Genomic DNA, 57,671 nt, shown 5'->3' on the forward strand with positions numbered 1-57,671 from the left:
GTAGCAGGGGAAGCAGGTGTGCCGTTTTTTTATCAAAGTGGGTCAAGCTTCGTGCAAATTTATGTGGGTATGGGTGCAAAACGCGTGAGGGATTTGTTTTTGAGAGCAAAATCCAAATCACCAAGCATCATTTTTATCGATGAGATTGATGCAGTAGGCAAGGCTCGAGGCAACACGCGTAGTGATGAGCGTGAGGCAACGCTCAATCAATTACTTACAGAGATGGACGGATTTGAAGATTCTAGCGGAGTGATTATTATCGGAGCGACTAACAAAATCGAAGTGCTTGATGAGGCATTATTGCGTAGTGGGAGATTTGATCGTAGAATCTATGTAGAATTGCCGGATTTGAACGAGCGTGAGCATATTTTTGAAGTTTATTTACAAGGTAAATCGCATCGACTTGATGTGAAAGAAGTCGCGCGACTTTGCGTAGGATTCAGTGGAGCAGCAATTGCCTCTTTGGTCAATGAATCTGCTCTCAATGCGCTAAGGCGTAAATCACCTGTGATTGAGCTAGAAGATATTTTAGCGACTAAAGATAAGGTGCTTGTGGGCAAGAAAAAGCGTTTGAGTTTCAGTGAAAAAGAGAAAGAGATTCTTGCGACTTATCAATCAGCCAAAGCCTTAAGTGCTTATTGGCTTGAAGTGGATTTTGATAAAATTTCTCTGATTGCAGATAGTTTTAAAGAGATTGATAAAGAATTGGTAAGCAAAACAGAATTGGTCAATAAAATCAAAGTCGCTTTAGCGGGCAATATCGCCGTAGAAATGATGCACCATCAAATTTTTAGTAATGCTCAAGAAGACATTGCAAAAGCTAAGGAAATCGCTACACAAATGTGTGAGCAATACGGAATGGCAGAGCGATTAATGACAGATTCAAGTGATATTTTGGTGATTTTGGAAAGTGCCAAAAAAGAGATGAGTGAGTTTTTGAGTGATTCTAAACCTGCCTTGATGAAAGTTGCCAAACATTTATTGGCGCAAGAGCGTTTGAGCAAAGAAGAGATTAAAACGCTTATTGATGATGCGTTTGAACGATGAGATTTTAAAATGCCTTATTTTGGAGGTTTTGGTTTAAAAGGTGAGAGTGCATTATTTAAAGAGATTCTCCAAGATGATATGACAAATCCCTATGTCGCAGTGGGTTTTGATGTCGGTTGTGTGGAGGCATTGTCGTATGTTCAAGATTGTATCAGATTTAAGCATCGTGTGCAAAAATTGATTCTTCTCTCGCCCTTATTTTGCCCGCTTTTAGATTCTGTGGATTATGAAAATGTGCAAAGTTATTGGGCATTAGGCGTGCAGCCCACGCATCATTTTGATACAATCAAACCTTATGTGCAAAATCATACCCCGATGCTTACAAAACAACATGCTCTTTTTTTGTTTGAATGGGAAAAGGAAATGTTTGATTCTCTTAAAAAAAATGGCATTGAAATCAATGTTTATTTAGGAGGTATCGATCCTTTGATAGAATCTACCGAAGCATTAGATTTTTTTAAGGCATTTGCATCAGTGTGGATTTATCGGCATTTTGCGCATTTGTTGTGTTGATTTGGTGGCATTTATCGTGGGATTTGTATAATATTGCACCAATTCAAAAGGATTTGTGTAATGAATAAATGGAAAAAATGGATTCTTGCATTACAACATACCAAAAATGCTGGTGGATTAAAATATCCAAGAATTTGTGTTGAGAGTGGTGCTCAAAGGTGTATTGCACGACATTGCTTGAAGATGCCCATTCGGTTTTGATGTATGAAACTAAAGCCCCATTTTACCAGGATTAAGGATATTATTGGGATCAAATGCTTTTTTGAGATTCCGAAACAGATTCATTTCTTCGGGTGTGAAGGCGAGCTTCATAAATGGAGCTTTGGACAAACCGATACCATGCTCACCGCTAAGCGTGCCTTCTAAGTTAATAGCAACCTTGAAAATTTCTTCAATACATTCATAACCTTTTTGAAGCGATGCTTTGTCATTAGGGTCTGGCACCATCACATTGGTATGCACATTCCCATCGCCGGTATGTCCAAAGCATGGAATCTTAAACCCATATTTTTGGCTTAGTTTGCCAATTTCTGTAAGCAATTCAGGCAATCGAGAACGTGGAACGGTGATGTCCTCATTGAGCTTCTTTTTACCATAAATTGTAATACTTTGGCTGACATTGCGTCTAGCGAACCATAGATCTTGTGATTCTTGTTCGTTTTGAGCGATTTTGAAGCTTTTACAACCATTTTCTTCAAAACGCGCTTGAAGTTCTTTGAGCTGCCAAGTAATTTGCTCGGGTATGTCGCCATCGACTTGTGTGATGAGAATTGCTCCCGCATCAATAGGCAATCCTTTGGAGAATCGCTCCTCGACTGCTCGAATACTAAGATTATCCAAAAATTCCATTGCCACAGGTGTAATACCACTCGCCATAGTTTTATACACAGCATTCATTGCAGATTCTATATCGTCAAAGACGCCCATAGCAGATTGTGAGAATTTTGGTTTTGCAATGAGCTTAATGGTGATTTCTGTGATGACAGCAAGCGAACCCTCACTCGCAATCAATGTCCCGCAAATGTTAAATCCCGCAACATCTTTAATCGTTTTTTTACCTGCTCGGATAATATCACCATTAGGTAAAACAGCACGCAAAGCCATAATATAGTCTTTTGTGATACCATATTTTGCTGCTCTCATTCCGCCTGCATTTTCGCTGACATTGCCCCCTAAGGTGCTGTATTCTTGACTTGCAGGATCTGGAGGATAAAATAATCCTTTTGCTTCTACTGCCTCTTGAAAGATTTTATTGACAACGCCGGGCTGGACACGAGCAATAAGGTTTTTTTCATCAATTTCGAGAATCTGATTAAAATGTCTCTCTAATGCCAAAATAATGCCACCATTGACAGGTAAAGCCCCACCGGTAAAACCACTACCCGCGCCGCGCGGTATGATAGGAATACGATTCTCATTACAATATGACAATACTTTGCTGACATCTTGCTCATTGCGAGGAAAAATAACTGCTTCAGGTTCGTAACGCTCTTTAGTCGCATCATAACAATAAGCAATCAAATGCGCCTTATCATCGGAGTAATTCTCTTCTCCTACAATGTTTTTTAGGTTTTTTCGATGTTCTTCATAAAGCATTGTTATTCCTTTCATCAAAAGTCTTAAGCGGATTCTGTAGTAAATTATCGTAATAAGGGAAATATTGCCGCGATTTTTTTGAACGCATTTTGCTTGCTAGAGATCCTGTTTGAATATTAGCAATCCGTGAGAAAAAGGGTGCATGGGTAGATTCTAAAGTTGGCACGGGATAGTCGAGCGTCTGGAGAATCTCAAAACTTTGACAATCAAGAATGTTTATGCCATTGGAAGCTAGGATATAGATTAAGCCAATGCTGTAAATATTGCAAAATGCTTTAAAATGTTTGGGTTGAGGATCATTGATACCATCTTTTGCAAGGAATGCAGCAAATAAATCAATGTGCATAAAACGCGTGTGAGAGGTGAGAGCAATGATTTTATTGTAAGTTTCTTGATCGGGAGCAATGGCAATGGATTGATCGTAAAAACTACCAAAAATGATTTTATCCCCCTCCAAAGGCTCGGCTCTAGGTGTGGGAAGATAGCGTTGGGAGATTGATTCAAAAGGCATATATTCGGCAATAGCAATATCTTCTTGGATATTTTGAATCTGCGCATTAGCGATAATGACTTCATAGTTTTGCTTCTTTGCGAGAATGATACCACTTTGCCCGACTTGAAGATGCTCTGATTTAAAGCTTATTGTTTTATTACGAGAATCAACATTAATAATCTCCGTAGAGATAGGCTCGTAGTCAAACGCATGGAGTGTTAAACTCAAAGCCAAAATGATCCATATTCTCATTTATTTCTCCTTTTTTAATAAAGGGTATTGATGCAGAAACCACATTATCCCAAAGCCTAAACCGGGTGTTTTGATAATATCTTCATTAAATAGAAATTCCTCAAGATCTTTGACTTTGATAAAAATTGTCTCAATGACTTCACCATCAATACCACCGCCCTGTGAGATTTTATCGTCTTCTGTGATAGTAGCATAAAAAAGTGTTTGTTTAGCTCCTGAATTGCCAACAGATGTTCCAAATTCAGTAATTTTTCGGAGATTCTGTGTGTGATAACCACATTCTTCATACACTTCTTCGCATGCAATTTGTTCTAAAGTTTTGCCTTCTTTATCTACAAGCCCTGCACATAGCTCGTAAGTATAGCCTTTTTGTTGTGAGACAAAGACAGCGGGACGAAATTGCTTGACAAATAAGAGGCTATCTTTTTGTTGATGATAAAGGAGAATAGCGACACTATCAAGACTTTCGATAAAATCCCATGTGCGTTTTACGCCGTTTTCTTTGTAAATCATACGGCGAGGTTTAATATATAGGGAATCTACGCATTCGCAAAACGAAACATCACTGATATGAGAGATAGAATCTAGTGATGATAGAGAATACTTCATTGAGGATTTGCCTCTGTGGATTCTGTGGGTTGAGCTGTGCCTAAGGATTTTGCAGATTCATCAGTTTCAGTGGGAGTTTCTGTAGAATCTGTATTTTCAATCGTTTCCGCAGGAATATTAAATGACTCATTGGGCGTGATTGAGGAAGTTTGGTTTTTTAAAGCCGCATCTAGTCTTTGGATAAATTCTTGTATGTGAGCATTGAATACTTCTTTTTCTTTTGCCTGCAATTCTTTATGCACAGCTTTCACATTGCTAAGAGGGTTGATGGGGGAATTATTGCGGTAGAGACCAAAATGCAAATGCGGACCTGTGCTTAATCCTGTCGTCCCTACGCGCCCGATGAATTGCCCTCTCTTTACCTTTTTGCCGACTTTGATACCTGAAGCAAAAGAATTCATATGGGCGTATAGAGTTTTGAGGTTATTATCATGGCGGATTTCAATCAGATTCCCATAACCACCTCTTTTTCCTGCAAAGATCACCGTTCCATCAGCAGCAGCCACGATAGGAGTGCCTTTCGGTGCAGCGTAATCCACACCATAGTGAGGGCGGGTAGTGCCTAATATGGGGTGTTTGCGTCCTAGAGAGAATTTAGAACTGATTCTTGCTCCAGCCACGGGCATTTGCAGTAAGAATCCTTGAATCTCTTTCCCTTCTTTATTATAATAGCGTCCATTAGTGAAGCGAAAAATGTAATGAGGTTTTTTATTGATTTCAATCACTGCTGCTTTGATTGTCGCATTGTTGAGAGGTTTGCCTAAGCGGTATCTGCGATCATAGATAATTGCAAGACGATCATTTTTTAAGACACTGCGGAAATTCACGCTATTTTTATAAGCGTTAAGAAATTCACTTACCAATCCTTTATCGTGCGTCATTTCTAGCAAATCTTGATAAGGGGATTTTTGGATTGCAATATTGATAGTTTGTTCTTGTTCAAAATAAATCATAGGAGTAAAGTCTAAGACATATTCACCATTGCGCTTAAAAATGTGAATCTGCATACCATCGCCGATAGGAATAAGGGCTTGAAGCAAATTATCTTCTTCGTCTAAGAGCGTGTAATAAGTAACACCTGCATAAATCTCCGATGTAAGCTCTCTGTCTTTTGGAGAGAGATTATAATAAACACTTGTAGGAATGTCATATTTTTGAAAAAAAGCAAAAAGTGTGTATCCAGATTCCCATTTTTGATTATGAGCAATTGCTCCAAAAGAAAAACTCCAACATAAAACCATCAGTAAAAAAATTTTTTTCATCGTGCGTGTCTATCCCTCAATCCAAAATATCTTTTATTTTTAATTTGGTCTTTCAGCCTAAAATTTGCGATTCTAATATAAAAATTTTAAAAAAATGTTAAAATATTCTTCCGATTTATATTTTGGCATTCTTTTTGCATTTAAGATTTGAAAAAGTGTTTTTCGATTGAGATAATATCGATTCTTGATTTAAAAGGGGTAGATTTAATGAATATCGGATTAAAAAATTGGCTATTTCCTACGATTAGTTTTATCGTGTTTTTGTATGCAATGGTTTTGATTGGTATTTGGACTTATCGCGTTGATGCGAATCAATCGCTATTTAGCGGTGCTAAAAAGCAAGGCTCGGCAACAACCCAACAACAACTCAAAGATTTGAAACAAGAAATGGAAAAATATGTCAAATAAGTTAAAGTTTTTTAAAAATGAGCCGATTTGGTTCTAAATCTTCTTTAAAAGGTGGCTATTATGATTAATGGTATCAATACAAGCATAAATGCTTCAACAGTTATCAATAAGGAAACAGCTCCAAAGCTTAACGAAAGCAATGGGTTGAAAGAAAAGGAAGAAGTGCAGCTTTCTAGGGCAGATCAAATCAAAGAGCAAATCGCTAAAGGTGAATACAAGATTGATTTGCAACAAACTTCTGAAAAAATGGCATCAAATTTGCTTAACCTATAAAAAAGCCCTTTTAATGGGGTTATTTAGGAATAGGCAATGTTATATAAATACCTCAATGGTGCTATTAGCGATCTTAATGAGTTGATTAAGCTTACAGAATCAGATATCGCAGATATTCAAGTAGCAAATAACGAAGCGATTTTTTCTCGGACTGATCAAAAAAATCAGCTCGTTAAGGAATTTGAAACAAAAAAATCATTACTTCATCAAGAAATGATTGCTTTGAGGAATAAAAATCCCCAAAAGCCATTAGAAGAATTGCTTGATTCACAAGCAAGTGATTTGTTAGATGAAATGCGCAGTCGTTTAGAAAAACTTAAAGTTCTCAATACAGACTATGCCCGCAGTGTTTTTGCTGTTTCAGAGTTTTATAATTCTTTGATTCAGAGATTGATTCCTCATGAAAGTGATGGCTATGGACATCAAAAGTCAAAAAGCCATTTGCTTAAAATTCAAGCTTAAGGTTAGGCTATGGGTGGTATTCTCTCCTCTCTTAATACTTCATATACAGGATTGCAAGCCCATCAACTGATGGTTGATGTTACGGGCAACAATATTGCTAATGCAAGTGATGAATTTTATAGTCGCCAAAGGGTTTTGGTGCGTCCTGAACGCCCTTTGTATTATCAAGACTACAATCTTGGTCGAGGTGTGAGCACCGAAACAATTCAGAGAATCCATGATGAATTTGTATTTACTCGTTATCGTAAGGCAGCTGAAGAGGCTCAATATTATGATACACATTTTACTTTATTGCGTGAAGCTTCTGCGTTTTTTCCAGAAGTCGATGGAGTGGGAATCTATAATGATTTGGAAGAATATTTCAATTCGTGGAAAGACTTGTCCAAAAACTCTGTAGATCCCGCGCAAAAACAAGTGTTGGCAAAAAATACACAAGTATTATCAAGAAATATTCAAGATACGCGAGGGCGATTGGTTCGATTGCAGCAAAAAGCAAGTGAAGAATTAGAAGTTACAATTAATGAAGTCAATCGTATCGCAAAAGAAATTGCACATATTAATGCTAAAATGAAAGAGATGGAGGATCAAAGAGAGCTTAAGCAAGCTAATGAGTTACGCGATCGCCGTGATGAGCTTGAGTATAATCTTCAGACACTTATCGGTGCAAATGTGTTTAAAAATCATCTTAATTCTAACGCTTCTATCCACCCTAAGCTTGCTGATTTCGATGATGAATATGTGCTAAATATTGGTTTTGGATTCAATATCGTTGATGGAGCGATGTATCACCCTATTGTGCTCAAAAAAGACGATAATCATTTGAATCTTAATCGCGTGTATTTTCAAGGCGATGATTTTAAGACCGTTGAAATTACGGATAAGATTGTTCAAGGTAAGGCAGGATCACTTATTAGCCTTTATAATTCCGGCGAAGGTGGCACGCGTGTGGGGAAGATTCAAGACTATATCAATCATCTTGATATTTTTGCTAAAGGGTTTATTGAAGCGACTAATGCGATTTATTCTCAAAGTGCCGCAACACAGATTCGGAGTGATAAGCTTGATGTGTGGAGTTTGAATCCACTTGTGGATAGTAATTATAATATCAAAGAGGGTAGTTTTGATGTGGTTGTTTATGGTGCGCAGGGTGATGAAATTGCGCGTAAAACCATTAAAATTGATCGCATTACGACAATGAATGATGTCGTGAGAGCCATTAATGCAAACACTGATGATAATAGCGACAACAATGCACTTAACGATGTCGATGATTATTTTAGAGCTTATTATGATAATAACGCAAGAGAATTTAATATCTTAGCGAAGAATCCCTCTCAAGGGCTTTATGTGGCTATCCAAGATCATGGGAGCAATTTTACAGGTGCGTTTGGCTTGAATAGATTCTTAGAAGGTGAAGATGCGCATGATATTGGTTTAAAGTTTGAATATGCCAAAGATGCGACTTTGATTCGTCCTTGGCTTACACCGGTGAATGGGAATTTTGATGTGGCAAATATGATGCAACAGCTCCAATATGACGATGTGGATTTTTATGTCAATAAATACGAAAAGAAGCAAATGAGAATCTCTGAATATTTTCAGTTTCTTTCTGGACGCGTGGCTAATCAAACAGAAGCGACAATGCGCACGAAAGAAACCAAAGATTCTGTTTTGGCAGCAGTTAAAAGAGAGCATTTGGCAATCTCACAAGTAAGTCTTGATGAAGAAATGGTAAATCTAATCAAGTTTCAGGGTGGTTATGCAGCAAATGCGAAAGTCATCACGACTATTGATCGTATGATAGAGACACTTTTGGGTATCAAACAATAAATTCAAGAGATTTTTAATGTTTGATACTTTTTTTCAGAGTCTTAAGGATTATTTTACTCCTAAGATTCTACTACTTACTTTTATCCCTTGTGTGATAGGAGTTGTCGTGGGCGTTTTCTTACTTTATACCTATGGCAATGCTGCATGTGAGTGGGTGCTTGGGATAATTCCACAGAGATTTAAGCCCGATGGCATGATAGGAAGTATCTTGACAGCAAGCGCAAATTTTCTTGTGTATAGCTTTTTATTCGCATTATTTGTGATAGGCGTGCTTTTATTTAATATTTTTTGTTCGATTTTTTATACACCTTTTATTGTTTCTTATTTGCATCAGCGATATTTTTCGCATATCAAACGAGAATCTTTTGGGGGGATATTTGATTGTTTGCGCACATTTACAAAGCTTTTTATGATATTTGCACTGATATTTATCGTGTGTATTCCACTTTATTTTGTCCCTATTTTAGGGCATTGTGTTTTGTTTGCTATAGGGTATTTTCTCTTTAAAAAAATGATGTTTTATGATATTACAAGTGCGATGATGAACGAGGCAGATTCGGTTCAATTACAACGCTCTTTTCGCCTAGAGCATCATAGTGTAGGGCTTGTTGCCTATATTTTGGGCTTCATTCCTGTGGCACATTTTTTTGCAACACCCTTGCAGACACTTATTATCGCGCGTTATTGTTTTAAGAAATTGCCTTTGCTTCAAGATTAGTAACTTTATTGAATTAATAGAATGAATCGATTCTTAAAATAGGTTTATTATCAAGATAAATCAGCTAAAACTGCTCATAATTTGTGCTAAATAAGGTATAATGGCTTTCTTCATTTTTTTAATAAAGGGGTTTTAATGAAAACAATCACAGGTGCGCAGATGCTTATAGAATCTTTGCACCTTGAAGGTGTAAAGATTGTCTTTGGTTATCCGGGTGGAGCGGTTTTGCATATTTATGACGAAATCTATAAGCAAACCTATTTTCAACATATTCTTGCACGACACGAACAAGGTGCAGTGCATGCAGCCGATGGATATGCACGAGCAAGTGGTGAAGTGGGTGTCGCTATTATTACTTCGGGTCCGGGTTTTACAAATGCGATTACAGGTATTGCTACGGCTTATACAGATTCTATACCTTTGGTTGTCATCAGTGGGCAAGTGCCTATCACACAAATAGGCACAGATGCGTTTCAAGAAATTGATGCAGTGGGAATCTCTCGTCCTTGCACGAAACATAATTATCTTGTCAAACATATTAAAGATCTTCCCAGAATCCTTAAAGAGGCTTTTTATATTGCAAGAAGTGGGCGTCCGGGTCCCGTGCTTGTGGATATTCCTAAAGACATCAGCGGACAGCTTGGAGAGTTTCATTATCCACAAAGCATTGATCTTATAAGCTATAAACCTACCATTAAGGGTAATGCTAAACAAATTAAGAGATTATGCGAGGGCATCGCACATGCGAAAAAGCCGCTTTTTTATCTTGGTGGGGGTGTGATTCTCGGTAATGCAAGTGAAGCGGTAAGAAAACTTGTCTCTCGCACACAGATTCCTTGTGTGCAGACACTCCTTGCATTAGGCGTTTTAGAACATGATAATGAGAATCTGCTTGGTATGCTAGGAATGCATGGCAGTTATGTCGCTAATATGGCAGTGAGTGAATGCGATTTGCTCGTTTGTTTTGGTGCGAGATTTGATGATCGTGTAACGGGCAAACTTAGTGAATTTGCAAAGTATGCAAAGATTGCTCATATTGATATTGACCCAAGTTCTATTGGCAAGATTGTCAATATTGATTATCCTATTGTGGGTGATGTGAAGAGTGTCGTGGAAGATATGTTGCTTGAAATTAATGATTATGATCCTTGCAGTATCAAGTCATGGAGAGAGCATCTCAAAGGATATGCGCAACAACACCCGCTTACTTTCAAGGATAGTGAAGAGACAATCAAACCTCAATGGGTGATTAAAAAGCTTGGTGAGATTCTCGGGGATAGGGCGATTCTCACCACAGATGTAGGGCAGCATCAAATGTGGGCAGCGCAATTTTATCCTTTTAGTTTTCCGCGTCAATTTCTTACAAGCGGTGGGCTAGGGACGATGGGTTATGGTCTCCCTGCAGCATTAGGAGCGAAGCTTGCATGCAATGATAAAGTGGTGGTAAATATCACTGGAGATGGCTCGATTCTGATGAATATCCAAGAGTTAATGACTTGCGTGGCTTATAAGATTCCATTTATTAATATCATCTTGAATAATAATTATTTAGGAATGGTGCGGCAATGGCAGACATTTTTCTATGAAGATCGTTTTTCTCATGTTGATTTGAGCGCACAGCCTGATTTTGCGAAACTTATAGAATCTTTTGGTGGGGTTGGTTTCCGTGTAGAGCATAAAAAAGACTTTGAGCAATCATTGCAAAAGGCTTTAGATTCTCAAAAAGTTGCCTTTATTGAAGTTATTATCGATAGGTATGAGAATGTTTTGCCTATGGTGCCAAGTGGTAAGGCTATTTATGAGATGATTTTGGAAGATGAAAAGGATAAGTGATGAATACGCGAACTAGCATTTGCATTACGGTGATTAATGAGCATAGCGTTTTAGCTCGTGTATCGGGCTTGTTTTCAGCGCGTGGGTATAATATCGAATCGCTCACGGTCGCACCTATTCCTCATACAGAGCTTTCAAGGATTACGATTTTGACACGTGGCAATAAAGAGGTGCTTGAACAAATCATCAAGCAAGTCCATAAATTAATCCCTGTGGTAAGCGTAGTCAATAGTGATAATTTACTTGAAAAAGAAGTCGTATTAGTAAAGTTTCCTATTCAAGAAAAGCTTGCGGATATTGAAGTGCTTTGTCGGGCTTATAATGGAAAAATAGCAAATGCAAATGAAAAATATATTATTGCCGTAGCGACAGATAAGCCTGATAGAATCGAACATTTTATTAAAGCAATCAGTGTCTTTAAGCCTAAAGAGATTGTCCGTAGTGGTGTCGTTGCAATGGAGCGATATTAGAATCTATCGTGAGGAGTGGATATGTCAAATACAATGAAGCTAGGAGTAAATATTGATCATATTGCGACTTTGCGTGAGGCAAGAGCGATTAATGATCCTAATCCTTTAGAGGCTGTTTTTGTTGCTAAAAACGCAGGTGCGGATCAAATCACCCTACATTTGCGCGAAGACAGACGTCATATTCATGATGATGATGTGAAGCTCATTGTGCATACTTCTCCTTTACCTGTCAATATAGAATCTGCGCTTGATGAGCAGATTGTCGATTATTTATGCTCCCTTGCCCCCCATCGTATCACGCTCGTGCCAGAAAAACGCGAAGAAGTTACTACAGAAGGTGGCTTGGATATAGAATCTCATTATACAACAATCCGTGAGGTGATTAAGACTTTTGAGAGTAGAGGGATTGCGACTTCACTTTTTATCGATGCCAAAAAAGAATCTGTTTTTCTTGCACGAGAGCTTGGCACTCAAGCTATAGAATTACACACAGGACATTATGCGAATCTTTGCCTTATGAGAGAGAGTAATCTCCCTCACACTCATCATAGTATTAAGACAATGGAGCTTTCGCGACAAGAGCTTTATGAAGAAATGATTTATACGCTTGATGAAATCGCACAATGCGCTAAGATAGCGACTTCAAGCGCGGATACAAGAGCATTAGAATGTTTTGCAGGGCATGGATTGAATTACCATAATGTCGCGAGAATCTGCGCGATTCCTCAAATCAGTGAGCTTAATATCGGACAGAGCATTATTGCACGATCTGTGTTTGTAGGATTGGAAAAAGCAATTGTGCAAATGAGGGAAGCAATGTGTCAAAGATAGCCATTTCTATTGGTGATATTAATGGTGTGGGGATTGAGATTGCCTTAAGAGCGCATAAAGACATTGCCCAATGGTGTGAGCCTATTTATTGTGTGCATTCAGAGATTTTAGAATCTGCCCTTGCGCTTTTAGGCAAAGAAGAAGTCTTTGATTCTGTTTTGCGCTCAATGTGTTTTTCTCCGCCTGCAGTGGGATTTTTAGAGAATCTTCGCATTCAAGCAGGCGAGATTTCTGCTTTGAGCGGTGCATACAGCTATGAAAGTTTTATGCAAGCGGTGCGTTTGGCGCAAGATTCTCAATGTGATGCAATCGTAACACTTCCGATACATAAAAAAGCTTGGCAACTTGGTGGTGTTCCTTATGTCGGTCATACGGAAGCTTTGGGTGCGTATTTTGGTGTGCATTCTATTATGATGCTAGGCTGTGAATCAATGTTTGTAGCACTTTTTAGTGATCACATTGCTTTAAAAGAAGTAAGCCCTCTTGTGAAAGATTCTGATGTGAGGGATTTTCTTGTGTGTTTTGCACGGAGTGTTTGTTTGAATGAGCCTTGTTGTGTGTTGGGATTAAATCCACATTGCGGCGATGGCGGACTAATGGGCAATGAAGACGAGGAGATTTGTAGGGCGATTAAAGAGGCAAATAAGATTCTCAAAAAAGATTTATTTTTTGGGGCTTATCCTCCCGATAGTGCTTTTAGCCCGCTTAATAGAGAGCGTTTTAGATATTTTGTGAGTATGTATCATGATGTGGGACTTGCCCCGCTAAAGGCTTTGTATTTTGAAGAAAGCATCAATGTGAGTTTGAATCTGCCCATTTTAAGGACTTCTGTCGATCATGGCGTGGCTTATGATAAGGCGTATAAAAATGATGCGTCTTTAAGTCTCACGAGTTATTTTAATGCTGTAAAATACGCCCTTAAGCATCAGAAAAACAAAAAGGATTTTTTATGAGAACAATATTATTGAGCATTTTTTTATTGATTGCTTCTCCCCATGTGAAAGCTGCTTCAACGGATTTTGAAGCATTCGGTGATGCTTTTCGTTTTCTCCCTCTTTATGTGATGGTAGTCTCTGTGGCAATAGAGGATTATAGAGGGGTAGGAGAGCTTGCTTTGGGAACTTTGACTGGGCAGCTTATCACTGAAGGGATAAAATGGGGAATGGATACATTGCATGATAATGGATATAATGTCGCGTTTGCCAAACGCCCTTGTTGCGATAGTTGGAAGGGTATGCCAAGCGGACATGCAAGCGGTGCGTTTAGTGCGGCTGGATTTGTCTTTCATCGTTACGGGTGGAAGCCTGCTATTCCTACGACTATTCTCGCGACACTTGTTGCTGCATCAAGAGTAGAGGCAAGGAAACATTCTCTTTTGCAAGTGAGTGTGGGAGCATTGATCGGCTGGGGGTCAGCGTGGATTTTTACCAAAAAATATCTGCCTGAAAATGTGTCGGTGATGCCTGTGATTGATTCTGATAAGCAAGGTCATACAAGCTATAGCATTCATTTTGCCTATCGCTTTTAGAATCTTCAATCTCTCACAAGTTCATTTTTGTTATAATCACGCACATTTATCATTGACACAAAGGAGTGCAAGTGGCACACAAGGACATTCGTTGGCTTTATCTCGACTTTTTCCAAAAACAATCGCACAAAATCTATGATTCTATGCCTCTCGTGCCTGATGATGCAAGTTTGCTTTTTACTAATGCAGGAATGGTGCAGTTTAAAGATATTTTTACGGGCAAGATTCCAATCCCTACACCTCCACGCGCGACTAGCTCACAGCTATGTATTCGTGCAGGTGGTAAGCATAATGACTTAGAGAATGTCGGCTACACTGCGCGGCATCACACACTTTTTGAGATGCTGGGTAATTTTAGCTTTGGGGATTACTTCAAAAAAGATGCGATTGCGTATGCGTGGGAATTTGTAACAAAAACTTTAGGTTTTGACAAATCGCTATTATATGTAACTATTCATGAAAGTGATGATGAAGCTTACACACTATGGTGTGAGCATATTGCGCCAGAGCGTATCAAGCGTATGGGGGATAAAGATAATTTTTGGCAAATGGGCGATAGCGGACCTTGCGGACCTTGCAGTGAAATCTATGTCGATCAAGGCGAAAAATATTTTCATTCAAGTGAAGATTATTTCGGCGGTGAGGGGGATAGATTCTTAGAAATATGGAATCTTGTCTTTATGCAATATGAGCAAAAAGAGGGAATCCGCACACCTTTACCAAAACCTAGCATTGATACAGGTATGGGGTTGGAGCGCGTGGTAGCACTTTTAGAAAAAAAGATCAATAACTTTGACACTTCGCTTTTTGCGCCTTTGATGCGTCAGATTGAGAATCTCACACATAAAAAATATTATCACGATGATGAAGTGTTTGATAATGTGATGGGCTTTAGCGATGCGCAAATCGTGGAGACAAAGAAGATTCAAGCGAGTTTTCGTGTGATTGCCGATCATGCGCGCAGTGTCGCATTTTTGCTCGCACAAGGGGTGAATTTTGACAAAGAGGGGAGAGGCTATGTCTTGCGTAGAATCTTGCGCCGTGCCGTGCGACATGGGTATTTGTTAGGGCTTCAAAAGCCTTTTTTGTATGAAGTCATCGGTGTCGTATGTGAAGAAATGGGCGGACATTATGGCTATTTATTAGAGCGTAAGAATGCTATTAAGGAGCAGTGCCGCAACGAAGAGGAGCGATTTTTTGAGACGATAGAATCTGGAATGGAGCTTTTTAGCAAGGAATTGCAAAAGCTTTTAGGATTACTTTCAAAAGATAAGACTTTGAGATTTAGCGGTGAGGTGGCTTTTAAGCTTTATGATACCTATGGATTCCCGCTTGATTTGACGCAAGATATGTTGCGTGAATACCATATTGAAGTGGATATGGCGAGTTTTGATCAATGTATGAATGCACAGAAGTCGCGCTCCAAAGCGAGCTGGAAAGGCAGTGGCGATGCGTTAAAAGAGGGTGATTTCAATGAATTGCTCGCAGTATTTGGTAAAAATACTTTTGTGGGTTATGAATCTACAAAAGCATCATCTCGTATTCTTGCATTGTTGGATTCTGATTTTAAACGCGTGGCTTCTTTGCAAAGTGGCGAGATTGGCTATGTGATGTTAGAAAATACACCTTTTTATCCCGAGAGCGGAGGACCTGTGGGAGATAAGGGGGAGCTTTTTAAACCTTCTCATCAATCCGCAGGTGAGATTCTCGCTAAGGTGCTTGATACGCAAAAATATTTTGATCTTAACCTCTCTCATATTGAGGTATTAGCAGCGTTAAAAGAAGGTGATTTTGTGCAAGCAAATGTGAGTGATGAGCGCAATGAGATTGCTAAACATCATTCAGCCACGCATTTATTGCATCGTTCGTTGCGTAAGATTTTAGGCTCTCATATCGCACAAGCAGGGAGCTTGGTAGAATCTAATCGTTTGCGTTTTGACTTTTCGCACCCTAAGGCTTTGTCGTTTGAAGAGTTAGAATCTATTGAGCATGATGTGAATGCGCAGATTCTCGCAGGGAATCCTCAAATGTGCGAGATTATGAGCATTGATGAGGCGAAGAAAAAGGGCGCAATGGCACTTTTTGGCGAAAAATATGGTGAGCGTGTGCGTGTGGTGAGTTTTGGAGATTCTATTGAGCTATGCGGTGGAATTCATACGCCCAATACTGCACAGATTGGGAGTTTTTATATCACAAAGGAAAGCGGTGTGAGTAGCGGTGTGCGCAGAATCGAAGCGGTATGCGGCGCAGCGGCGTATGAGTATGGAAAAATGGCTTTGAGAGAGATTCATAAGGCAAAAGAGAGCCTTAAGGCACAGAATCTCACGCAAGGGATTGAAAAACTTAAAGAACATATCAGCGAGCTTAAGCAAAAAGTCGCAAAGGCGAAACAAAGCGTGAAGAGTTTTGACTATGAGGAAGTCGCGGGTGTGAAATTAATCGTCTTAAAGATAGATTCTCTAAACTCTAGTGAGGTAAAGGAGATTGTCGATAAGGCAAAGAATGAGAATGAAAGAGTGGCGATTTTATTACTCACAGAATCAAAAGGTATCTCTATCGTTGCGGGAGTCAAAAATGCACCGCTTAAAGCGGGAGAGTGGGTAAAGCAAGTCGCGTCAGTATTAGGAGGCAATGGCGGAGGAAGAGATGATTTTGCTACTGCTGGCGGGAAAGATGCAAGTAAAATCAGTGAGGCGTTAGACTTGGCAAGGAGTATTGCGAAAGAAAAATTACAAGATTAGATGAAGGGTTACTAATAGAAGTATATCAAACGATAAAAATACCTATTTTTTCCTTTTTTTTTTTTTTGATAGCGGGTTTTGTAATTTTGTGTTAAAATTTTGCAATTTAAGAAATTGTGCTAAGTTTTAACACAAATGCGGTTGAAAGTCAAAAGAGTAGAACAAATAAGACTCTTAAAGAAAGGTCTATCATCAATGAAAATCATCATACAAGCAGGCGGTAAAGGGACGAGATTAGAATGGCTGACAAGGAATAAACCAAAATGCCTTGTGCCGGTTAATAATTTGCCTATTATTTTTTATGCGTTTCAAAAATTTAAAGATGCGGAATTTACGATTATTGCTGATTATAAGGCAGATGTTTTAAAAAAATATCTCAATACTTTTGCTTCTTCATATTCCTTTAAGATTCTAAATGTTGTCGGGGGGGGGGGGCACACTTTCTGGCATAAAAGAGGCAATCGCAGAGTATAAAGACGATGAATCCTTTATGATCGTATGGTGCGATCTTATTTTATCAGAAGGATTTGCAATACCCTCTGAAAAAGGGAACTACATTGGCATTTCTAAAGACTTCGAATGCCGCTGGTCATACATTAACAACAAATTTATCAAAGAACCCTCAAAAGAAAATGGTGTCGCTGGATTATTCATCTTTGAGAATAAAAAAGTGCTTGACAATATCCCTACTGAAGGTGCTTTGGTCGGTTGGCTAAAAAATCAGAATCTCACATTTAACCGCCTTGATTTATATGGCACAAAAGAAATCGGGACTTTGCTTTCTTATGGTGATAATAACGATACGCCTCGTTGCAGACCTTTTAACACGATAGAATTTAAAGATGATTTTGTTATCAAGCGAGGTATCAATGAGCAAGGACGAAAAATCGCTGTTGATGAAGTCGCTTGGTATAAGCATGTCAAGGCATTAGGTTTTAAAAACATTCCTGACATTTATGAATACGAGCCGTTGAAAATGAAGCGGGTTCAAGGGAAAAATATCTATGAATATGACTGCTTGACAAAGAGCCAAAAATACGAGATTCTCAAAAAACTTATCCAAGCTTTGCAAGAATTACATCATACAGAATCTGCACAGCCGGTAAATATCCACGATGTGGAAGATGTGTTTTTCAATAAAACTTTTGATAGGCTCTCCCAAGTTGAGAATCTTATCCCTTTTGCGGATAAAGAATTTATCAAAATCAATGGAAGCTATTATAAAAATGTCTTCTTTGACAAAGAGGCATTAAAAGAAGCGATAAAAAAAGTTTATCCTCGTGAGTTTCGCTTGATTCATGGTGATTGCACTTTCTCAAACTTGATGTTTGATACCTATGAAATGAAAGCGATTTTGATTGACCCAAGAGGGTATTTTGGTAAGACAAAACTATACGGCGATGTCGATTACGACTGGGCAAAATTGTATTATTCTCTAAGGGGTGAATACGATCAATTTAATCGCAAGAAATTTACGCTTGATATTCGTGAGAATGAAGTGGAAATCGCGATTAAGCCTAATAATTGGGCTGATATGGAGGACTTTTTCTTCGAATGTCTGCCCAATGTGAGTAAGTATAAAATCAAACTTTTGCACGCTATTATTTGGTTAAGTCTCACAACTTATGCTTGGGAAGACTATGACAGCATTTGCGGAGCATTTTATAATGGAATCATTAAACTTAATGAGGTGCTTTGATGCTTGAATTTTCTCCGTTACACAAAACTTGGATTCTCGATATTGATGGGACGCTTGTCAAACATAATGGCTATAAGACTGATGGTAAAGATACTTTGCTGGAGGGTGTGAGAGAGTTTTTTCAGAATCTTCCAAATGAAGATAAGGTGATTCTCTTAACTGCAAGGAAAGAGGAATGTCTTCAAGACTTAAAGCTTTTTCTCCAATCGCATCATATTCGCTATGACTATCTTTTAGGTGATATGCCAATGGGTGAACGAATCTTGGTCAATGACAGGAAGCCAAGCGGTCTAAACACAGCTTTTGCAATCAATAAAGACAGGGATAAGCCATTGGGTATTGTTTATAAGATTGATGAGGAGTTATAAATGCCCCACACAGAAGATTCTATGTTGATTCAAGAAGAGTTAGATAAAATTTGTGCTTTAAATACCATCAATAGTGAGATTGATACAATCACCAAGCTTCGTGATGGTTTGGATAATAATCTCACTTTTGCCTTGAATATTATGCAAGATTCTAAGGGTCGGATTATTATTACCGGTATAGGAAAATCCGGGCATATCGGCAAGAAGATTGCTGCTTCTTTGGCATCAACCGGCACGCCGTCATTTTTCGTGCATCCTGCTGAAGCAAGTCATGGTGATTTAGGAATGATTACAGAAGATGATGTTGTAGTCGCAATTTCAAATAGTGGGGAATCACGAGAGTTACTTGATATTTTGCAATATTGCAAACATTTTGGGATTAAGCTGATTGCCATTACTAAGAATCCTAAAAGCTCATTAGGCAAGGCAGGAGATGTTGTTTTACAGCTCCCAAATGCTGGTGAGGCTTGTCCTTTGGGTCTTGCACCTACAAATTCGACAACCGCAACGCTTGTGTGGGGCGATATTTTGACAACAGGATTGATGCAAAGAAAAGGATTCACGAAATCAGATTTTAATCAAAGACACCCGGGTGGGAAATTAGGCTCTGTATTGCAAAAGGTTTGTGATTTGATGCACACAGATTCACAAATGCCTATTTTGGAAGAAAATATCAATATGCAGCAGGTTTTGTTGGAAATGACTTCAAAAAGGCTTGGTTGTGTTGGTTTTGTGAATGCAGAGGGAGATTTTACAGGAATATTTACCGATGGTGATTTGAGACGTTGTCTATCGAGTGAGATTTTCAATCAAAAAGCTATTGATGTGATGACCAAGTCTCCTATAACAATATCAAAAGATATGCTAGCGTCTGAAGCGATAAAATTAATGCGTGATAGAAAAATCACCAATCTTTTTGTGGTAGAGGACAATAAACCAATCGGTGTCATTCATATTCATGATTTGCTGAATAATGGGGTGGCTTAATGAAATTGTATGAATATACAAGGTCTAGTCATAATAAAACCGCAAAGATTTTAGGCTTTACTATTATGGAAGTAAGCATCAATTATGACGCATCAGAAAAAGTGCAGAAAATTTTAGGAGGTTTGATAAAGACTTCTAAATTTGATTATTTAAACGGCACTTCTCAAAAAGAAATAAAAGTATTAGGATTCTTATCCATTACCCGTAAGAGGGAAAATAATGATTATGTTTATTTAATGTTTGGAAAAATCATTCACAAAACACCATTGATTCTTGAATTTAAAAAACGATATTTTAGTTATTTTGACAGACAATATGATGATATTTATATCCTCAATGCAAACAGCGGTGAGATTTGCCTGACTTTGACTTATTGCATTGATGCTTTTATTAAAAAAAACAAGAGTAAGAATCCCTTATTAGTCGCAACGAAAAAGTATCACTTTGATATGATAAAAATGCTCTGCCCTGATATTCCTCATATCTATATAAAGATGAGGGTAGATATGATAGGTAAGGAACACAAGATTAAACCTTTTAGGTTGTTTTTTGTGTGTGATACGCCTCATTTCAGACAAGTAGAATTTGACATAAAAAACAATGATTTAGGCAAATGTCATTATTTTAGGTCGTTGGTAGAATATCTTGGATTGAGAAATGATGATTTATCCTATCGAAAAATGCTCCTTCCCATAGAAGATAAGCGTAATATGCTTGATAAGGTTGCAAAAATAGGATTAAATCTTGATAAATTTGTCTTCCTAGCTCCTGAAGCTATCAGTTGTGAATCTTATGATGAAAAGTTTTGGGTGATGCTTATCAATGCTTTGCAAGATAAAGGTTTTGATGTGTTTGTGAATCTGACTTCAGATCGCATCAAGCTAGAGGGAGCAAGAGATTTTAAAACCTGTGATTTAAGCATCATCGAAGCATTTGCCCTCGCAAAAAATGCTCAAAGGATTGTGATGCTAAGAAGTGGTTTTACAGATATTTTATTACAAACCCATATCCCTATGGATATTTTATATACAAAGTTTGGCTGGAGGACATGCTTTAGCGATATGAGCACCTCTCATGTGTTGGCAGGATTTGGAACAAGGCAGATTCCTTTTATCGATCAAGGCAAAATCAGAGAGTTTAATATGTCTGAAATCACTTTAGAGGATTGTCTGACATTAATCTTAGAAAAAATCAAATAACACAAGGGGAACATATGCCAATTTTTGAAAGCATTGACTTAAATATAGCAAACAAAAAAGCTAAACAATACAGAATCCTTAATACTCCTATTGTGGAGATTAGTCAAGATAAAAATAGCAATAAGAGGCAGATTGAGTGGGTTGTTTTGACAAGAAAATATCGTATGCCTAGATTTAAAATAACAAATTGCTTTTTTTACTTAAAGATGAATAGAGATACGCCATATGCGCTTGTTTGTTTGCAGCATTGGGTCAATATCATTAATGAATTAGATGCAGATTTTATTATCGTGTGCGACAGACATCGATTGGAAAAGAATATTTTGAAATATGTATATTTTAAGAATCTTAATATCAAATTTATGAAAAGTCTCCGGGGGGGGGGGGGTAGAAAGTGTAGTTAAAACTACTGCTTCAAAGTTTTGGAAAAAAGCTGCTTATGCTCATTTAACAACCTTCTTTCACGCAAAATCTCACAATATTGAAAATTTTTGGAATATTGATGCCGATGACACATTGTTTGTAGCTGATCCCAAACAATGTGTCAAAATCCTACAAAGTGCGCAAGAATACGCCCAATCTCACAACCTAGATGCCTTTTCTTTTGATATGTGGAATTCAAGAACTGCAAAAAAGAATTGGACTTTTGGTATCACCTATACGAGTATGCAAACAGATTGGTTGGCACTTTTCAAAGAAAACAAAAACTTTGATTGGACTAAAAAATATGACGATTACGCTTATGAATGGAATCTGGATTATTTTATGACACACCTTAGAGATACGCATCGTATCAATGTCGGGCATTTTTATTGTGAGGGCTTGTCGTTTATACATTGGGGTGATTTTTTGATTGGTGTTATCACAAGCAGTATTTGCCGCTTTGAGAATGGCAGGGTGATATATCCGATACTCAATGATATTTTAGAATGTCCTGAAATTGGCAATATCCCTATTGCAGATGATAATGTGAAGCTAGACTTAATACTTGATAAGCACTTGTGCCATAGCTTTGCATTGAGTTTTATTACTAACCTAAGAGTGTTTAAAGAAAAAACACAAAGACTATGGGAAATAGAAAAAGTATGCCAGAGCTTAGATCGATCTTGGACGATATGGAGCTAGGGGGAAAGCAATGGCAAGATTGTTTGGAGTAATAGATAGGGGATTGTATAAGGAATATAGTATATTTGGCTACAGATTCAATATGATAAAGATTTTAGAACTAGCTCAAATTATTGACAAATTGCAAAAATCCGCATTGTCCTTTGACCCTTGGAAAAGATTTAATCGAGGCGATGATATGGATAATGCTTTTATGAATCTCCATATCAAAATGAATGCGTTATTAGCCCCCAAACATTTTAATGCCAAAGATTTATTTGAGCAAAAAATCCGCCCGCTTAATATGGTGTTTCTTGATTCTAATATAAGCTATATTGATTATTTGTTTCCGTATTTAGAAGGCACTTTTGCTAATAATGTGCCACCAGAGAAAAACCCTAACTTCTTTTATACATGCGGGATTAGCACGAGCTTGTGGCATACGCACATTATTGCAGAAGCAATGAAATATAATGAAAAAGTATATATTATCGAGGATTGTTTTTTGAGAAGCATATTTTCTTACACATATGAAAATATCCCACCAAAATACCAAAAATCTATCGGCATTACGATTGATGATATTACGCATTATGTCGATTGCTCTGTGGCTTCGAGATTAGAATTGATGCTTAATGATAAGGACTTAATCATCACTGATTTACAAAAACAACGCGCAAGAAAATGTATCGATAGAATCGTAAAAACTCATTTGTCAAAATACAATAATCAGCCTATTTTTAAGCCTAAAATAGGCAGAGAGGGCGCACCTAAGATTCTCGTAGTGGATCAATCTTATGGGGATTGGAGCATCATAAAAGGCGGGGCTAATGATGAAACTTTCAAACTGATGCTCAAGTGCGCTATTAAGGATAATCCTACTGCTGATATTATCATCAAAACGCACCCTGATACGATGAGCGGAGAAAGAGGCGGATATTACATGGGATTAAAGCCACACGATAATATTTATCTTATGACAGAACCCATTAATCCTATTTCTTTGGTTAAATATGTTGATAAGGTTTATGTTTGCACAACCCAGCTTGGTTTTGAAGCATTGATGTGTGGAAAAGAAGTCCATACCTTTGGGATTCCCTTTTATAGTGGTTGGGGATTGACTATTGACTATCAACGATGCGAGAGGCGAACACATACAAGAAGTTTAGAAGAGCTTTTTTATATTGCGTATATTATGTATTCTCATTATGCGAATCCCGATAAAAAATCCCGCTGCGAAATCGAAGAGGCAATGGATTATCTTTTGAGATTGCGAGATGAGTATTTTCAAAATAAGGAGAGAGATTAATGAAATCGTTTGATCCTGTGTTTTATTTAAAAATAAACAGAACGGAGTATTTTTCTTTTTTGTGTATTCAGCATTGGATTGACATTATAGAAGAGCTTGGTGCGGATTTTTATTTCGTATGCGATAAGAGAGAGTTAAAAAATGAGGTATTAAAAAAGATTCATTTTAAAAACCCAAATGTGAAGTTTATAAAGAGCAAGAAATACGGGGGGGGGGGGGTAAAAAGTATTGTGAAAAATATTGCAACACAAAATTGGATTAATGCGACATACGCTCACCTCACAACTTTTTGGCATGCACAAAAATATGGGCATCAGTCATTTTATAATATTGATGCTGATGATACGATGTTTGTCTGTGATGCGTCAAAAGTCGCAAAAATATTGGAAGTCGCTAAAAGCTATGCGGATAAGTATGAATTTAAAGCTTTTTCGCTGGATATGCATGTGAGTCAATTCCGAAACAGGCATTGGTCTTTTGGTATCACTTACATCAATAATAAGGATTTTGATTGGATGAAAATATTTAAAGATAATAAAAACACGGATTGGCAAAATAAATATAAAGCAAACTATTGCAATGACTTTAATTTGGATTGGTTTTTGACACATTTAAGGACAATTTATCAAAACAAGATTGAAACCTTTTATGTTCAGAATCTGATTTTTATCCATTGGGCGACATTATTTTGCAAACATGCAGGATATATGGTGCAAAAAAGCAGTAATGCCATAATGACTTATCCTTTATTTGCATATTTTAGGGCAGATAAGGAGTTATCTAAAGTCAAGATTCCCAATGAAGTGATAAAGCTAGATATTGGTTTGAGTGAGAGTGATTGTCTAAGCTATGGCAAAGAGCACATTGTGAATGAGCAGCACGCAATGAATATAGTAAAATGGTGGAATACATGGAAATAAAAATTGATGCAAAAAGTTTAGTAAATCCCAAAAGGCTTGACTTGGTTGTCAAATACCTCTACGCAAAAGAAATCTTAGAAAATGAGATAAATACCTATCAACAAGATATTTACAAAGACCTTTATATAAGACATATTGCGATGAGGACAATGGGAGAAGAGCCTGATAAATCAAAGCAAAATATTGATGAATACTTGACATCGTTTAGAAAACTCATTGATAGTATAAGGCAAAATGGCTTTATGCCCCCCCCCCAATGCGCTTCTGTGCCTATCACCCAAGATGGGTTGTTGGCTGATGGGAGTCATAGGATTGGGGCAAGTGTAGCGTTAAATCAAGATATTTATGTCAAGGAGGTGGAGCAAGGATATACTTGGGATTTTGATTGGTTTTGCCATAATGGCTTTAACACAGAAGACAAACAACGAATCTTAAAAGGATTTGTGGATATTCATTCTAAGAAATGCGTCATATTTGTCGTATGGAATCCGTTGTTTGCATACCTTGGCAATGTCAAGGCGATTTTGGATAGGTATTTTGATATGGTAGGTGAAGTCGAGCTTGATTTTGAAGACAATTACATCGCCTTTGCAAATTCTTTGCTTGAAATCTATGAGCGTAATATCGCACAAAGTAATGGCGATGAAAGCGGAATACTTGCTAAGGCTCATTTGCTCTCCGCTCATCATCTAAGCTATAAAGTCATCGTGCTGACATCAAAGGCACATAGTGATAAGTCGATAGAAGAGCTTTCAAAACTTGCTAAAGGCGAAATCCGAAATGTATTTAATCACCTTTTGCCTAAAGAAATTTTTTGCACTATTCACTCTTCGGATAGTGAATCGGAATGTGTCTATTTGGCAAATATTTTATTAAGTCCGAATAATATTAGGCATTTGAAAATGAAAATTCTTACGGACGATGTGAGGAGTAATCTTGTCTCAAAGATAAGAAATTTACCCTTTTTTCTTCATACAAGAGGAATAGATTCTGATGAGATTTGTGTGATTGGCAGTGGGGTTCTTGCAGCTCTTGGAATTTCAAAGGATTTTAGCTCTGATATTGATTTTATTATCAATCATAAATACCGAGAAAAATTTGGCTGGGGGAGTGTGCATTTAAGTGATGATTATGAGATTGGGGTTTCAAGTAAGCAAGCCAATGGTCCTATTCACGATAATGTTATTATACATAATGACAACTATCATTTTTGGTTTAAAGGCATCAAATTTGCAAATTTAGATATTATCAAAGACAGAAAAAGTGCAAAAACTCGCTCCAAAGATTCTATTTATTTAAGACAGATAGAGCTTTTTGAAAAAATGATGGGGCATATCAATCAGCAAAAAATATTAGCAGAACGCATAGAATTTGAAAAAGCGCGTAGGCTTAATGCGTCCCAAATAACAAAAATCAATAAAAAAGGAATTTTTAATAGGATAAGAAGTATCTTGCCCCCCCCCCCATTAACCTCTCTTAAAAGCCTTTTTGATAATCGTTGGAAAATCTCCCCTTACAAAAAACACCTCAACAATACAAGACCATTTATTGAATTTACTATTACCGAAAAGTGTAATTATAAATGCAGCTATTGTTCCCAATGGATACACGATAAAAACAATCCCAAAAGTCTTTATAATGCTAGTGATGAAGTCATTGATGGATTTATGAGATTCTTAGAAAAAGTCGGGAGAGAATTTGAAGTAAATCTTATCGGCGGAGAGCCTTTTGTCCATCCTAAATTTATTGAAATTGCAAAGAGAATCTCGGATAAGGGTAATAAAGTCATTGTCTATACAAATATGGCTTTTCCTGTGAGTATGTTTAGAAAATTGATTGAAGTTACCAATGATAATCTTTTAATTCATGGAGCTTTGCATATCGCACAAATCAAAGATTTAGATAAAAATATTGATAATATCATCGAGATTCATAAATTATTAGGTAAGAACTCTAAAATCGAAATAGTTTCGGTGGTCGAAGAAGAAATCTTTGAGACATTAAAATATGTGGAGAAAAGGCTCAAAGCACATCATATTGATTTTATTTTTATTAGGAAAAATAATAAAAATGGGCAATCTTCTACTTACTCTCAAGAAATAGAAAGCTATATGAAGCCAAGAGAGCATCAATACAATAGAGATATGGCAGATTCTAAAAAAATCAACACTAAAAAAGTCCTGTGTTATGCGGGGTGTAGATTATTTCATGTGTTGGTTGATGGGAGCATTACGCGTTGTTGGACTTACCAGTCTAAGTTTTGGACTTTTGGAAATGTCAAGGATATTGAGAATGTGAGAATCTTAAAAGGTGCTAAGCCTTGTTATTCATCGCAGTGCTTTTGTCAGCACCCCACAGCAAGGAAAATGTATTTTACTTCACGATTAGCCCCATGTCATAGAATCAATTGGACAAGACAAGCAGAGCGGGTGTTTTCTGTCAAAAATGAAATATCAAATGGTAAGAAACGCAAGGTAATCAATATCGCAGGATTGAAGATTAAAATAAAAACTTTGAAAAAGACATAGGCACTTGAGATTCTGACACAAAGATTTACCTGCCTTGCATTGTCTTTTAAGGAAAAGTTTGTTACATTTAATACCCTAATTTTACACTTTGTTGATGATAAGTTACATTTGAAGCGGCACAATGAGTGCTTTCGTGTGTAGCACAAAGGAGGAGTATTTATGGAAAAAAAGAGAATAATAGAAGTTGTAGAAATTCCTGAAATGGATACTTCTTTTATGGACGATATTATAAGCGGTGGTATTGCTGATAGTGGAATGGAAGCTAATGGTGATGTGTTTTTCTGTTATGAAAATATTCCAAACCAAGAAACTTCAGAGGAAAGATTATCGCGTTTTGGTTTTGATGTAGAGAAAATCAAAAATTGGCAATCGTATGAAAGTTAAAAAAGAAGACTTACAAGATTTTTTTGATCAATATAAAACTTTTTTGGAGATTGAGGCTACTGTATCCTTTATCAAAGGTAGAGATTATGAGCTTATCAAGCTATTTTATTATCTTTTTCTTGAAATTTCTCAAGGCTCATTAAAAGTGGGAATAGTTAAAAAAATGCTTGATGAAAAATTTCGCCAGTATAGAGATGAAAATAAAGAATATTCTTCTATTCAATTTGTGCGAGGATATGAACATATAGAGCCTATTGCCATTGCTTTGGAAAAGGGGAAAAATATAAGCGAATCATTTTTATTATTTACCAATGCCATAAAAAAATACAAAGAATGGAGAAAAAAATTATCGCAAAATGCAATTAAAGAGATTTATTTAAAAAATCTCATAGAAAAGCAGAAATATTATTTTCAACAAACGCCAAATAAGCTCAACGAGTATCTTTTAGATACTCAATGCTCTACAAAAAATTTTATATTGCGTCAGTCTCTTATTGAGTTTCATAATGCTATGTCTCATGTTAATGCAGCATATTGGTGCACAAGTGATAATAATACAAATATAGAAAAAGCCTCCAATCATTTTAAAAGAGGCGCACTTGATTCATATAAGGCTATCATCAAAGACTTTTGTATATTGGCTGGACAATCTCCTATTAAAGTAATTGAGGAGGAACTAAAACGCATTAGAATTTCTGAATATCAAACTATAGGTGATGATGCAAGGCGAAATCAAACAAATCTCTATCGGCTATATGATGCCTTGACAAGCCGTATTATTGAATCAATCAAGGCATAAATTGATTATATGCAGGGATTATGATATGAATCTTATAGATATTCACAAAGAAGGCGATACAAAAGAAATAAAGTTTTGCGGATTAACCATATACAAGAGGATTGTTTGTGGTATTTATAAAAAATCTTATTTTTGCGGCATTAATGTTTTAAGTCAAAATATACTGAAAGGTTTTTACAAAAAGCATAAAAAATCATTTAAAGACTATACGACCATCTATCTACTCAACTCAAATATCGGTGAAGCTTTTTTGGTATTTAAATATTTTGCTAATCATTTGCATTCAGATTCAACTCTTTTTGTCGCGACAAAGAAGTTTCATATTGAAATCATTAATATGCTCTTGCCCAAGTGTAATTATATTTTGCGACCAATCAATCCAGATGGTTATCCAGATACATTTGAAGTCGATAAAAAAACATTTCGAGTATTGTTTAATCATCAATATTATATAGGATTAGAAAAAGATATTAAAAACGCAGAATCTCTCGCCCCCCCCCCATTATTTTCAAAGAATGTTTGAATATTTTAGCTTTGATAGCCTCTCAATCAATGACATACAAATCAGTCCTGAAACAAAAAATTCATTAGATCAAAAAATGATGGATTTGTCTTTAAATCAAGATAAGTTTGTTTTCGTAAGTCCCCAAGCTAATACTTGCTCGGATATTGATGTTTCTACTTGTGCAAGATTGCAAGATATGCTGACAAAACTCGGCTATGATGTTTTTTGGAATGTGTCCAATCAATATTTGGAAATAAACAACATAAAGTCGTGCTTTTTGAGTTTGCAAGAAGCTTTTGTGCTTGTAAAAAAAGCAAAGTATTTTATCGCTTTGAGGAGTGGATTTGCAGAATTGTTGGTTTGGTCTCAAACCCCTTCTTGTATTATTTATACTGCATTTAAACACAGAAATAATGAAAACTATATAAGAAGTGCAAAATTGTGTTTAGAGGGCTTTACTCTCACCAAAGCACCAAGGTGTAATATGGATTTAAAAGAATTTGTGGTAGAAACAAAAGAGGATTATGATGAAATATTTGCAGAAATTAAGGAGGATTTATGCCACTAGTAGATTTATCGATTATTATCCCCATTTATAATGCGGAGAAGTATCTTAAAAAATGCCTAGATAGTGTGCTTAATCAAACCTTTCAAAATATCGAAGTGATTTGCGTGAATGATTGCTCTAACGATCATTCCTTGGAGATTCTCCAAAGTTATGCTCGGCAAGATTCGCGTCTCACGATCATAAATAATGAGAGAAACTTAGGACCCGGGCTCAATCGTAATATAGGCATCAAAAAATCACAAGGAAAATACATTACTTTTATCGATGCTGATGATTTTTATTTGCATAATGATTGCCTTTCTTTGCTGATGTCAAAGGTTTTGCAAAATAACTTGGATTTAATCATATTTGATCATCAAGAATACGATGAGGAGAAACAAGAATATGTTCAAGACATATTCAAGCGGTTTGTTTTCCTTTATGACGCGAATGAAATTAATCGTTTATGGACTTGCAAAGAAATTGAAAAGCATTATTTTGATATTTCTCCATTTGCTTGTTTTAAAATTTATTCAAAAAGTATGTTGATTGATAATGAAATATTTTTCCCTGAAGGTATCTACTATGAAGATGCTGTTTTTTCTAATTATGTTTCATTATTTTGCAAAAGAATAATGATTGATAAGAATCAATATTATGGATATAGGGTGAATGTCGCAACTTCTACGACTTCAAATATTATGGCAAAATTTGACAGTATTATCGCAATGCACAAGGAAATGTTTGCATTTTTAAAGCAAAGAAACATTGATGACAAGTATAAGATTCCATTCGTGAGGCTTTGTATGCGTAGTTTGTGCTGGTATTTTCTCCCTCAAATCAATGACATAAAGAAAGCTAAAGAATTAAACGAACAGATTGCTGAATTTGTAGATTCTCTTTGTATTGAAGAAAAGGTGTTAAGGCAAATTGCAAAAGAAGATTATTATATAGCTGATTTGATTGTTAAGTATCAGAAATCACGATATATGAATTTAAAAAAAGAAATGCAAATAACTTTTTTGAATTGTCTTTTTTTAAAATATGTAGATTATATACGATACAAACAAGCTTTTTTATTTGGTTTGCCTATTTATAAGATTTACTACACAAAAGCAGATCGTTCTATTCATTATTTTTTGAATCTAATTCCTTGGTTGAAAATCAAAAGAGATAGAATCTATCTCTTTTGCATATTGCCATTGTTTAAGTGGGGCGGATATAGTTTTTACACAGAAAATTATAAATATATCCTTTATAAATTCAATATAAGAAACGGGGGGGGGGGGGTAATTATCCTCAATGTTTTGCCTAAGAGAATGGGCGTGATACCTTTGCACAATTTTTCATTAAAGAGAGCTTCATAGATTCTAAAAGATTCTACTTATCGCTTAAAATATCCAGATTCTTATCATAATCTTGCGTTTGAATGCCTAGCAAATGCAGCAATGTATGGAATACATAATCATGATTTAGTGTTTTGTTTTGTTGTTTTAAGGCTAGAGTAGGGATATTACCCCATTGGTGGCTAAACCACATAATCGAAGGGATATGTTTTTGATACTTTGGAGCGAGTTTATAGCCTAAGCCCCCGTGCATATATTGCCCTAGCTCCCCTAGACTTTCTCCATGATCACTGACATACCATAGCATAGAGCGCATATCGGCTTTTTGCAGCAGATTTATCATTTGTGCTAAAAGATAGTCATTATAAAGGAGTGTATTATCATAGGCATTTACTATTTCTTCATAAGTGCATTTTGAAAGCTCTTTTTGTTTGCACGCGGGAGTGAAATGCTCAAAATTTGAGGGATAGCGACTTGCGTAAGCTGCCCCATGACTGCCATATTGGTGTGCTATGATAAAGGTATTTTTATTATGCTTTTGTGCATTTTGGATAATATGCTCTATATCGGGGAGCATCACTTCATCAAGGCTATTACTCGGATACAAGATTTTATGCGCAATATTTCTATCACAGCCTCCTACGCATTTACCGCCGTTATTGCCTAGATACCATACTTCATAGCCTACACTTTGCGCAATGTCAAGGATATTATTGACATAGAGTGATAAATTGCGATGCGTGTAGGTTTGATGCGTGTAATGTGTGAGCATACAAGGCACAGAGATAGCTGTGATGACACCACACGAATAGAAATCCTTAAAGCTTATAGTATTTAGAGTGCGGGTGTAAGGGTTTGTAGCTTTGGCATAGCCATTGAGGGAGAAATTTGCACTTCTTGCACTCTCACCGATGACAAAAAGCACAATTTGTGGAGGCGTATCTTGCGATAAATGTGCGTCTTGAGCAATCAGAGAGGGTGTAAAATGAGTTTCTTGCAAATGTTGCACATAAAGGACGGAAGAGCGAATGGGCGCGATAGGATTAGGCATACTCGCTAAACCTTTATGAGACTTGAAGACAAAAACAATATCCTGCCCCCCCCCCAGTAAGAAATTCAATCCTATAAATGCACTTAAAGTCGTAATAATTACAATCTTTTGTTTGCAGGCATCAAGAAAGCGATATTTTTTAAGTTTGATGAGGCTTAATACAAGGCAAGGCAGAATGCCAAATCCTATGATATAGCCCATAAGTCCAAGATTTATCATACCGATAGCTTCATTAGCATGAGTTTCTAAAACACTTTGGATAATATCCTCATTGATTGCTATACCTAGAGAATCCATATAATACGCACACACACTTGCAATAAGGAGTATCAGCCCTAGTATAACCTTGACATCAAATCGCACACAGAGAATCTCAAGTGCAAGGGTTAAGATTACGATATGAATGATTTTGCCATACCATACAAGATAACCAAAATCTGCCTGTGCAGCAGATTCGTTAAAAGCGGTATTGAAAGAATGATTAAGAAATACACTTATAAAAACCGCACCACCTAGCGTGAGCCAATGGTAATTGAGCGTGAAAGAAAAGCGGTTTTTAAGAAATGCAAACATCAGTAACGTTGGTTAGTATGCCATTGATATGCACTTTTGAGAATCGTCTCTAAGCTCGAAAATGAGGGATTATATCCCAGAATCTCTTTTGCTTTTGTCGCATCTCCGATAAGCACTGCAGGATCTCCAGCCCGTCTTTCTTCTATGGTGTAAGGGATTTCGATATTGGCTATTTCAGACATTTTTTGGATCACTTCTAAGACAGAGAATCCCTCGCCATTACCGAGATTAAAGACTTCACTCTTTTGATGAGAATCTAAATAATCTAAGGCGAGAATGTGTGCAGTCGCTAAATCATCGACATGGATATAATCCCTGATACACGAGCCATCTTTAGTATCATAATCTTGTCCAAAAACACTCAAAGTCTTTCTTTGCCCTAAAGCTTTTTGAATCACAAGCGGGATTAAATGTGTTTCTGGGGAATGCGATTCGCCGATATTAAATTCCATACTTGCCCCTGCTGCATTAAAGTAGCGCAAAATCACATAGTTTAATCCATAAGCATGACTAAAATCATGCAAGATTTGCTCAATCATCAGCTTTGAGCGTCCATAGGGATTGATAGGATTTTGAGGGTGGGATTCTTTAAGTGGGAGTTCTAAAGGATTGCCATAAGTGGCACAAGTAGAGCTAAAAACGATTTTCTTACAGCCAGATTCTTTCATCGCCTCAAGGAGATTGAGTGTGTTGGCGACATTGTTACGATAGTATTTAGCAGGGTCAGAGACACTCTCGCCCACATAAGCAAAAGCAGCAAAGTGTAAAACAGAATCAATCTCATAATGGCTAAAGATTTTTTTCAGCGCAAAGCTATCATTTAGGTCAGCGTGGATAAGAAAAGTATCACCATACGAATTTTGCGCTAGATTCTCTGTGTGAGAGTAGGAGAGAAGGTCAAGGGATTGTTTATGTCCATAGCTTAGATTATCTAATACAAGTGTTGATTTGCCCATTTTGCGAAGCATTGCGTTTGTGTGAGAGCCTATATAACCCGCTCCACCGGTTACGAGGATTCTTTTTTCTGCCACATTTACTCCTTAAGTTTAAAATAGCGATTATAGCTTACTTTCTCTAAAAGATGAGAATCTAACGCTTGATTAACTCATCGTCATTGTATAAGTCTTCTGCAATAACCTTGCCTTGATTGTTAAAGGTTTTAGCAGTGCCATTTTTTTTGCCTTGATGATAGTGTAATTCATACCAAATCACACCATTTTGATAGATACGCATAATGCCCTCTTGTTTGCCGTAAGCGAAATTCATCTCACTTTTAAGTATGCCGCTTTGGACATCAAAAATTTTGCACAATCCATGCAACAAGCCATTTTGGTAGTATGCTTCATAGACTAATACTCCTTTAGGGCTAAACATCTGATAAAGCCCCACGAGTTTCCCTTCATTGTAAAAAGCAATACGCGCAATGCCTCCCTCAAGATAATAAAGCGTCTCTTTGCCATGTTTGGTGTTTGTCCCTTGTTTGTAAGAAATGTGTGCTTGGAAAGTCAAGTCATCTTCTTCGACAATTTCTTCTCTGATTTCACCCACTAAGTTTGCTGTAAGAGAATCTAATGAAGGTGTGGATTCTATCGGGGTTGTAGGCGTATCAATCGGCGCAGATTCTGTTTGATTTGGAGGTGTGTGTGATGATGAAGATACAGAAATATTTGAAGAAATAGACTTTGTGGCAGTTGTTTGTGATTTTGTCGGTGAGGTTTTTATAGAATCTGTATTTGCTTTGGCGGGAGTTTGTTTTTGCGTAGGCTTAGAGCTATTTTGTTTAGAAGCAGATGCTGATTTTTGGCTTGATGCGGGAGTGTTGCTAGATGCGGTAGGTGCAGGAGATTGGGGCATACAGCCTATGCTGATAATGATATATCCGCAAAGAATAAAATGATAGAATCTACCCATAAGACCTCCTTTTAGCGCAGTTTATTTTAGTAACATGCTTGCCAACGACATTTTTTTTCTTCAATCAGATTCTGATTTTTGTCGTAGGTTTTCATCCATATTTTTTTACCTTGTTCATACATTGTTTCGTATTGGAGATAGCCCTCTTTATGGTATTCTTGTCTGATGCCTGTGCGCATACCATTTTTATAATGGAGAATCTCTTTGAGTGCGCCGCTTTCATAATATTTTCTACCCTCACCCTCTTCTTTGCCTTGCTCAAAATTTTGTTCACTTAGTAATTTGCCATTAGAGTGGTAATTTTTTTGCACACCTTGTTTTTTGCCATTGACATAGAATCGTTCTTCTTTGGGTGTGCCGTTGGGATAGTATGACTTGACATTGCCATCATAAGCATCACGATTATAATTTGCCTCAAAGATAAGTGTGCCATTGGGAGCAGTTTTGGTCTGTCTGCCATGTTTGATAGTCGTGCCTTTAAGATAATGCGTTTTAATAATAGTAGGATTTTGTTTGTCGCCCGTGGTGCTTATGCGTAAGTCAAGAGGGACTGATTGTTGAGCAAAACTGATGATGAAAAATCCCAAAAGCAAGACAATTATTTTCATTATTTCTCCTTTAGCGTGAAAGCCGTGTAATATTTACTCCTAAACCACGCAATTTATGCTCGATGCTTTCGTAGCCACGATCAAGGTGGTAGATTCTGTGTATGTTGGTTACGCCTTCACTTACAAGTGCAGCAATAATCAGCGCAGAGCTTGCGCGCAAATCTGTTGCCATAACATCAGCACCGATAAGCGGTGTAGGACCGACAACTTTAGCAAGATTACCTTTCAGATAAATATCCGCTCCAAGTCTTTGAAGCTCACTTACATGCATAAAGCGATTTTCAAAAAGCCTCTCTTCAATGACGCTTGCTCCCTCACATTGTGTGGCAAGAGCCATAAATTGAGCCTGCATATCCGTAGGGAATCCGGGATATTCTGTCGTAATGACTTCAAAGCTTTTGAGTTTGGCACTAGGAAGAATCGTCAAAGAATCTGTGCTTTTATTGAAGCTAAAGCCAATCTCCTCAAGTTTATCTGTGATTGCTGCTAGATGTGTCGGCTGGATATTTTCTAATGTGATAGAAGAATTTGTAATTGCACCTGCACAGAGGTATGTCCCCGCCTCAATGCGGTCGGGAATGATTCGGATTGGCTTGAAGTCAAGTAATTCACCCCCACTCCCCTCAATAGTCAGCTCATTTGTGCCAATACCTTCGATTTTTACGCCACTTTCTTGGAGAATCTCACACAATTGGACGACTTCGGGTTCTTTAGCGGCATTAATGATGCGGGTTTTGCCATGAGCAAGGGCAGCTGCCATAATGACATTTTCGCTCCCTGTTACGGTGATTTTATCAAATAAAATATCCGCACCTTTTAAGCCATTTTTTGCTTGAGCGATGATGTAGCCACCTTTGATTTGGATATTTGCTCCCATTTTTTCCATTGCTTTGATATGCAAATCAACAGGACGAGCGCCGATTGCACAACCTCCCGGAAGACTGACTTCACAATACCCAAAGCGCGCTAATAATGGTCCAAGCACCAATATCGAAGCACGCATTTTACGCACGATGTCATAAATGGCTTTAGTGTGAATGATTTGTTTAGCTTCGCAAATAAGTGTGTTGGGATTTTCCCATGCAATGTTTGCGCCTAAATGTTCTAAAAGTTTTGCAAGTGTTTTGACATCTACCACATCGGGTAAATTGCTGATATGCACTTCATTTTGGCTCAACAATGTCGCTGCAAGAATGGGCAAAGCAGAGTTTTTTGCACCCGATATAGTTACATTTCCTTTAAGTGAAGGGCTTTTTGTGATTTGTAAATAGTCCATTTATACCTCTTTTCGTGTTATTTGTTTTCTCGTTTTTGTAATGCTTTTCCGATTGCTTCCTTGATGCTTGACTTGCTTTCAGGATTTGCGTTTTCAAGAGTATCTTGGAATTTAACGACTTCATCGACTTCCATAAGATTCATATTTACAGCAAATTTTGAAATAATGTCAAGCCACAAATTGTATTCTTTGCCGGTTTTAGCGTAGGTTTTATACAATTCCATGAAACGATCAAAAAGTGATTTGAGTTTTGTTTTGTCATTTGTATAAGTCTCAAGCAATTGTGCTATTTCACTTAGCTGACTAACCTCTGGAGGAGGGGTGTCATCTTCAAGCGCAACTGCCAAAAGTCCGCTAAAAATAATAGGCAAACATATCAAAAATGTAAGAAGCCAACAAAAAACATAAAAACTAAGGTTAAACATATTTTACGATAGATTCTGTTTTGATGTGAGATGATAAAAGTCCATTGTTGCTTGGACATAGCCATCAATACTACCGCAATCGTAACGTTTTCCTTGAAACTGATAAGCAAGCACACTGCCTTTTTTGGCTTGCTCTAGTAGGGCATCTGTGATTTGGATTTCTCCGCCTTTGCCAGGCTTAGTTACACGCAAAATATCAAAAATATCGGGCGTCAAAATATAGCGTCCGATGATTGCAAGGTTGCTAGGGGCTTGATCAATGCTTGGTTTTTCTACCATATTGGTAACGCGATATACGCCTTCTTCAATCAAAGATCCCTCAATGATGCCGTATTTATCTACATCGTTAGGCTGCACAGATTCTATGGCGACAATGGAACAATGATATTTTTTATAGAGATTAACCATTTGTGCAAGCACACCTTGAGCATTAGGATTACTACAAAGGTCATCAGCTAAAATCACACCGAATGGCTCACACCCAATAAGTGTTTCACCTGTGAGAATCGCATGCCCTAAGCCTCGCATTTCATTTTGTCGTGTGTAAGAGAAAGAACATGAATTTGTGAGAGTGCGAATACTTTGTAGCAAAGCTTCTTTGCTTGTGCCATTGATTTGATGCTCAAGTTCATAGTTAATGTCAAAATGATCTTCGATACTTCGTTTTCCTCTACCTGTAACAATGGCTATATTTTGACAACCTGCTTCTAAAGCTTCTTCTACGCCGTATTGAATCAGAGGCTTGGTCAGAATCGGGAGCATTTCTTTAGGCATTGCTTTGGTTGCTGGGAGAAAGCGTGTCCCGTATCCTGCAGCTGGAAATAAACACTTACGAATCATTAAAAACTCCTTGATGAAGGATTAATTCACTAAAGTTTGCTTGAGTAATTCTTCAAGATTGATATTGTTCCCAAAAGTTTCTTGATAAACAATATAATTTGCTAACACTCTTAAGCCATAGTCCCTAGATTCTTTATAAGGCACAAGCTCCATACTTAGCCAAGGTTCATAATTGCGATGTTTGAGAAACAAAGCTTTTGATTGGAGTGTGCGGCGTAAGAATCCCGGTCCTCCATTATACGCATAAGACACAAACAAAGGGTGTTTAAATTCTTTTCCTAAATCATTCAGGTAGAATCTTCCAAATTCAAGGGCTGTGATAGGATTAAACATATCTTCAAGTTTGATGTGATCGCGTTTAAGGCTTTTGGCAAAGGGTTGGACATTAAAAGGCATAATTTGCATCATTCCTAGCGCATAAGAGGTAGAAACAAGGGCGGGAAGCAGTGTGCTTTCTTGCTTAGCGACAGCATAAGTGAGAGCCTTTTCGTGGTCATTTTTCCATTTGAGCTTGTTTGCAAAAGGCGTAATGAAGTAGTTGATTTTAAATTGATTGATTTGATTAAGCACATAAGCATAATGCGCACTGCTTTCTTCATAGGCAAAATGTTTGCTTAAGTCTTTGAGTGCGTTTTTATCTTTTACTTCCGCAAGATTCTCTCGTAAAAGCTGCCATTGGAAAGGGTCTTTGATGTCAAAATTCGGTGCTTTTTTGCTTAATTTGCCTAAATCACTCACGACTTGATATTGTGGTTTTTGATTGAGTGTTTGATTAGCATAAATCGTGTATAAATCTACATAAGTGCTTTGCGCAAGTTTTTCGAGAATCTTTTGGTCCGAGCTTAGTCGGTATTGCCAAAATAAGGCGCGGTTTTTTTGTATCGGTGTTGTAGCCTTGTTAAAAGAGCGTTTGAAATAGGCAAGGGCATTGTTGCGTTGTTGATGCAAGACTTCATTGATACCTAGCATAAAAAGTGTATAAGAATCTGCCCCTGTAATGTTTGCCCCTACAAGGGATTCTTTAAATTTAGCAAAACTTTTATCATGCACGACAAGAATGGCTTGAAGCATATTGTTAAAACTCGTAACATTCTGGTCGGCAAGTTTTTTAAGAGCTGCAGGTTTGATTTTTTGATTGATGATTTGAGTGCGTTGAGCGGGGGTCAGTCCGTAATAGATTCCCGCAAAAGTGCCAGCATCACTTAAAAGCATTGAGGTAAGAATATTGGGTTTTGAGAGAATCGCAATGCGTTTTTGATAGGCGGGATCATTTTGGAATTTTTTGAGTAAAAAGTCTTTGTCTTTTTGGGGCATTGAAGGAATGCTTGAGAGGCTCAATCCTGCTTTGATGCAAGCTGCATCTTGTTTTTTAAGCTTTTGGAATCCTAATCGTTGGCAGTATAAATTTCGTGGGAGTTCGGTGATTTTACCTTTAGCAGCCATAAGCTGATCAAGTTTAGCAGTCTTGCGATAAATGAGTTCGTAGGCTTTCAAAGCTTCTTTTAAAGTGGTTTTTTCATCAGATAAGAATTGCCAAATATAAAAATCTCGCGCTAAACCTTTTGGTTTTGATTCTAAAAATTCAAGTGTAATATCACTTGCCCAAACGGATATAGCTAAAAAAAACGACAAGCCTAAGATTCTCATTCCCTCCCCCTTCTCTTTATAGCCTTGCTGCGTATCGCATTAAAAGTTGAATGAGTGATAAATCAATAAACTTAAGGACGATGACCACAATGAGAGGTGATAAATCAAGCCCTGCAATTGTGGTGGGTATAATAGAGCGAAGTTTTGCATAGACAGGTTGCGTTAAGCGATTGAGAATCTGCACAATGGGGTTGTAAGGGTCGGGACGCACCCAGCTAATAAGTGCAGCAATGATGACGACCCAAATATAGAGATTAATAATCATACCAAGAATAGTGGCAAATGCGCCTAAAAAAGTGCCTAATATCATAATCATATCCTTAATTTTGAGAAATTATATCATAATTACAGAATCATTATTGTTTGCTGAAATTTATCCTTGCACTCTTAGTATATCTTTAAGGAAAAAACGCAAATACGGATAAAGCTCATTTAACTCTAACCCATGAGAATTCCCAGTGAGAAGGATTCGTAATGGTTTGAAAAATTTTTTACCCTTGAGTTTGCTCTCTTCCATTAAAACGAGTTTGAGACTTTCGTAATCTTGCAAACTCGGAGCATTTGAATCAATAAGTTTTATAAGGATATTATAGAGAATCTCGCACTCTTGCGTATAAATTTCTCCTTCATAGGTTTGTGCAATCAATTTGATACCAAAGATTCTATCAAGTTTCTCTCTGATTTCATTTAATGTGCTGGCTTCTTGCAGGTGTAATTTTCCCAATGCCCCAACAGAGGGATCTTTACTTTCAAGCAAGAGAGCAAATTCTTGTTCGTTAAGCATTTTGAGATGCTCACGATTAAGAAAACGCAAACGCTTGATGTCAAATTTCACGGGCGATTTAGCGATATTTTTAATATCAAACCATGCAATCGCATCATCAAGCCTGAAAACTTCTTGAGGTGTTTTATTACCCATAGAAACCAAATAATTAATAATAGCTTGTGGGAGATAACCTTGCTCAAGAAGCCAAGCGACTGATGAGGCATTGTCGCGTTTGCTCATTTTGCTGCCATTTTCTCCTAATATGATAGGTAAATGGGCATAGCCTAAAGATTTGGTATAGCCAAGACTTTGATGAATGAGAATCTGTTTAGGGGTGTTACTCACATGATCTTCACCACGCACAATAAAACTAATATCATAAAGCATATCATCAAGAGCGCAAGCAAAATTATAAGTGGGAATCCCATCTTCTTTAATAATCACAAAGCTATCAATTTCTTGTGCGTTAAATGTCAGTTCGCCTTTGATAGAATCATAAAAAGAAATGTTATTTTGCGCTCCTCTTAGGCGAATCACAGGCTTTGGATTGGTATTTTTATGTATTTCTGCCCATGCAGGGTCATAACGAAAAGGTTTTTTTTGAGCTTGGTATTCTGCTCTTTTTTCCTCTAAAAAATCTTTGGTGCAGTAGCAATAAAAGGCTAAATCTTTACTGATGAGGTATTGTGCAAGTTGGCGGTGATGTTCAAATTGATCACTTTGATACACAAGGCGGTCCCATAAAAGCCCAAAGAGGTTTAAAATACTAAGAATCTCTTTGTCTTTTCCTTCGATATTGCGTGCCGTGTCTGTATCTTCAATACGGATAAGAAAGGGTTGTTTGGTTTGTTTGGCGATGATGTAATTAAAAATCGCAGCGCGTAGATTCCCAATGTGCATATCACCAGTAGGAGAAGGTGCAAATCTTAGCATTATTTTCCTTTAAATAATTGGGTGAAATTTTGTTTATCACATTCATCAAAGTTGTATTCAGGCATTGTGGGATTACGCGGTGAAAAAGTCGGCTGTGTGAGTGCATCACTAATTTGAAGAAGCGTCTGTGTGATTTCATTGATTTTTTCTTCTGTATAGCCAACCAGTGATGATAAATCTTTGTCTGCTAGTGGCATAGGATTGTCAATAATAAGGTGAAAAGATTCCCCATTGAGTTTAGTGCTAAATTCTGTATCAAAAAGTGGCACGCCCATAAAACAAGAAGATTGTGTAATTTCTTTAATCTCACCTTTGGTTTGAGAAATTTCTATGGGTTGAGCGTATTCTGAATCAACACTCTGTGCAAGTTTGAGAATCTTCTTCAGTGCCGATGTCGCACTTTGGAGCGTGCCGATAAATTCATTTGCACCTTTCATATCTTCTGTGAATCTGTGAATATGTAAGGTGCTTAAGGGCGTCGTTTGTCTTGGTGTCTGTGCATCGACCAAATCCGGCATACCCTCAACCACGCCAATGTGTTTTTGAAAAGTAGATAGAATATTGTTTTTATACATAACAAACCCTTTTGCTAAGATTTACAAAAAACAAGCACTTAGCGTTCCAAAACCTTTGTATTTTTATTATTTTATGAAGTATAGCTTTCAAAGTTTTCCACTGGCTTGAATAGTAAAGTAAGATTTAGGCATAGCGATAAGCCGAGTTCTGTCGTGGGCGATTATTTATCTAGGAATAAGATCGCTCTTATTCTCAAGCGAAGAGTTGTAATTCTAAGACTTTAACCATTCTCTTCTTGCTACGAATTGGGTTTGCATGGCATCTTGCATTGCTGTAAGATCGGTGGGCTCTTACCCCGCCTTTTCACCCTTGCCATATAAAAATGGCGGTTATTTTCTGTTGCACTTTCCCTTAGGTTACCCTAGCCATTAGTTAAATGGAATTCTGTCTTAAGTAGCTCGGACTTTCCTCTTTTGTTTCCAAAAGCAATCGCCTACTATGCCTAAAACTAAATTATAGCAAATTTTTGTTATAATTTAAGCTGTGTGAAACAATCAATACTTTGAGAGGTAGTCTTGGAATATAGAAAAGATTTGGCATATCAAGTTGGCAGAACGGCACAAACATTCAAAATGTTTTTCATATCAAAGCTCAAGGAACATGATCTTAATTTTGAGCAAGGTATCATTTTGTTTATGGTTTCTGAAGAGTCGAATGTTTCAATTAGTAGAATAACCAAAAAGCTTGGCAAGGACAAAACAACCATTTCACGAGAAGTGGGGCATTTGTGTCGGAAGGATTTTTTAATCAAAAAACCAGATATTAATGATAAAAGAGTGATATGCCTAAAAATCACGGATAAAGGCAAAAGTAAAATAAGGCTTATTGAAAAAAGTATGAAAATTGTCGAAACAATTATTCAGAGTTGTAACCCGCAAGGAGAATTGGATATTTGTCTTGACATGCTTTATAAGATTCGTGTAGCACTCGAAAAAGCGTCAGAAGAAGACATTCACCCTCTCCTCGTAGATCATTCTTGTATCCTTTAAAATTATAATATTTGAAAAATCATATAGGTAAAACGCGAATATGCTGATCAAGTTTTTCTTGTAAGGTTGATTCAATCGCAAATAGTGTTCCTGTTACGCCACTTGCACAACCGCTACAAGCACCAAGATAGCGGATATAGACATCAATATGCCCATCATCTGTATCTTTGACATCAAGAATCTCTAAATTACCTCCATCCATCATCAGCATTGGTCGTATATATTCATCAATAACTTTATCAATGGCTTTGACTTTTTGCACCATTGTCATCTCTTTAAAACTTAGTGTGCCGCTACTTGATTTGTTAGCAATGTTTTGTAGCGATTCTTTTTCCATTTCTTGACGCACATCACGCAAAATATCTACCAAATAATATTCTTTCTCTTCGTGTCCTCCGGGTTTGACACAGCTTTTACAAAACGCTCCGGCTTTTGTGTAATTTGTGATGTCTTCGACCGTTTTTAAATCGTTCAAACGAATGACCTCTTTGATTGTCGATAAGCTGACACGAGCACATTCACACACAATAATTTCATCTTCAAAGTCTTCGGCATCTTTACCTAAATACATACCAGCTGCTTTTTTAATCACATCATAAGCCATAACAGAGCAGTGCATCTTTTGTCCGGGCACAGCAGGTGTATTTGGATCATCTCGCAACGCATTCTCTACATCAAGATTAGTGATTTTTACGGCTTCTTGCACCTTTTTGCCCAAACAAAGCTCTACCATCATATCAGAGCTTGCGATTGCTGTCCCACAGCCAAAACTTTTAAACTTTGCTTCGATAATTCTGTCTTCGTTATCTACTATCCAATACAATCTGACAGCATCACCACAAGCCTCTGCTCCGTAATCAGCAACGATTAGTTTGCCTCCTTTAGAATCTGCATCAGCTTGTGTAAGCACTCCTAAGTGAGTGGGATTATCCATTCTGTCTTGGACTTTTTTGGAGTAAGCGTCCCATAAGGCTCCTCCGATTAAATCATTTTTTGCCATTATTTATCCTTTTTGTTGTTTTATATTTATGCGCCATAAGTGCTTGAAATAGAGCGCAAACGTTTGATAGCTTTTTCAAATACGCTAATGGTATAATCAATCTCTTTTTCTGTCGTGAATCGTGAGAGAGACAGACGAATCGCTGTATGAGCCAATTCTTTATCTGCGCCAATAGCTACCATTACAGGATTTGCTTCTAAATCCTCACTCGCACACGCGCTTCCTGTTGAGGCAGCGATCCCTGCTTTGTTGAGATCCCATAGCATAGCTTCTCCTTCGATTCCACGAATACTGATAAGTGTCGTGTTGGGCACACGATTTTCACGACTACCCACAACAAGCACATCGGGAAATTTGAGAAGAGCATCTTCAAGTTTGTCTCTTAATCGTTTCACTTCTTTATTTTCAAAATCTAAAGCATCGACAGCAAGTTTCATCGCTTCTCCCATACCGACAATATAAGGGACATTGAGCGTCCCGCTGCGTCTGCCACGCATATGTTCCCCACCATGAAATAAAGGTGTGAGATTCACACCTTTTCTGATATATAATGCTCCAACACCTTTGGGTCCGTGAAACTTATGAGCAGAAAACGAAAGTAGATCCACATTTGCTTTTTGCACATCAACGGGAATCTTGCCAATTGCTTGCACAGCATCAGTGTGAAAAAGTATCTGATGTTTTTTGCAAATCTCACCGATTGATTCAATAGGGAAAATCATACCTGTCTCATTGTTTGCCCACATTATGCTAACAAGAGCAGTATTTTCGCGTATAGCTTCTTGAATCTGTGAGGCATCAATCGTGCCTTTTGAATTGATTGGAATATAGGTTACTTCTACACCCAAACTTTCCAAAAATGCACAAGTTGCACGCACTGCAGGGTGTTCAACTTCTGTCGTGATGATATGGTTTTTATCACCTCTAAAAATATGGCTAAAATATACGCCTTTAATCGCCCAATTGTTAGATTCTGTCGCGCAAGAAGTAATAATCACATCATCTTCATCATTTGCATTGATACCTTGATATAATTTATCAATGGCTTGAGTAATGGGTTCATGAGTGATTGTCCCGTATTTATGAAGTGAATTGGGGTTACCAAATTTCTCACAAAAGTAAGGGTCCATCATTGCCTTAACGCGTGGATCAACCATTGTCGTAGCGTTATTGTCTAAGTAAATCTGCTCCATCATTAAGCTCCTATTCCAGTTCTTATTAGTCATTCATAAAAGTAAAGTATTTCTTAACTTTGTTTTTTACAAAGCGTTGGAATTTTATCATTTTATGATTAATTTTATCATTAATCGGTATTAATCGTAATGTTCAAGTAAGATTCTTATAAATTCTCGCCCATAATTGATAAGAGTTCTTCGCGACTTTGATCAAAACTCCATTTGTCGTCCATTTCTTGCTTAAGAAATGTTTCCATCATTGGATATTTTTGAATTGCCTCATCAAGTTGCGCATCAGAACCTCTCTGATAAGCACCGATGCGAATAAGCACTTCGTTTTCTTTCATGAGTGAATAAAGCCTGCGAAATTTTCTAATTGCTTTAAGATGGTCGGGTGTAATAATGTCATTAATAATACGCGAGGCAGAATTAAGAATATTAATCGGTGGATAGATTCCCATATCCGACATATCGCGATTTAAGACAATATGCCCATCAAGAATACTCCGACTTTGGTCAGCGATTGGATCACTAAGATCATCGCCCTCAACAAGCACCGTGAAGAATGCAGTAATTGAGCCTACACCATCTTCTTTGCCTGCTCTTTCCATTAGTTGTGGTAGCAATGTGAGCACAGATGGTGGATAACCTTTGCTTGTGGGCGGTTCTCCTAACGCCAAGCCAATTTCTCTTTGAGCCATAGCAAAACGCGTTACAGAATCCATAATAAATAGCACATCATTGCCTAAAGACTTGAAATATTCAGCAATTGCCATAGCAGAAAATGCGCCGTATTTGCGCATAAGTGGTGAATCATCGCTTGTCGCAACGACAAGAATTGTATTTGTCAAATCATCATTGAGATTTTTATGGATAAATTCGGGGACTTCTCTCCCTCTCTCACCAATCAAGGCAATTACTTTGATTGTAGCATTCGACCCTCTTACAATCATACCCATAAGTGTTGATTTTCCTACACCCGAACCTGCAAAGATTCCCATTTTTTGCCCTTTTCCACAGGTCAGTATGCCATCAATTGATTTGACGCCAACTTCAAAGATTTCATTGATAAGCCCGCGTTTTAATGCGCTAATGGGTGAGCGTATCAAAGGCGTGAATGATGTCGCATTGATTGCCCCAAGCTGATCAATAGGTTCACCCAAAGGATTAATCACTCTGCCAAGTATTTCATTTCCTACGGGAATCTGTAAGCCGTGATTGATAATACGCACTCTATCCCCGCATTTGTGTCCTTCGATAAATGAAAAAGGGCTGATAAAAAATTTTTCACCTTCAATGGCAGTTACCATACCCAAACTTCGCACAGAATGTTCGTAAGAAAAAATTTTCACAATATCTCCCACAGATGGTTTAATCCCACTAGCGACCATCATATTTTGCATTACTTTAATCAGAAGCCCATAACTTGGTGAAAGATTGATATTATTTTGGAGTTTTTGTTTGATTTGAGATAATGCCATTGCTGTAAAACCTATCTTTAAGATTCTTTTGTTTAGAATACGCATTATACTTTGTTATTTATTAAGGAAACCTATGACTTTTAAGACTACGCGCACAAACAATGCTAATGCCACAATTGAGGGCAATATTACATTTTCTACGCTTGAAGCAAAGTTTGATAAGATTATCAAAGACATTGCTAAACGCGTTAAAATTGACGGATTCAGAAGAGGCAAAGTCCCTGCACAAGTAATCAAGTCTCGTTACAAAGAGCAAATTGAGCAAGATGCACAACAAGAAGCGATTCAAGATATGCTTGATAGGGCGCTTAAGGAGTTAAATGTCGCTCCTAACGCACTTGTAGGAAATCCCATTATTTCAAAGTTTGATAAAAGCAATGATAAGATTGATTTAGAAATTAAAATCAGCATTGCTCCAGAGATCAAACTTGATAATGTAGAAAAATATGTCCCTGATGTGAATCTCAAGACTATCAGTGAATTTCAAATCAATGAGCGTTTAGAAGAGATAGCTCAAAATCGCGCACCTTTAAGTGAGGTGAGCGAAGATCGCGCATTACAAAAGGGCGATACTGCACAGATTGATTTTCAAGGATTTGTCGATGGGGAAAAGTTTGAGGGAGGAAAAGGAGAAAACTTCAATCTCACAATCGGGTCTAATCAATTTATTCCGGGTTTTGAAGATGCACTTATTGGTATGAAAAAAGGCGAAGAGCGTAGTATCCAAGTGCCTTTCCCTAAAGATTATCAAGCGGTACATTTAGCAGGTAAAGATGCGACTTTTGAGGTAAAATTACATAAGATTCTGCAAAAAGACAAAGTAAAAATTGATGATGCGTTTGCTCAAAGCATTGCCGGAGCAGAATCTAATCTTGAGAATCTGAAAGAAATGATTAAAGGACAGCTCGAAGAAGAGCAAAAAATGGAGCTTTATAATAAAGAATTAAAGGAAAAGTTGGTTGATGCGTTGCTAAAAAATATTGCTTTTGATTTGCCAGACATTATTGTTGAGCAAGAAATGGACATTTTATTCCGCAATGCGCTTTCTCGACTTGAACCTCAAGCATTAGAGGATATTAAAAACGATCAAGATAAAGCCAAACAAGAAAGAGAATCTCATCGAGAAGAAGCTTCTAAAAGTGTGCAAATTACTTTTATTATGGACGCTTTGGCTAAGAAATACAATATCGTCATTCAAGATAATGAAGTATTGCAAACGATTTATTATGAAGCGATGATGATGGGACAAGACCCAAAAGCGACACTCGAGTATTACCAAAAAAATAATCTTGTGCCTGCAATCAAAATGACGATGATTGAGGATAGGGTGTTGAATTTTTTATTAAATCAAAAAAATGATGAGCAAAATAAAAAATCTTCATCTCAAACCAGTCAAGATTCAAAGGATTCGTAATGAGTAGTTATATTCCCTATGTGATTGAGCGCACTGGGCGTGGAGAACGAAGCTATGATATTTATTCTCGACTTTTAAAAGATAGAATCATTCTCTTAAGTGGTGAGATTAACGATCATGTCGCTTCGTCTATCGTTGCTCAATTATTGTTTTTAGAAGCAGAAGATCCTGAAAAAGACATTAGTTTTTATATCAATTCTCCCGGTGGTGTTATCACGAGTGCCTTTAGTATTTACGATACGATGAATTACATTCGTTGTGATATTAGCACGATATGTATTGGACAAGCAGCTTCTGCAGGAGCGTTCTTGTTGAGTTCGGGCACAAAGGGTAAGCGATATTCATTGCCTAATTCTCGCATTATGATTCATCAGCCTTTGGGCGGAGCACAAGGACAAGCTACTGATATTGAGATTCAGGCTAAAGAAATCTTGAGACTAAAAAAGATTCTCAATGAAATAATGGCACAAAATACTGGGCAAAATGTAGAAAAAGTCGCGCAAGATACTGAAAGAGACTTTTTTATGAGTGGTATTGAGGCGAAGGAGTATGGGTTAGTTGATGAGATTCTCACTAGGAGTTTAAAATAACGCATAAAGGGGTTGTAAATGGACTTAAATGAATTAGACTTAGACCTTGGGAATAACGATTTTTTTGGTAATCTTGAAGAAGTTGGATTAGAAGGAGAAAGAAAAAAAGCTTCTAAGAAACAAGAAACAGCTGCACCTGCCCCCAAAACAGATACGACTGAAAAGCTTAATTCAATTTCGAAACAAGTGATGCAGGATTTGGAAAAAGACGCTATTTTGCCTTTACCTGAAAATTTTGAAGCATATTTTGAAAAAACTCTTTCTCAAGAACAAGATGAAAATGTGAAAGAAAAAATCAGAGCAATCGTGGAAAGCACAAATCATGATGATAGGATTTTTGAATTAGAGAAAATATTTAACGATAATTTTGTCTTGCTTAAGCAGGTTTTGGAGCATTTATTGACACTTTGCAAGACAATGTCTGCAATGGAAACAAATATTAACAAACGACTTAGTGATATTGCTAAAATCAATAATCCTCTAGGTGCGCAAAATGCTATTAAGGTTTTATTAAATGAAGTCAGAGGATTTCATAAGCAGTTTGTTTCACAAGCAGATGTGATTTCTCGTTCTTATCGTGATATGTATGCAAAATCTTCGAGCACTAAACAAGATGCGATATATGATACGACTTTGGGCATCTACAATCAAACTTTCTTTTTTCAAGGTTTAGAATCAGAATGTGAGAATGGCAAAGATTTTCCTCGACATTGTGCAGTGGTAGTTTTTACACCTTCTAAAGAACTAGGTGCAGCTCTTACTGATAAGGCAAAATTGGTTACGGTTTTTAAAAATATCTCTAAAATTGTGTCTAAAAATGTAGGAAAAAAAGATTTAGTATCTTATTTGGGGGCTGGAAAATTTGGAATATTGCTCAAAAATGTTCAAAAAGACGCTGCTGTGGAGCTTTGTGAAAATGTGATTAAAAAATGCAAGGCGACAACTATTTATATAGGTGATTTAGAATTGTCCTTAAGCATTGTTATGGGAGGGATTGTTTTTGATGTGAATAAGACGCCTGAAACAATGCTACAAGAGGCAAAAACAATGCTAGAATCTGCTTTACAAGAAAACAAGAGTCTGAAATTTGCAGACAAAGAAGATTCAAATCTTGCAGCGCAAGAAGAAGATAATCTTGATAGTATGTTGTCTGGAGATGGTTTTGGCGACCTTGACAATTTTGAAATATCCTGATGCAAGATTGCGTCAAAAATCAAAGCCCGTAGAGGTTTTTGATGAGACACTTCATACTTTTCTTGATGATATGTATGAAACAATGATGGATTCTAATGGTGTAGGATTGGCAGCGATTCAAGTAGGAAACCCCTTGCAAGTTTTAGTCATCAATATTCCTCGTGAAGATAATGAGCAATACAAAGAGGATATGTTAGAAATCATCAATCCTGTCTTTTTGAAGCAAGAGGGCGAAATTGAATGGGACGAGGGTTGTCTGTCTGTCCCTAATTTTTATGAGAGTATCAAACGTTTTGATGAAGTAACGATTGCTTACAATGATCGTTATGGGAATGAGAAAGTTCTGCAGGCACAAGGATTCTTAGCTGTTGCTATTCAACACGAAATTGATCATCTTAATGGTATACTTTTTGTGGATAAGCTCCCCATTTTGAGACGTAAAAAGTTTGAAAAAGAACTTAAGAGAATCCAAAAAGAACAATCTCAATAACGATGGTTAATAAAATTTTATGCGCGACTAGCTTTGGCACTTCTGCTAAAATCGTTGAGGTAGAGGCGACTTTTACAAGAGGATTGCCTAATTTTAATATTACCGGTTTAGCCCATCACTCTATCCAAGAATCCAAACAACGTGTCCAAAGTGCTCTTGTGAATAATCATTTTATACTTCCTGCACGGAAGATTAATGTCAATCTTTCTCCTTCTGATTTGCCTAAAAATGGTGGGCATTTTGACTTGCCTATTGCGCTTGCGTTACAAAAAAACACTGATAATGCAGAAGATTGGTTTGCTTTTGGTGAGTTAGGATTAGATGGGAGTGTGAAATATCTCGATTCTATTTATCCTTTATTACTTGATGTTGCTTTGTTGTATCCTGATGCTAAAGTGATAGTGCCTCAAGATGCGAAAGATTTGTTGTGTATGATTCCTAATCTTAGATTCTATTTTGTGCAAACACTGACGCAAGCTATCGAGATTTGTAATACACCGGATTTATTGCCAGAATCGCAAGAGGGGACATTGGGATTTGAAAAAATAGAGATTCTTGGAGAATCTTATTTTTATCAGTCGCATTTTGAACTTGATTTTAAAGATGTGTATCATCAGCCTATCGCTAAACGCGCTGCTTTAATTGCGGCAAGTGGTTTTCATAATTTCATTATGGAGGGTTCTCCCGGTTGTGGAAAAAGTATGATTGCCAAGCGTTTGATTTATATTTTGCCCCCGAGTTCTCTTCAAGAAATGATTGAAAATGTCAAGCATCAAGCTCTCAATAAACAAAGCACAGCTTACACGCCTTTGCGTCCTTTTCGCAATCCTCATCAAAGTGCTAGTAAGTCAAGTATTTTAGGTTCAGCTACTCAATACGAAGTTAAGCCGGGTGAAGTTGCTTTAGCGCATAATGGTATTTTGTTTTTTGATGAATTACCTCATTTTAAAAGGGATATTTTAGAATCTTTGCGAGAACCTTTAGAGAATAATAAATTGAGTATTTCGCGTGTGCATTCAAAGATAGAATATGATACATCTTTTATGTTTGTGGGCGCACAGAATCCCTGTCCATGCGGAAATCTTTTAAGTAAGACAAAAGAATGTCGCTGCCAAGATAGAGAAATTGCTGCTTATCGTTCAAGGCTTTCTGAACCCTTTTGGGATCGTATTGATATGTTTGTCCAAATGAGTGAAGAAAAGCCAAATACTTCATCTTTACCATCTTGTATGGATTCTCAAAGTATGCAGGAGCAAGTTTTTGCTGCTTTTAAGTATCAAAAAAATCGAGGACAAAAAATTTTTAATGGCAAACTTGATGAAAAAGGGATTGAGGAATTTTGTGTGCTTGATACCCCATCACAAACGCTTCTTGAGCAAGCTATTGAGCGTTTTGGGTTATCTTATCGTGCAAAAAATAAGATAAAAAAAGTTGCACGCACTATCGCTGACCTTGCCCAAGAAGAGTGCATCACAAAAAGCCATATTCTTGAAGCATTGAGCTATCGGAGAATATAATTTATCAAACAATAAGGAGATTTTATGGAAACACGCAAAGATGCTTCTTCACTTCACAAGCGTATCTCAAAGATTATTGGGCAGCTCAATGGGATTGACAAAATGATCAATGAAGGTGTGCCTTGCCCTGATATATTGATACAAGTCAATGCCGCTAAGAGTGCTATTCATAAAGTAGGGCAAATCATTTTAGAGGGGCATATTAATCATTGTGTGCGTGATGGTATTAAGCATGGCGATGAGGATAAGACATTAAATGACCTTGCTAAGGCGATAGAGCATTTTTCGAGAATGAGTTAGTTGCGAAAATGCGTAGTTTATTTGCAAGAAATTTTGAGAATCTTTAAATTTTTAACTACTCAAAAACCATCGCCAATAAATATAGGCAAAAAGTGTAACAGCAATAATCCCCACCACACTTAACACAAAACCAAATCGCACCATATCCCATGCTTTGATATTGCCTTTAGCAAAAACGATAGCATTAGGAGGTGTGCTGATAGGTATCATAAAGGAAAAACTTGCACAAATTGTAATCGCAAGCATAGTGATTGTCGGTTCTTTGCCGACAAGGAATGATTGTGTTGCGGTATAAACAATAGGCAATAAAATCGCAATCAAAGCAGTTGTGCTTAAGAATCCTGTCGCGATGATTGCACTCACACAAGCCAAAAACAAAAAGATAATAAAAGGAAGTCCAGAGAATTGAGCAAAGAAACCTTCAAATGCTCCTCCGAGTTCGGATTGTGAAAATGCAGTGGCGATGCAAAAACCTGCTCCAAATAAAAAGATAAGCTCGTAGGGAATGGATTTAGAATCGTCCCAATCTAAGAATCCTATCTTAGGCACAAACATTAATAGCCCAAAAGCAAGTAAGATGATGTTTTCATTAAGTCCTAAGCCATTATAAAAGGGCTTAATGGGCGAATTGATAAAAAGCAACACAAGCAAAGCGATAATCAGACACAATAGGCGTTTATGAGCAAAGCTCACTTGCACATCATCAAACATATTGACTTCCAACGCATGATCCTTGGTGTTAAAAGAAAGAAGCCATACCATTGTGTAAAGCATCAAAATCGTTAAGGGAGCCATCATAAAAATCCATGTGGTAAAGCTAATCCCTTCAATACCAAGATTCTCTAAAAAGCCCAAGAAAATCAAATTGGGAGGGCTACCGATAGGTGTGGTAATACCGCTGATACTTGCCCCGAAAGCTACAGCAAGGAGAAATCGTAATTTGAGAAAATAATCTTCTGTGATTGAAAGTGCGATAGGCAGTAATAAAATCGCCACGGTAGAGTTTGATAAGGCTGTGCCAAGCACAACAGAGGCAAATCCTAATGCTTGAATCACACCTTTAGGTGTTTTGGGGAAAATACCCAAAAATTTTTTTGCTATCACGCGATGCAAACCGATTTTTTCAGTTGCCGTAGCAAGCATAAAGCCTCCTAAGAAAAGGAAGATGATTGGGTGAGCGTAGTTTTCAGCAGCACTTTTGGTGTCTAAAATCCCAAAACTAGGAAAAAGGATAATGGGCAGGAGCGAGACAACACCCAAAGGCAGGGCTTTATTTGTCCATAGTGTTACGAGTAAAATAATGATGCCAAGCAGAGCGGAAACTTTAAAAGAAGCTTGAAGGTAGAATTTTGCCAAAAAGGCAGCGATGATGCCTAATAAAATCGCAACCCCTAATCCGATAAATGTTTTTGTCCATCGATCTTCATTTGTGGCTGGTGCAGTTTCAAGTGATGATTCGTGTGTTGTTTGGTGAGATTCTAAGGTTTCAGAATCTAATGGTGTTTGGGCTTTCTTGTGCTTTTTGATTCTTTTGGTGATACTTTCTTTAAGTGATGTTTTTGACTTTTTAGTTTCTGTCTTTTTTGTGCTTTGTTTGGAAGTCCTAGAGATTGCCACATTATTCCTTCGTCAAAAAAATCAATGCGCGATTATAGCACAGATTGAGGTTCAATGTAACATTTAGATTCTTTTAAATGTTACGATTATGCTTTATGTTCGATAAATACATATACCCCCTATATGTATTATTTATTTTATGTTATGATGCGGGCATTGTTATTTGATTGAAGGAATATAAATGCAAAAATTTATTTTAGAGAATCTTGATTGTCCCTCTTGCGCCCAAAAGATTGAAAATGTGCTTGATGCGATGCCAAATGTTTTGAGTGCAAAGGTAGATTTTAATACCAATACGCTTCAGATTGATACTCACGATATTGATGCGGTGAAACGAAAGATTCAAGAAATTGAACCAAAAGTGCGTTTGCATACGAGCTATCCTGCGCATACCTCTCATACTAATAGGTCTGAAATATTGATGCTGCTGGGATTGTTCGCAGGGTTTTGTGTGGGTATGTTTTTCTTGCAAGGGTTAGTTTTAGAAGCTTATAAGGATATTTTACCTTTAGATTCTGTTTATTGTGCTTATATAATTTTGGGTGTGGTGTATGTGATTGCTGGTTTTCCTGTATTTAAAGCAATGATAGCTAATTTCAAGCATAAAATTATTTTTGATGAGCATTTTTTAATGTCTTTTGCGACTTTCGCAGCAATTTGCATCGGAGAGGTGAGTGAAGCGGTAGCAGTGATGCTTTTTTTTCGTTTGGGAGAGCTTTTAGAATCTATCGTGGTGCAACACTCTAAAAAATCGATACATTCTTTGCTTGAAGCGATACCTGAAGTGGCTCATTTGAAGATTCACTCTACAAATAAAGCCGATGATGTCCGTGATGTAAGCCCGAGTGAATTAGCATTAGGTGATGTGATTCTGGTTAAGGTCGGCGAAAAAGTGCCCACAGATGGAAAAATCATTTATGGTAAAAGTTATCTTGATATGCGTGCTATCAATGGAGAAAGTGTGCCTGTGGGTGTAGATGTGGGCGATATGATTCTCGCAGGCTCGATTAATACTTTTGCCTTGCTTGAAGTGGAGGTTACATCGGTTTTTGAAAATTCCCATATTGCCAAGATTCAGGAGTTAGTGCAAGATGCAAGTGCTAATAAGGCTAAAACACAAAAAGTTATCACATCATTTGCGCGTGTTTATACACCAATCATCTTTGTTCTTTCTTTGTGCGTAGGAGTAATCCCGCCTTTGTTTGTAGGAGATTGGAATGAGTGGATTTATCGTGGATTGGTTGTGATGATGGTAAGTTGTCCTTGTGCGTTGATTATCTCTGTGCCATTAGGGTATTTTGGGGCGATTGGAGCTTCAAGTATGAAAGGCATTTTGTTTAAAGGCTCAACCTATCTTGAAACACTCTCTATGGTGAAAAATATTGTTTTTGATAAGACAGGAACGCTTACACAAGGTGTATTTGAAGTGTGTGAGATTGTGCCTCAAAAGGGTTTTATGCAGGAGGATTTGCTACAATTAGCGGTGTGTGGGGAAACAATGTCTAATCACCCTATTGCGACTTGTATCAAAGAAGCGGCGCAATCTCTTACCTTGCATCAGTGTCATGTGAAAGATTATCGGGAAGTAAGTGGAAAGGGTATCGTAGCATTTTGTGGGGAAGATAAGATTCTGTTAGGGAATGAGGCATTGCTCAACGATGAGGGTATAGTATTTGAAGGTTGTCAAAATCAATCTGGTAGCATTGTGTATATCGCAAAAAATGGTGTTTATGCGGGATATATTGTGATTTCTGATAAGATTAAAGAGGACAGCAAATCTGCCATTGCTAAGCTCAAAGCGCAAGGGATTGAACATTTTGCGATTTTAAGCGGTGATACACAGGCTAATGTTAATGCAGTCGCACAGGAATTAGGTATTTCTCAAGCTTATGGTAGGCTACTTCCTGCACAAAAAGCAGAAAAATTACAAATGTTGATGAAAGAATACGGAGATTCTAAAACAGCATTTGTCGGTGATGGTATTAATGATGCAGTAGTATTGTCTTTGGCAGATGTAGGGATTAGTATTGCTGCGCAAGAAAAGGGCAATGATGTAAGCAAGGAAAGTGCGGATATTATTTTGACTGCACCTTCGCTCACGGCTTTAAGCCATGCGGTTAAAATCGCTAAAAACACGCGATACATTACTTGGCAAAACATTGCATTTGCCATAGGAAGCAAGGCGGTGCTCATTGTCTTGGGAGCTGCGGGCATTGCTAATATGTGGCTTGCAGTCTTTGGAGATGTCGGTGTGGCAATTTTAGCTTTACTTAATGCAATGCGTGTGATAAGGGCAATATGATCTCTTTATCTTGTTTCTTGCAAATAGGATTCGATAATTTGTGCGACATTCTTTGCACTACCATTGCCAAGATAAGAGCGAATCTCTTGCGCCTTATTAAGAAATATTTGTTCATCGCATTGTTCGTAAGCTTTGAGTAAGTTTTCCGCAGTCAAGTCTTCTTGTATCAACTCCGTGTGAATCCGATGCGCACCAGCTCGAGGTGAGCCTGAATGCAGGGCATTATAAAAGATATTAGCAAGACCAATACATTGGAGCTTGACAAATATTTTTGCGATGTTAAGCTCAATGCTACGCGCTTTATAGCCTAATACTAAAGGTGTGCCAATCAATGTCGCTTGAAGTGTTGCTGTGCCTGAACAAACAAATGCAAAACTAGATTGTAAAAGTGTAGCGTTTGCATCAAAGCTTATCTCAAAATGTTCCAAACCTTCACCATAGATTGCTTTTAGTGATTGAGAATCCAAACTCCTAAAATGCTCGGGAATCACCAGAATCTTAGGCATATCAAGCTGTTTGGCGACTTCCAAAAAGATAGGGAAGATTTTTTTGATTTCGATTTTACGACTGCCGGGCATAAAGGCAATAGGACCTTTTTGACGCGGGATTATTTCATTTTTGAGTGTGGGAATCTCATCAAGCAAAGGGTGTCCGACATAAGTGATTTTCTGTGTTTGTGTAGCTTCGGGATACATCATTAGCTCAAAAGGCAAAATAGCACACAGCCTATCACATGCAGCTTGAATGCTTTTGGCTCTCCATGCTTTCCACGCCCATACTTGAGGGAGGATATAGTAAATTATCGGCACTTTGCTTTGTGCTTTTTTGACACCTTTAGCAAGAGGAATATTAAAGCTAGAGCTATCCATCAGTAGGATTACATCGCAAGTTTGGGCGAGTTGCGTCATTTCTCGTAATGCTTTTTTGAAGAAGAAAATCTTTTTAATCACATCAAAAAACCCCATGACAGCAAAATCTTTGAGTGTATAAGAAGGGGAGGCATTCAGCCCTTGTAAAGAATCTTTGTCAAAAATCCCACAGATTTCAAGGTGCGTGTCAAGATGCTTGGAGAGTGCTTTAAGGTGAAGATTTGAGCTTGGCTCACAAGCACTCACAAAGATTTTTTTGGTTTTTGTGGGAGTGTGGGGTTGTTGGGCATTCATTTTTATTCCTTGTGAGATTGGCTAGATTCTAAAAATGTCAGATTTGCTTGGAGTTGAGCTTCACTTCTCAAATCGCGTAATTCCACGCAAAGCTTTGTATTTTCGAGTTCTAAATCTGTGATTTTTGCTTGTAGGGTGTCGATTTTCGCACAAAGTTTATCGGTGTCTTCATTTGATAATGGGTTTTTAGGCTTGATTTGATCTTTTGGAATATCTGCAATTTGTGCTTTAATATCTTTAAGGAGGTTTTGTTCTTTGGCGACTTGCTCTCGAAGCTCTTTAAGTGTGGTTTTACAGGTTTTTATATCTTCATGATATTGTGCGACATCAATGCGTAATTTTTTACGCTCATCTTCAAATATTCCTACAATATCCCATAGATTCTGACTTTGAGGATTATATTTGAGGAGTTTTTCAAAAACTCGTTGATCGATTTTGTCGGCAGTGGATTTGTCTTCGTTCTGGTGTTTTGGCGACATTTTTTCTCCTTGTGATTCTTTAGGCTTTAACTCGGCACATCAAGCTCTAATGCCATGAGATGTAATTCTTTACCTTGAGTGATGATTGTTTGCTGACTATGGCATTTAGGGCAAGTGCTGTATGTCAGATCCTTAGCATCGAATCTGTGATGACAAGTTTGGCATTCCAAGATAACCTTTTGTGTTTCAATTTCGAGATTTGCATTGCGGCAGACTTGAGAATCAAGCTTGAAAGTTTCAAAAGAGTTTTTAATAAGCATTTGATCAACACCACTTCTTTCTCCGATAGCAATACGAATCGTGGCAATATTGTCGGCATGATGTTCTAAGGCATAATCCTCACACATTTCAATCAATGAGGCGACAATGGAATATTCGTGCATCAAGACCCTTTAATATTGCTAAATTTATTAAGGGAATTTTACCCAATAGTGGTAAAATAACCAACACTTTATTAAAGGATTAGAATCAAAGTGAAACGATTTAAAACGAAACAAATTTTTGTAGGCAATGTCGCTATAGGGGGAGATGCTCCTATCAGCGTGCAAAGTATGACTTTTAGTAAGACTTGTGATGTTCAGGCGACAAAAGAACAGATTGATAGGCTTTATCTTGCAGGAGCAAATATCGTGCGTGTCGCGGTGAGTAGCCCCAAAGATGCTGATGCGCTGAAAGAATTAAAAGCTCTTTCACCTTTGCCTATCGTGGCAGATATTCATTTTCGTTATAAGTTTGCGCTGATTGCTGCTGAAAGTGTGGATTGCATACGCATTAATCCGGGTAATATCGGCTC

The 57,671-nt window shown here is 37.3% G+C and carries 60 protein-coding genes and 1 other RNA gene (2 of these 61 cut by a window edge); 38 read left to right on the top strand and 23 right to left on the bottom strand.

Translation table 11 applies throughout. The features are described from left to right. The 3 genes in view from LS68_RS00590 to LS68_RS09550 are tightly spaced (at most 60 nt apart) and all read left to right on the top strand, a layout consistent with a single transcriptional unit that may run on beyond the window. Positions 1-1,047 carry the 3' portion of an AAA family ATPase gene (locus LS68_RS00590; RefSeq protein WP_034373156.1) on the top strand. It extends 657 nt beyond the left edge of the window, so the window shows 1,047 of its 1,704 coding nt (coding positions 658-1,704); its start codon lies off the left edge, out of view; its stop codon occupies positions 1,045-1,047. Positions 1,048-1,056: 9 nt separating this feature from the next. After that, complete coding sequence (locus LS68_RS00595; RefSeq protein WP_034373154.1) at positions 1,057-1,560, top strand: hypothetical protein; 504 nt, start codon at positions 1,057-1,059, stop codon at positions 1,558-1,560. Between the two features lie 60 nt (positions 1,561-1,620). Next, positions 1,621-1,761 carry a hypothetical protein gene (locus tag LS68_RS09550; RefSeq protein WP_158621809.1) on the top strand — a complete coding sequence of 47 codons (141 nt, stop codon included), beginning with the start codon at positions 1,621-1,623 and terminating at the stop codon, positions 1,759-1,761. A 9-nt stretch (positions 1,762-1,770) separates the two neighbouring features. Here the strand turns inward: LS68_RS09550 and LS68_RS00600 are convergent, their stop codons facing one another. Genes LS68_RS00600 through LS68_RS00615 form a run of 4 tightly spaced genes read right to left on the bottom strand, consistent with a single transcriptional unit; the run spans position 1,771 to position 5,772 of the window. Next, entirely contained in the window at positions 1,771-3,156 is a 1,386-nt protein-coding gene (locus LS68_RS00600; protein ID WP_034373151.1) for an FAD-linked oxidase C-terminal domain-containing protein, read from the bottom strand. After that, positions 3,146-3,901, bottom strand: coding sequence for a plasminogen-binding N-terminal domain-containing protein (locus LS68_RS00605; protein ID WP_034373148.1), 756 nt, complete (start codon positions 3,899-3,901; stop codon positions 3,146-3,148). The genes LS68_RS00600 and LS68_RS00605 overlap by 11 nt, the downstream gene beginning before the upstream one ends. Continuing rightward, positions 3,902-4,510: an NUDIX hydrolase gene (locus LS68_RS00610; RefSeq protein ID WP_052100499.1), complete on the bottom strand. Its 609-nt coding sequence runs from the start codon at positions 4,508-4,510 to the stop codon at positions 3,902-3,904. Continuing rightward, positions 4,507-5,772, bottom strand: a complete 1,266-nt coding sequence (locus LS68_RS00615; protein ID WP_052100498.1) for a peptidoglycan DD-metalloendopeptidase family protein — start codon at positions 5,770-5,772, stop codon at positions 4,507-4,509. Before LS68_RS00615 ends, LS68_RS00610 begins: the two co-directional genes overlap by 4 nt. 207 nt (positions 5,773-5,979) lie before the next feature. Here LS68_RS00615 and LS68_RS00620 point away from each other — a divergent pair, with 207 nt between their 5' ends. From LS68_RS00620 to LS68_RS00740, 26 genes are all read left to right on the top strand, one after another. Further along, positions 5,980-6,180, top strand: coding sequence for a hypothetical protein (locus LS68_RS00620; RefSeq protein ID WP_034373145.1), 201 nt, complete (start codon positions 5,980-5,982; stop codon positions 6,178-6,180). 60 nt (positions 6,181-6,240) lie between these two features. After that, a complete protein-coding gene (locus tag LS68_RS00625; RefSeq protein WP_034373134.1) occupies positions 6,241-6,453 on the top strand; it encodes a flagellar biosynthesis anti-sigma factor FlgM in 213 nt (70 codons plus the stop codon). Positions 6,454-6,489: 36 nt separating this feature from the next. Further along, complete coding sequence (locus LS68_RS00630; RefSeq protein ID WP_034373131.1) at positions 6,490-6,915, top strand: hypothetical protein; 426 nt, start codon at positions 6,490-6,492, stop codon at positions 6,913-6,915. A 9-nt stretch (positions 6,916-6,924) separates the two neighbouring features. Then, the gene (gene flgK / locus LS68_RS00635) at positions 6,925-8,745 is read left to right on the top strand and encodes a flagellar hook-associated protein FlgK (RefSeq protein ID WP_034373129.1); all 1,821 of its coding nucleotides are present in this window, start codon (positions 6,925-6,927) and stop codon (positions 8,743-8,745) included. 16 nt (positions 8,746-8,761) lie between these two features. Then, positions 8,762-9,463: an EI24 domain-containing protein gene (locus tag LS68_RS00640; protein WP_034373127.1), complete on the top strand. Its 702-nt coding sequence runs from the start codon at positions 8,762-8,764 to the stop codon at positions 9,461-9,463. Positions 9,464-9,598: 135 nt separating this feature from the next. Beyond that, a complete protein-coding gene (locus LS68_RS00645) occupies positions 9,599-11,296 on the top strand; it encodes an acetolactate synthase large subunit (protein WP_034373120.1) in 1,698 nt (565 codons plus the stop codon). Further along, positions 11,296-11,766, top strand: a complete 471-nt coding sequence (ilvN, locus tag LS68_RS00650) for an acetolactate synthase small subunit (RefSeq protein ID WP_034373119.1) — start codon at positions 11,296-11,298, stop codon at positions 11,764-11,766. The genes LS68_RS00645 and ilvN overlap by 1 nt, the downstream gene beginning before the upstream one ends. Before the next feature lie 33 nt (positions 11,767-11,799). After that, positions 11,800-12,597, top strand: a complete 798-nt coding sequence (locus LS68_RS00655; RefSeq protein WP_034373184.1) for a pyridoxine 5'-phosphate synthase — start codon at positions 11,800-11,802, stop codon at positions 12,595-12,597. Continuing rightward, a complete protein-coding gene (gene pdxA / locus LS68_RS00660) occupies positions 12,585-13,550 on the top strand; it encodes a 4-hydroxythreonine-4-phosphate dehydrogenase (protein ID WP_034373118.1) in 966 nt (321 codons plus the stop codon). The genes LS68_RS00655 and pdxA overlap by 13 nt, the downstream gene beginning before the upstream one ends. Next, complete coding sequence (locus LS68_RS00665) at positions 13,547-14,125, top strand: phosphatase PAP2 family protein (protein ID WP_034373117.1); 579 nt, start codon at positions 13,547-13,549, stop codon at positions 14,123-14,125. Before pdxA ends, LS68_RS00665 begins: the two co-directional genes overlap by 4 nt. A 71-nt stretch (positions 14,126-14,196) precedes the next feature. Beyond that, a complete protein-coding gene (gene alaS, locus LS68_RS00670; protein WP_034373116.1) occupies positions 14,197-16,866 on the top strand; it encodes an alanine--tRNA ligase in 2,670 nt (889 codons plus the stop codon). Between the two features lie 195 nt (positions 16,867-17,061). Continuing rightward, a complete protein-coding gene (locus tag LS68_RS09645; RefSeq protein WP_199741456.1) occupies positions 17,062-17,340 on the top strand; it encodes a sugar phosphate nucleotidyltransferase in 279 nt (92 codons plus the stop codon). Continuing rightward, positions 17,282-18,565: a phosphotransferase gene (locus LS68_RS00675; protein WP_199741457.1), complete on the top strand. Its 1,284-nt coding sequence runs from the start codon at positions 17,282-17,284 to the stop codon at positions 18,563-18,565. The genes LS68_RS09645 and LS68_RS00675 overlap by 59 nt, the downstream gene beginning before the upstream one ends. Continuing rightward, positions 18,565-18,933, top strand: a complete 369-nt coding sequence (locus tag LS68_RS00680; protein WP_034373114.1) for a hypothetical protein — start codon at positions 18,565-18,567, stop codon at positions 18,931-18,933. Before LS68_RS00675 ends, LS68_RS00680 begins: the two co-directional genes overlap by 1 nt. Further along, on the top strand, positions 18,934-19,920 hold the full coding sequence (locus LS68_RS00685) for a KpsF/GutQ family sugar-phosphate isomerase (RefSeq protein WP_034373113.1): 987 nt from the start codon (positions 18,934-18,936) through the stop codon (positions 19,918-19,920). After that, on the top strand, positions 19,920-21,119 hold the full coding sequence (locus tag LS68_RS00690; RefSeq protein WP_034373112.1) for a hypothetical protein: 1,200 nt from the start codon (positions 19,920-19,922) through the stop codon (positions 21,117-21,119). The genes LS68_RS00685 and LS68_RS00690 overlap by 1 nt, the downstream gene beginning before the upstream one ends. A 14-nt stretch (positions 21,120-21,133) precedes the next feature. Next, complete coding sequence (locus LS68_RS00695; RefSeq protein ID WP_138090716.1) at positions 21,134-21,523, top strand: hypothetical protein; 390 nt, start codon at positions 21,134-21,136, stop codon at positions 21,521-21,523. A gap of 112 nt (positions 21,524-21,635) precedes the next feature. Continuing rightward, positions 21,636-22,244, top strand: a complete 609-nt coding sequence (locus LS68_RS00700; protein ID WP_138090719.1) for a hypothetical protein — start codon at positions 21,636-21,638, stop codon at positions 22,242-22,244. A gap of 10 nt (positions 22,245-22,254) precedes the next feature. Then, complete coding sequence (locus tag LS68_RS00705) at positions 22,255-23,532, top strand: hypothetical protein (RefSeq protein WP_081950896.1); 1,278 nt, start codon at positions 22,255-22,257, stop codon at positions 23,530-23,532. Continuing rightward, entirely contained in the window at positions 23,532-24,452 is a 921-nt protein-coding gene (locus LS68_RS00710; protein ID WP_138090722.1) for a hypothetical protein, read from the top strand. The genes LS68_RS00705 and LS68_RS00710 overlap by 1 nt, the downstream gene beginning before the upstream one ends. Next, entirely contained in the window at positions 24,443-26,980 is a 2,538-nt protein-coding gene (locus tag LS68_RS00715) for a radical SAM protein (protein WP_158621810.1), read from the top strand. The genes LS68_RS00710 and LS68_RS00715 overlap by 10 nt, the downstream gene beginning before the upstream one ends. Before the next feature lie 159 nt (positions 26,981-27,139). Beyond that, entirely contained in the window at positions 27,140-27,364 is a 225-nt protein-coding gene (locus LS68_RS00720) for a hypothetical protein (protein ID WP_034374114.1), read from the top strand. Next, positions 27,354-28,163 (top strand): hypothetical protein, encoded by an 810-nt coding sequence (locus LS68_RS09730; RefSeq protein WP_241993634.1) that lies wholly within the window; start codon positions 27,354-27,356, stop codon positions 28,161-28,163. Before LS68_RS00720 ends, LS68_RS09730 begins: the two co-directional genes overlap by 11 nt. A 25-nt stretch (positions 28,164-28,188) precedes the next feature. Then, positions 28,189-28,686 (top strand): hypothetical protein, encoded by a 498-nt coding sequence (locus LS68_RS00730; protein ID WP_034374117.1) that lies wholly within the window; start codon positions 28,189-28,191, stop codon positions 28,684-28,686. Beyond that, positions 28,679-29,236 (top strand): hypothetical protein, encoded by a 558-nt coding sequence (locus LS68_RS00735; protein WP_034374119.1) that lies wholly within the window; start codon positions 28,679-28,681, stop codon positions 29,234-29,236. Before LS68_RS00730 ends, LS68_RS00735 begins: the two co-directional genes overlap by 8 nt. Next, positions 29,227-30,582 (top strand): glycosyltransferase family 2 protein, encoded by a 1,356-nt coding sequence (locus tag LS68_RS00740; protein ID WP_138090729.1) that lies wholly within the window; start codon positions 29,227-29,229, stop codon positions 30,580-30,582. Before LS68_RS00735 ends, LS68_RS00740 begins: the two co-directional genes overlap by 10 nt. A gap of 13 nt (positions 30,583-30,595) precedes the next feature. On the opposite strand, the gene LS68_RS00745 is transcribed toward LS68_RS00740, so the two are convergent. The 12 genes from LS68_RS00745 to rnpB form a co-directional block, all read right to left on the bottom strand. Beyond that, positions 30,596-32,185: a sulfatase-like hydrolase/transferase gene (locus LS68_RS00745; protein WP_138090732.1), complete on the bottom strand. Its 1,590-nt coding sequence runs from the start codon at positions 32,183-32,185 to the stop codon at positions 30,596-30,598. Next, positions 32,185-33,216 carry a UDP-glucose 4-epimerase GalE gene (gene galE / locus LS68_RS00750; RefSeq protein WP_034370537.1) on the bottom strand — a complete coding sequence of 344 codons (1,032 nt, stop codon included), beginning with the start codon at positions 33,214-33,216 and terminating at the stop codon, positions 32,185-32,187. Before galE ends, LS68_RS00745 begins: the two co-directional genes overlap by 1 nt. Positions 33,217-33,274: 58 nt before the next feature. Continuing rightward, a complete protein-coding gene (locus LS68_RS00755) occupies positions 33,275-34,096 on the bottom strand; it encodes a hypothetical protein (RefSeq protein ID WP_052100245.1) in 822 nt (273 codons plus the stop codon). Between the two features lie 26 nt (positions 34,097-34,122). Beyond that, a complete protein-coding gene (locus LS68_RS00760) occupies positions 34,123-34,704 on the bottom strand; it encodes a toxin-antitoxin system YwqK family antitoxin (protein WP_034370533.1) in 582 nt (193 codons plus the stop codon). A 10-nt stretch (positions 34,705-34,714) separates the two neighbouring features. Continuing rightward, a complete protein-coding gene (murA, locus tag LS68_RS00765; protein WP_034370531.1) occupies positions 34,715-35,980 on the bottom strand; it encodes a UDP-N-acetylglucosamine 1-carboxyvinyltransferase in 1,266 nt (421 codons plus the stop codon). Positions 35,981-35,997: 17 nt separating this feature from the next. Continuing rightward, on the bottom strand, positions 35,998-36,405 hold the full coding sequence (locus tag LS68_RS00770) for a hypothetical protein (protein ID WP_034370528.1): 408 nt from the start codon (positions 36,403-36,405) through the stop codon (positions 35,998-36,000). A 3-nt stretch (positions 36,406-36,408) separates the two neighbouring features. Continuing rightward, the gene (galU, locus tag LS68_RS00775; RefSeq protein ID WP_034370525.1) at positions 36,409-37,245 is read right to left on the bottom strand and encodes a UTP--glucose-1-phosphate uridylyltransferase GalU; all 837 of its coding nucleotides are present in this window, start codon (positions 37,243-37,245) and stop codon (positions 36,409-36,411) included. A 21-nt stretch (positions 37,246-37,266) separates the two neighbouring features. Continuing rightward, a complete protein-coding gene (locus LS68_RS00780; protein WP_138090735.1) occupies positions 37,267-38,892 on the bottom strand; it encodes a lytic transglycosylase domain-containing protein in 1,626 nt (541 codons plus the stop codon). Positions 38,893-38,908: 16 nt separating this feature from the next. After that, complete coding sequence (locus LS68_RS00785; RefSeq protein ID WP_034370523.1) at positions 38,909-39,202, bottom strand: YggT family protein; 294 nt, start codon at positions 39,200-39,202, stop codon at positions 38,909-38,911. A gap of 63 nt (positions 39,203-39,265) precedes the next feature. Then, positions 39,266-40,591, bottom strand: a complete 1,326-nt coding sequence (gene gltX, locus LS68_RS00790) for a glutamate--tRNA ligase (protein WP_034370520.1) — start codon at positions 40,589-40,591, stop codon at positions 39,266-39,268. Next, positions 40,591-41,166, bottom strand: coding sequence for a flagellar FLiS export co-chaperone (locus LS68_RS00795; protein ID WP_052100244.1), 576 nt, complete (start codon positions 41,164-41,166; stop codon positions 40,591-40,593). Before LS68_RS00795 ends, gltX begins: the two co-directional genes overlap by 1 nt. Before the next feature lie 121 nt (positions 41,167-41,287). Continuing rightward, positions 41,288-41,612: RNase P RNA component class A (rnpB, locus tag LS68_RS00800), an RNA gene on the bottom strand. Positions 41,613-41,700: 88 nt separating this feature from the next. On the opposite strand from rnpB, the gene LS68_RS00805 reads away from it, so the two are divergent. Beyond that, the gene (locus LS68_RS00805; RefSeq protein WP_138090738.1) at positions 41,701-42,156 is read left to right on the top strand and encodes a winged helix DNA-binding protein; all 456 of its coding nucleotides are present in this window, start codon (positions 41,701-41,703) and stop codon (positions 42,154-42,156) included. A gap of 19 nt (positions 42,157-42,175) precedes the next feature. Here the strand turns inward: LS68_RS00805 and LS68_RS00810 are convergent, their stop codons facing one another. The 3 genes from LS68_RS00810 to fliI form a co-directional block, all read right to left on the bottom strand. Next, positions 42,176-43,156, bottom strand: a complete 981-nt coding sequence (locus LS68_RS00810; RefSeq protein ID WP_034370517.1) for an iron-sulfur cluster assembly scaffold protein NifU — start codon at positions 43,154-43,156, stop codon at positions 42,176-42,178. Positions 43,157-43,182: 26 nt separating this feature from the next. Then, positions 43,183-44,352: a NifS family cysteine desulfurase gene (locus tag LS68_RS00815; RefSeq protein WP_034370514.1), complete on the bottom strand. Its 1,170-nt coding sequence runs from the start codon at positions 44,350-44,352 to the stop codon at positions 43,183-43,185. A 143-nt stretch (positions 44,353-44,495) separates the two neighbouring features. Beyond that, entirely contained in the window at positions 44,496-45,812 is a 1,317-nt protein-coding gene (fliI, locus tag LS68_RS00820) for a flagellar protein export ATPase FliI (RefSeq protein WP_034370511.1), read from the bottom strand. 73 nt (positions 45,813-45,885) lie between these two features. On the opposite strand from fliI, the gene tig reads away from it, so the two are divergent. Genes tig through LS68_RS00850 form a run of 6 tightly spaced genes read left to right on the top strand, consistent with a single transcriptional unit; the run spans position 45,886 to position 51,317 of the window. Further along, positions 45,886-47,226 (top strand): trigger factor, encoded by a 1,341-nt coding sequence (gene tig / locus LS68_RS00825; RefSeq protein ID WP_034370508.1) that lies wholly within the window; start codon positions 45,886-45,888, stop codon positions 47,224-47,226. Further along, positions 47,226-47,816, top strand: a complete 591-nt coding sequence (gene clpP / locus LS68_RS00830; protein WP_034370506.1) for an ATP-dependent Clp endopeptidase proteolytic subunit ClpP — start codon at positions 47,226-47,228, stop codon at positions 47,814-47,816. Before tig ends, clpP begins: the two co-directional genes overlap by 1 nt. Before the next feature lie 18 nt (positions 47,817-47,834). Next, positions 47,835-49,010 carry a diguanylate cyclase gene (locus tag LS68_RS00835; protein ID WP_034370503.1) on the top strand — a complete coding sequence of 392 codons (1,176 nt, stop codon included), beginning with the start codon at positions 47,835-47,837 and terminating at the stop codon, positions 49,008-49,010. After that, complete coding sequence (def, locus tag LS68_RS00840) at positions 48,979-49,500, top strand: peptide deformylase (RefSeq protein ID WP_081950900.1); 522 nt, start codon at positions 48,979-48,981, stop codon at positions 49,498-49,500. Before LS68_RS00835 ends, def begins: the two co-directional genes overlap by 32 nt. A 2-nt stretch (positions 49,501-49,502) precedes the next feature. After that, positions 49,503-51,017 (top strand): YifB family Mg chelatase-like AAA ATPase, encoded by a 1,515-nt coding sequence (locus tag LS68_RS00845; RefSeq protein ID WP_034370497.1) that lies wholly within the window; start codon positions 49,503-49,505, stop codon positions 51,015-51,017. Positions 51,018-51,041: 24 nt separating this feature from the next. Continuing rightward, positions 51,042-51,317 carry a metal-sensing transcriptional repressor gene (locus LS68_RS00850; RefSeq protein ID WP_034370495.1) on the top strand — a complete coding sequence of 92 codons (276 nt, stop codon included), beginning with the start codon at positions 51,042-51,044 and terminating at the stop codon, positions 51,315-51,317. 51 nt (positions 51,318-51,368) lie between these two features. On the opposite strand, the gene LS68_RS00855 is transcribed toward LS68_RS00850, so the two are convergent. Then, positions 51,369-52,934 carry an SLC13 family permease gene (locus tag LS68_RS00855; RefSeq protein WP_241993635.1) on the bottom strand — a complete coding sequence of 522 codons (1,566 nt, stop codon included), beginning with the start codon at positions 52,932-52,934 and terminating at the stop codon, positions 51,369-51,371. A 181-nt stretch (positions 52,935-53,115) separates the two neighbouring features. Here LS68_RS00855 and LS68_RS00860 point away from each other — a divergent pair, with 181 nt between their 5' ends. Next, positions 53,116-55,236: a heavy metal translocating P-type ATPase gene (locus LS68_RS00860; protein WP_138090741.1), complete on the top strand. Its 2,121-nt coding sequence runs from the start codon at positions 53,116-53,118 to the stop codon at positions 55,234-55,236. A gap of 5 nt (positions 55,237-55,241) precedes the next feature. Here the strand turns inward: LS68_RS00860 and lpxB are convergent, their stop codons facing one another. The 3 genes from lpxB to hypA are packed head-to-tail and all read right to left on the bottom strand — an operon-like array spanning position 55,242 to position 57,261. Then, positions 55,242-56,399 (bottom strand): lipid-A-disaccharide synthase, encoded by a 1,158-nt coding sequence (lpxB, locus tag LS68_RS00865; RefSeq protein WP_052100195.1) that lies wholly within the window; start codon positions 56,397-56,399, stop codon positions 55,242-55,244. Positions 56,400-56,401: 2 nt separating this feature from the next. Continuing rightward, positions 56,402-56,878, bottom strand: a complete 477-nt coding sequence (locus LS68_RS00870; RefSeq protein ID WP_034370014.1) for a hypothetical protein — start codon at positions 56,876-56,878, stop codon at positions 56,402-56,404. Positions 56,879-56,904: 26 nt separating this feature from the next. Continuing rightward, positions 56,905-57,261: a hydrogenase/urease nickel incorporation protein HypA gene (gene hypA, locus LS68_RS00875; RefSeq protein WP_034370016.1), complete on the bottom strand. Its 357-nt coding sequence runs from the start codon at positions 57,259-57,261 to the stop codon at positions 56,905-56,907. 84 nt (positions 57,262-57,345) lie between these two features. Here hypA and ispG point away from each other — a divergent pair, with 84 nt between their 5' ends. Further along, a protein-coding gene (gene ispG / locus LS68_RS00880) for a flavodoxin-dependent (E)-4-hydroxy-3-methylbut-2-enyl-diphosphate synthase (protein ID WP_199741471.1) crosses the window boundary here: on the top strand, positions 57,346-57,671 show its start. 754 nt of this gene lie beyond the right edge of the window; 326 of the gene's 1,080 nt are visible here — the first part of the coding sequence; its start codon is at positions 57,346-57,348; its stop codon lies beyond the right edge, outside the window.

This window comes from Helicobacter sp. MIT 05-5293 (assembly GCF_000765665.2).
Taxonomy (GTDB): domain Bacteria; phylum Campylobacterota; class Campylobacteria; order Campylobacterales; family Helicobacteraceae; genus Helicobacter_C.

What these genes read in the sequence shown, in the direction of transcription:
- LS68_RS00595 (WP_034373154.1), top strand. Translation starts at nt 1,057, where the DNA reads ATGCCTTATTTTGGAGGTTTTGGTTTAAAAGGTGAGAGTGCATTATTT.
- LS68_RS09550 (WP_158621809.1), top strand. Translation starts at nt 1,621, where the DNA reads ATGAATAAATGGAAAAAATGGATTCTTGCATTACAACATACCAAAAAT.
- LS68_RS00600 (WP_034373151.1), bottom strand. Translation starts at nt 3,156, where the DNA reads ATGCTTTATGAAGAACATCGAAAAAACCTAAAAAACATTGTAGGAGAA.
- LS68_RS00605 (WP_034373148.1), bottom strand. Translation starts at nt 3,901, where the DNA reads ATGAGAATATGGATCATTTTGGCTTTGAGTTTAACACTCCATGCGTTT.
- LS68_RS00610 (WP_052100499.1), bottom strand. Translation starts at nt 4,510, where the DNA reads ATGAAGTATTCTCTATCATCACTAGATTCTATCTCTCATATCAGTGAT.
- LS68_RS00615 (WP_052100498.1), bottom strand. Translation starts at nt 5,772, where the DNA reads ATGAAAAAAATTTTTTTACTGATGGTTTTATGTTGGAGTTTTTCTTTT.
- LS68_RS00620 (WP_034373145.1), top strand. Translation starts at nt 5,980, where the DNA reads ATGAATATCGGATTAAAAAATTGGCTATTTCCTACGATTAGTTTTATC.
- LS68_RS00625 (WP_034373134.1), top strand. Translation starts at nt 6,241, where the DNA reads ATGATTAATGGTATCAATACAAGCATAAATGCTTCAACAGTTATCAAT.
- LS68_RS00630 (WP_034373131.1), top strand. Translation starts at nt 6,490, where the DNA reads ATGTTATATAAATACCTCAATGGTGCTATTAGCGATCTTAATGAGTTG.
- flgK (WP_034373129.1), top strand. Translation starts at nt 6,925, where the DNA reads ATGGGTGGTATTCTCTCCTCTCTTAATACTTCATATACAGGATTGCAA.
- LS68_RS00640 (WP_034373127.1), top strand. Translation starts at nt 8,762, where the DNA reads ATGTTTGATACTTTTTTTCAGAGTCTTAAGGATTATTTTACTCCTAAG.
- LS68_RS00645 (WP_034373120.1), top strand. Translation starts at nt 9,599, where the DNA reads ATGAAAACAATCACAGGTGCGCAGATGCTTATAGAATCTTTGCACCTT.
- ilvN (WP_034373119.1), top strand. Translation starts at nt 11,296, where the DNA reads ATGAATACGCGAACTAGCATTTGCATTACGGTGATTAATGAGCATAGC.
- LS68_RS00655 (WP_034373184.1), top strand. Translation starts at nt 11,800, where the DNA reads ATGAAGCTAGGAGTAAATATTGATCATATTGCGACTTTGCGTGAGGCA.
- LS68_RS00665 (WP_034373117.1), top strand. Translation starts at nt 13,547, where the DNA reads ATGAGAACAATATTATTGAGCATTTTTTTATTGATTGCTTCTCCCCAT.
- LS68_RS09645 (WP_199741456.1), top strand. Translation starts at nt 17,062, where the DNA reads ATGAAAATCATCATACAAGCAGGCGGTAAAGGGACGAGATTAGAATGG.
- LS68_RS00675 (WP_199741457.1), top strand. Translation starts at nt 17,282, where the DNA reads ATGTTGTCGGGGGGGGGGGGCACACTTTCTGGCATAAAAGAGGCAATC.
- LS68_RS00680 (WP_034373114.1), top strand. Translation starts at nt 18,565, where the DNA reads ATGCTTGAATTTTCTCCGTTACACAAAACTTGGATTCTCGATATTGAT.
- LS68_RS00685 (WP_034373113.1), top strand. Translation starts at nt 18,934, where the DNA reads ATGCCCCACACAGAAGATTCTATGTTGATTCAAGAAGAGTTAGATAAA.
- LS68_RS00690 (WP_034373112.1), top strand. Translation starts at nt 19,920, where the DNA reads ATGAAATTGTATGAATATACAAGGTCTAGTCATAATAAAACCGCAAAG.
- LS68_RS00695 (WP_138090716.1), top strand. Translation starts at nt 21,134, where the DNA reads ATGCCAATTTTTGAAAGCATTGACTTAAATATAGCAAACAAAAAAGCT.
- LS68_RS00705 (WP_081950896.1), top strand. Translation starts at nt 22,255, where the DNA reads ATGGCAAGATTGTTTGGAGTAATAGATAGGGGATTGTATAAGGAATAT.
- LS68_RS00710 (WP_138090722.1), top strand. Translation starts at nt 23,532, where the DNA reads ATGAAATCGTTTGATCCTGTGTTTTATTTAAAAATAAACAGAACGGAG.
- LS68_RS00715 (WP_158621810.1), top strand. Translation starts at nt 24,443, where the DNA reads ATGGAAATAAAAATTGATGCAAAAAGTTTAGTAAATCCCAAAAGGCTT.
- LS68_RS00720 (WP_034374114.1), top strand. Translation starts at nt 27,140, where the DNA reads ATGGAAAAAAAGAGAATAATAGAAGTTGTAGAAATTCCTGAAATGGAT.
- LS68_RS09730 (WP_241993634.1), top strand. Translation starts at nt 27,354, where the DNA reads ATGAAAGTTAAAAAAGAAGACTTACAAGATTTTTTTGATCAATATAAA.
- LS68_RS00730 (WP_034374117.1), top strand. Translation starts at nt 28,189, where the DNA reads ATGAATCTTATAGATATTCACAAAGAAGGCGATACAAAAGAAATAAAG.
- LS68_RS00735 (WP_034374119.1), top strand. Translation starts at nt 28,679, where the DNA reads ATGTTTGAATATTTTAGCTTTGATAGCCTCTCAATCAATGACATACAA.
- LS68_RS00740 (WP_138090729.1), top strand. Translation starts at nt 29,227, where the DNA reads ATGCCACTAGTAGATTTATCGATTATTATCCCCATTTATAATGCGGAG.
- LS68_RS00745 (WP_138090732.1), bottom strand. Translation starts at nt 32,185, where the DNA reads ATGTTTGCATTTCTTAAAAACCGCTTTTCTTTCACGCTCAATTACCAT.
- LS68_RS00755 (WP_052100245.1), bottom strand. Translation starts at nt 34,096, where the DNA reads ATGGGTAGATTCTATCATTTTATTCTTTGCGGATATATCATTATCAGC.
- LS68_RS00760 (WP_034370533.1), bottom strand. Translation starts at nt 34,704, where the DNA reads ATGAAAATAATTGTCTTGCTTTTGGGATTTTTCATCATCAGTTTTGCT.
- murA (WP_034370531.1), bottom strand. Translation starts at nt 35,980, where the DNA reads ATGGACTATTTACAAATCACAAAAAGCCCTTCACTTAAAGGAAATGTA.
- LS68_RS00770 (WP_034370528.1), bottom strand. Translation starts at nt 36,405, where the DNA reads ATGTTTAACCTTAGTTTTTATGTTTTTTGTTGGCTTCTTACATTTTTG.
- galU (WP_034370525.1), bottom strand. Translation starts at nt 37,245, where the DNA reads ATGATTCGTAAGTGTTTATTTCCAGCTGCAGGATACGGGACACGCTTT.
- LS68_RS00780 (WP_138090735.1), bottom strand. Translation starts at nt 38,892, where the DNA reads ATGAGAATCTTAGGCTTGTCGTTTTTTTTAGCTATATCCGTTTGGGCA.
- LS68_RS00785 (WP_034370523.1), bottom strand. Translation starts at nt 39,202, where the DNA reads ATGATATTAGGCACTTTTTTAGGCGCATTTGCCACTATTCTTGGTATG.
- gltX (WP_034370520.1), bottom strand. Translation starts at nt 40,591, where the DNA reads ATGCTAAGATTTGCACCTTCTCCTACTGGTGATATGCACATTGGGAAT.
- LS68_RS00795 (WP_052100244.1), bottom strand. Translation starts at nt 41,166, where the DNA reads ATGTATAAAAACAATATTCTATCTACTTTTCAAAAACACATTGGCGTG.
- LS68_RS00810 (WP_034370517.1), bottom strand. Translation starts at nt 43,156, where the DNA reads ATGGCAAAAAATGATTTAATCGGAGGAGCCTTATGGGACGCTTACTCC.
- LS68_RS00815 (WP_034370514.1), bottom strand. Translation starts at nt 44,352, where the DNA reads ATGATGGAGCAGATTTACTTAGACAATAACGCTACGACAATGGTTGAT.
- fliI (WP_034370511.1), bottom strand. Translation starts at nt 45,812, where the DNA reads ATGGCATTATCTCAAATCAAACAAAAACTCCAAAATAATATCAATCTT.
- tig (WP_034370508.1), top strand. Translation starts at nt 45,886, where the DNA reads ATGACTTTTAAGACTACGCGCACAAACAATGCTAATGCCACAATTGAG.
- clpP (WP_034370506.1), top strand. Translation starts at nt 47,226, where the DNA reads ATGAGTAGTTATATTCCCTATGTGATTGAGCGCACTGGGCGTGGAGAA.
- LS68_RS00835 (WP_034370503.1), top strand. Translation starts at nt 47,835, where the DNA reads ATGGACTTAAATGAATTAGACTTAGACCTTGGGAATAACGATTTTTTT.
- LS68_RS00845 (WP_034370497.1), top strand. Translation starts at nt 49,503, where the DNA reads ATGGTTAATAAAATTTTATGCGCGACTAGCTTTGGCACTTCTGCTAAA.
- LS68_RS00850 (WP_034370495.1), top strand. Translation starts at nt 51,042, where the DNA reads ATGGAAACACGCAAAGATGCTTCTTCACTTCACAAGCGTATCTCAAAG.
- LS68_RS00860 (WP_138090741.1), top strand. Translation starts at nt 53,116, where the DNA reads ATGCAAAAATTTATTTTAGAGAATCTTGATTGTCCCTCTTGCGCCCAA.
- lpxB (WP_052100195.1), bottom strand. Translation starts at nt 56,399, where the DNA reads ATGAATGCCCAACAACCCCACACTCCCACAAAAACCAAAAAAATCTTT.
- LS68_RS00870 (WP_034370014.1), bottom strand. Translation starts at nt 56,878, where the DNA reads ATGTCGCCAAAACACCAGAACGAAGACAAATCCACTGCCGACAAAATC.
- hypA (WP_034370016.1), bottom strand. Translation starts at nt 57,261, where the DNA reads ATGCACGAATATTCCATTGTCGCCTCATTGATTGAAATGTGTGAGGAT.